Origin of the sequence: Gandjariella thermophila, from assembly GCF_005405885.1 — a bacterium.
GTDB lineage: Bacteria > Actinomycetota > Actinomycetes > Mycobacteriales > Pseudonocardiaceae > Gandjariella > Gandjariella thermophila.
The window spans coordinates 58,152-112,023 of sequence record NZ_BJFL01000018.1; the positions used below are offsets into that span (position 1 = coordinate 58,152).

Sequence of the window (53,872 nt, forward strand, 5' to 3'; positions counted from 1 at the left end):
CCGCCGAGCGGTTGGCCGCCGACCCCAATCGGCAGCGTGCCCTGGTCGCGAATCTGGTCAGCCACAAGGTGTCGGCGGCCTACGTGCTCGGCGACGCCGGCACCGCGCTTGCGCACGCGTACAGCCTGCCGCTGGCGACGATTCCCACCACCGAACGCCGCGCCCGGCTCCTGGTCGACGCCGCGCAGGCGTGGGCGCGGTGGGACAAACCAGACCGCGCCTACGCCACCCTGCTGGAGGCCGAGCGGACCGCCCCGGGCGAAGTCCGCACCCGCAACGCCGTGCGCCGCCTGGTCACCGACCTCCTGGACTCACCCAGACAAGCCGCCATGCCCGGCCTGCCCGCGCTGGCCCACCGGGTGCACGCTCTCGCCTGATCGCCGCGGGCCCACAGGTACCACCGATCGAACGCCGGCCTATGGTCGGCTGAGCGCGGCACCCGACTGTTCGATGACAACGGGTTCGGCGGCGCCGGCCAGGCGCTCACGCTGCGGGATGACGACGTACTTCGGGTCGGCCGCGGATGCCTTGCCGGCCTCGAACACGCCGAACCGGGTGCACAGGCCGGCAGCGAGGTAGGCGGCGCCGGCGATCGCGGACACCGCCCGGCTGCGCCGGCCCAGCACGGACAGGCCGGCGCCGACCGCGGTGAGCGCCCGGCCGGCGCGCAGCAGCTTGCCCGGCCGGCCCTGCCGGTAGGGCTCGCCGACCAGGCCGAGCCCGCGTTCCATCCGGTAGGCGGCGGCCAGTTCCATGCCCGCGCCGATCAGCCCGATCCGCCGGGCCGGGCCCTGCTCGGCCGCCGGGGCCGCGATGAGCGCCGCGCCCGCACCGCTGGTCAGCGCGCCGCCGGCGAACAGGAACGGCAGTTCCCGGTGCGCCTCGTGCCAGGCCGGGATGGCGGTGTCGGCCAGCAGCACCGCGGTGTAGGTGCACATCGCCGGGCCGAGGCCGGCGGACGCCGCGCCGGCCGCGGTGCCCAGCCGGGGTAGCAGCCCGGTCAGCTCGCTGGCCGCACTCGCCGAGGCCAGGCCGGAGAACGGGGCCAGGATCCACGAGCCCACGGACAGCGGCGAGGTCGGCTTGAGCACCCGGAGCATGTTCAGGAAGCGTTCCGGCCGGCCCAGGTCGTGGATGAGCGCGCCCACGCTGGCCACCGCCGACCCGGCGGCGACCAGCCGGGAGGCGCGGGCCAGCCCCGGCCGGCCGGTCGCCCCGCCCAGCGCGCCGAGCATGGCCGACGAGCCGGCCAGCCCGCCGAGGAACAGGTAACCGGGCACGTCCGGCACCTTCCAGGCGGGCTGCTTGAGGATCGGCCGGCCGTAGTAGGAGCGGAACTCGGCGCGCGGCACCATCTCCTGCTCGCGCCGCGGGCTCACCGCCGGCCTCCCAGGAACGCGGCGAGCGCCCCGGCCGCGGCCGCGACCGCGGCCATGCCCATGTGCTTCCACATCGCGGGCAGGTCCCGGGTGGTGACCACCGGGTCCGGCGGCAGCCCGTACACCTCGGGTTCGTCCAGCAGCAGGAAGAACGCGCCGTCGCCGCCCACCCCGTCGTCCGGGTCCTCCCCGTACAGCCGGGCCTCGGGCACGCCGCGGTCGTGCAGTTGCTCCACCCGGCGCTCGGCCCGCTCGCGCAGTTCGTCCAGCGGGCCGAACTGGATCGAGTCGGTGGGGCAGGCCTTGGCGCAGGCCGGTTCCAGGCCGTCGCGCAGCCGGTCGTAGCACAGCGTGCACTTGAACGCGCGGCCGTCGCTCTCCCGCCGCTCGATCACCCCGTACGGGCAGGCGGGCACGCAGTAGCCGCAGCCGTTGCAGATGTCCTCCTGCACCACCACGGTGCCGAACTCGGTGCGGAACAGCGACCCGGTCGGGCAGACGTCCAGGCAGGCGGCGTGCGTGCAGTGCTTGCACACGTCGCTGGACATCAGCCAGCGCACCCCCGCGTCGTCGGTCTCGGCCCGCTGGGGTTGCTCGGGGGCGCCGATGCCCGGCATGCCGAGTTCGACCCGCTCGGCCGGCACCCGCTGCTCGACGAACGCCACGTGCCGCCAGGAGTTCGCGCCCAGCGCGCCGGTGTTGTCGTAGGAGCTGCCCAGCAGGTCCAGCCCGGTGTCGGGCACCCCGTTCCACTCCTTGCAGGCCACCTCGCACGCCTTGCAGCCGATGCAGATGGAGGTGTCGGTGAAGAAGCCCATCCGAGGTGGGTGGCCGTCGGCGTGGCCGGCCTCGCCCGCCGGGTCGGCGAGCGGTCCAGCGAGCCGGTCGCGCCACGTGGTACCGGTGGTGCCGGTGTGCCCGGTGGTCATCGTGTGCCGTCCTCTCCGGTCGGCTCGGTGATGCCGGCCCGGCGCCGGTAGTCCGCGACGAGGCGGGGCAGCGCCGGGCCCCTCGGCCGCCGGCCCGGGCGGATGTCGCAGGTGGCGGCCTTGGACTCCTGGATGTAGACGTTCGGGTCGAGCACCACGGGCAGCAACTCGTTGGCGCCGTCCCCGGTGGACAGCCCGTTGCCGCCCCAGTGGTAGGGCAGGCCGATCTGGTGAATGGTGCGGCCGCGGATCCGCAGCGGCCGGACCCGGTCGGTGACCAGCACCCGCGCCTCGATCGCGGTGCGCGCGGTGACGATCGTGGCCCAGCCCAGGTGGTCCAGGCCGCGCTCGGCGGCCAGCTCGGGGGACACCTCGCAGAAGAACTCCGGCTGCAGCTCGGACAGGTAGGGCAGGGTGCGGCTCATCCCGCCCGCGGTGTGGTGCTCGGTGAGCCGGTAGGTGGTGAACACGTACGGGAACACCTCGCTGCCGGGTGCGCCGTCGCTGGGCTGGTACCGGTTGGCCGGGTGCGGGTACTCCCGCCGGGTCGGGTTGGCCTGCTGGCGGTACAGCGGGTTGTCCACCGGGGACTCGGCCGGCTCGTAGTGGGTGGGCAGCGGCCCGTCGGCCAGCCCGGTCGGGACGAACAGCCAGGCGCGACCGTCGGTCTGCATGATGAACGGCTCCGCGCCGGCGATCGCGTCCTGCGCCCTGGCGCCCGGTTCGGGCTGGTAGTCCGGCGGCTTGCTGGCCTCGAAGTCGGCGTTGTCGGCGCCGACCCACTTCCGCTGCTCGGCGTCCCACCACACGTACTTCTTCCGCTCGCTCCACGGCCGTCCGTCCGGGTCGGCCGAGGCGCGGTTGTAGAGGATCCGGCGGTTCGCCGGCCACGCCCAGCCCCACTCCGGGGCCACCCAGCTCTGGTCGCGGCCCGGCCGGCGGCGGGCCGCCTGGTTGACGCCGTCCGCGTGCACACCGCAGTAGATCCAGCAACCGCACCGGGTGGAGCCGTCGGCGCGGAGCTGGGTGTAGGCGGCGAGTTCGTTGCCGCCCGCGTCGACGCCGCCGATCTCGCGGAGCACCGCGTCCGCGGACGGTTCGGCGATCGCGCCCTCGGTGGGGTAGTCCCAGGTGAGGTCGAGCAGCGGGCGGTCCCGCGGGTCGGTGCTGCGGGCCAGCTTGTCCCGGATGATCCGGCCCAGGTGGTAGGTGAACCACAGTTCGCTGCGCGCGTCGCCGGGCGGGTCGACGGCCTTGTGGTGCCACTGGAGCAGCCGCTGGGTGTTGGTGAAGGTGCCGTCCTTCTCGGTGTGCGCGGCCGCCGGGAGGAAGAACACCTCGGTGCCGATGTCCTCGGTGCGCATCTCCCCGGTGTCGATCTCCGGGCCGTTCTTCCAGAACGTGGCGCTCTCGATCAGGGAGAAGTCCCGCACCACCAGCCAGTCCAGGTTGGCCAGGCCGAGGCGTTGCAGCTTGGCGTTGGCCGAGCCGACCGCCGGGTTCTCGCCCATCAGGAAGTAGCCCTTGACGGTGCCGGCGATCTGGTCCAGCACGGTGCGGTAGTGGCCGTGGTCGCCGGAGATCCGCGGCAGGTAGTCGAAGCAGAAGTCGTTGTCCGCGGTGGCGGCGTCGCCCCACCACGCCTTGAGCAGGCTGACCGCGTAGCTGCGCATGTTGCCCCAGAACCCGGCCTTGCCGACGTCGGCGGCGGTGTAGCTGTCCAGGTCGAGGTGCTCGCCGGCGTGCGGCATCGGCAGGTAGCCGGGCAGCAGGTTGAACAGCGTGGGGATGTCGGTGGAGCCCTGGATGCTGGCGTGGCCGCGCAGCGCCAGGATGCCGCCGCCGGGCCGGCCGATGTTGCCCAGCAACGCCTGCAGGATGGACGCGGTGCGGATGTACTGTGCGCCGACGGTGTGCTGGGTCCAGCCCACGGAGTAGACGAACGCGGTGGTGCGGTCCCGGCCGGAGTTGCGGGTGATCTCCTCGGCGACGCGGCGGAACTGCTCCGTGCTGATCCCGCAGATGTCGGCCACCACCTCCGGGGTGTACCGGGCGTAGTGCCGCCTGAGCACCTGGAACACGCAGCGCGGGTGTTCCAGCGTCGGGTCCAGCTCCGGCTTGAACGGCACGGACGGCCCGCCGCTGCCGTAGGCCTCGGCGCGTGCCGCCTCCCGGTGCTCCGGGCCGCCGTGGTGGCGGCGGGTCACCCGGTGGGCGTCCTCCTCGGGCTGGCCGACCTCCTCCTCCGTGCTGTGCTCGCCGGTGGCGGGCGCGGCGACGGCGCCCTGGTACGCCCACGTCGAATGGTCGTAGCGCCGGCCGTCCGGGTCGTAGCCGGAGAACAGGCCGTCCAGGTCCTCGGTGTCGGCGAAGTCCTCGCGCAGGATCGCCGGCGCGTTCGTGTAGGCGACGACGTACTCGCGGAAGAACTTCTCGTGCGTGAGCACGTAGTTGACCAGGCCGCCGAGGAAGGCGATGTCGCTGCCGGCGCGCAGCGGCACGTGCACGTCGGACACCGCGCTGGTGCGGGTGAACCGCGGGTCGACGTGGATCACGGTGGCGCCGCGCTCCTTGGCCTCCATCACCCACTGGAAGCCGACCGGGTGGCACTCGGCCATGTTGGAGCCCTCGATGACGATGCAGTCCGCGTTCCGCAGGTCCTGCTGGAACGTCGTGGCCCCACCCCGACCGAACGAGGTTCCCAGACCGGGAACCGTGGCGGAGTGTCAAATACGCGCCTGGTTCTCGATCTGGATGGCGCCCAGCGCGGTGTAGAGCTTCTTCATCAGGTAGTTCTCTTCGTTGTCCAGCGTGGCGCCGCCGAGGCTGGCGATCGCCATGGTGCGCCGGACGCGCTGGCCGCCGTCCTCCTCCTGCCAGTGCCGCCGGCGGGTCTCGATGACCCGATCGGCGATCATGTCCATGGCACGGTCCAGCGGGAGTTCCTCCCACTCCGTCCCGTGTGGACGCCGGTACAGCACGGTGGTCACCCGGTTCGGGTTGGTCACCAGTTGCTTGCTCGCGGATCCCTTGGGGCACAACCGGCCCCGGGAGATCGGCGAGTCCGGGTCGCCCTCGATCTGGGTGACCTTCCCGTCCCGGACGTAGACCTTCTGTCCACAACCGACGGCGCAGTACGGGCACACCGAGGCGACCACGCGGTCGGCCTGGCTGGTGCGGGGCCGCAGCGCGCTGGTCACCCGCGACTCGGCGGCCGCGCCCCGGCCGAGCGGGTCGGCCCCGGTGAGCTGCCGGACCACCGGCCAGCCCTCGATCCACTGCCGCACGCCCATGACCGCACTCCCCACCCGTCGCGCTATCACCGGCACCCCCGAACCTAGTCACCCGACCGGGCCGGCGCAGCACGAAGCGCCGACCGAATCGATCAGCGCAGCCGGCGGGTGTCGTCGGGCAGCCGCACGGTGATGCCGCGCCGGTCGAGCAGTTCCAGTAGCGGCACGGCGACCCGGCGGGTGGTGCCCAGCGCGCGGCGGGCCTCGCTGAGCGTGAACGGCTGCGGCAGGTCGGCGAGCGTGGCGGCGGCCCGCTGCTCGGCGCCGGGCAGCAGCACCACCCCCTCGGCGATCTTGACCAGCCGGCCGGCGCGCACCGCCGCGGCCAGTTCGCGGTGGCCCAGCCCCAGTTCGGCCAGCCGGTGCGCCTCGGGCGCGGCGAACGGCCGGGCGCGCAGGTCCTCGGTGACCGCGTCCACCGCCCTGGCCACCTTCGGCGGCAGCTGCTCGGGTGCCGCCCCGGTCCGGATGCGCCCACCCGCGCTGGTCAGCCCGGCCGCCCGGACCAGCGGGGCGACAAGCGCGGTGTCCGGCAGATCCAGGGCGTGGCGGACCACCTCGACCGGCACGCCGGGTTCCAGCGGGTGGCCACGCTGCCAGCGCTCCACGTCCGGGCCGATCCGGTGAACCAGGGCGGCCCACCGCTCGGCGTCGACCTGCCAGCCGCCGGCGACCGGTTCGCCGGGCGCGGGCAGGCCCATCGCGCGCAGTTCCGCGCCGGGCACGAAACCCCGGTGGCGCACGTGCAGCCGCGCTGCGCGCTCGGCGGCGTCCCGGGACATCTCGACAGCGCCCCGGGCCAGGTCGGCGAGTTCGGCGGCGCGGGCGCGGGCGGCGCCTCGGCGGCGCAGCGCGGGTGGCCGCACGTCGAGCACGGTGGCCCCGCCGGCCACCCGGTGCTGGCCGGGGTCGCGTAGCAGCACCCGGTCGGCCACCCGCAGCGGCAGCGGCCGGGCCAGGGCCAGCCGGGCGGTGTCCGGCCCGAGCGGGCGGAGCCGCACCGGCACGGCCGCCGACCCGGCGTGCAGCACCAGGTGCCCGGGCAGGTCGCCGACCGGGCCGCCGGTCACGACCACGTCGACCGTGCTGGTGGAAAGCCACGCCCCCGGGGTGAGCAGCGCGTCGCCGCGGCCCACCGCGTCCCGGTCGACGCCGCGCAGGTTGACCGCGGCCCGCGCCACCGGGGTGAGCACCTCCCTGCTCTCGCCGAGCGCCTGCAGCCCGCGCACCCGGACCCGGCGGCCGCTGGCCGCGAGCACCAGTTCGTCGCCGGTGCGGAGGGTGCCGGCGGCGAGCGTGCCGGTGACCACGGTGCCGGCGCCGCCCACGGTGAACGACCGGTCCACCCACAACCGCAGGTCCGCGTCCGCGTCGGCCGCGGGCAGCGCGCCGGCCAGGTCGGCGAGCGCGGCGCGCAGCGCGTCCAGGCCGGCGCCGGTGGCGCCGCTGACCACCACCGAGGGCACCGCGCCGAGCGAGGTGCGGGCGATCCGCCGCAGCGCCTCGGCCCGCGCCGGTTCCGGGTCGGCCAGGTCGGACCGGGTGACCGCGAGCAGCCCGTGCCGCACGCCCAGCGCGTGCAGCGCGTCCAGGTGCTCGGTGGACTGCGGCATCCACCCCTCGTCGGCGGCCACCACGAACAGCACCGCCGGCACCGGGCCGACCCCGGCGAGCATGTTGGGCACGAACCGCTCGTGCCCGGGCACGTCCACGAACGCGATCTCCGCGCCACCGGGCAGCCGGGTCCAGGCGAAGCCGAGGTCGATGGTGAGGCCGCGGCGGCGTTCCTCGGCCCACCGGTCCGGCTCCATCCCGGTCAGTGCGCGTACCAGCGTGGACTTGCCGTGGTCGACGTGGCCCGCGGTGGCGATCACGTGCACGGGAACTCCCCGCGCGCGCCGGTTGCCGCGATCACGTGCATGAGTGCTCCCGTGCCGCTCGCACGGCCAGCACGGCATCGGCCAGCCGGTCGTCGTCGGCCGGGTCGACGGTGCGCAGGTCGAGCAGGCAGCGCCCGCGCTCCACCCGGCCGACCACCGGCGGGTCCCCGGTGCGCAGCGGCTCGGCGTACGCGGCGGGCAGGGCGAGCGCGGCGCTGGGCAGTTCGACTCCGGGGGCACCACCGCCGCCCACCGCGGCCACGCTGTCCGCCGCGTCGGCCGGCACCCCGGCGGCGGCCAGCCGCTCGGCCAGCCGGGCGGCGCGCCCGCGGAGGCCGGCCGGGTCGGCGGCGAGCGCGGCCGCCACCGGCGGGGCGGGGCCGCGCAGGGTGGCTTCCAGCGCGGCCAGGGTCAGCTTGTCCACCCGCAGCGCGCGGGCCGACGGGTGCCGGCGCAGCCTCTCGATCAGATCGGCGGCGCCGAGCAGCAGCCCGGCCTGCGGCCCGCCGAGCAGCTTGTCCCCGCTGGCGGTGACCAGGTCGGCGCCGGCGCGCAGCACGGCGGCGGCGTCCGGTTCGTCGGGCAGCAGCGGGTGCGGCGCGAGCAGGCCGGAGCCGATGTCCACCACCAGCGGCACGCCCAGCCCGGTCAGCTCGGCCACCGGCACGGCCGCGGTGAACCCGGTGATCCGGAAGTTGGACGGGTGCACCTTGAGCACGAACCCCGTGTCCGGGCCGATCGCCTCGGCGTAGTCGGCCCGCCGGGTGCGATTGGTGGTGCCGACCTCGCGCAGCCGGGCGCCGGCGCTGGCGAGCAGTTCCGGGATGCGGAACCCGTCACCGATCTCCACCAGCTCGCCACGGCTGATCACGATCTCCCGGCCCTGGGCCAGGGCGAGCGCGGTGAGCAGCAGCGCGGCCGCGTTGTTGTTGACCACGTGCACGTCGCCGGCCTCGGGCACCGCCTCGGCGAGCGCGGCCAGCGCGCCCCGGCCGCGCCGGGCCCGCCGCCCGGTGGCCAGGTCGAACTCCACGTCGGTGGCGCCGGACGCGGCGCACACCGCCTCCCGCGCGGCCGTGGACAGCGGAGCCCGGCCCAGGTTGGTGTGCACCAGCACGCCGGTGGCGTTGATCACCGGGCGGAGCCCGGTGGCCCGCGCCGGGAGCAGCGCCACCGCGGTGTCCACGACCTCCTCGGGGGCGATTTCCCCGGCGCGGGCCCGCTGCTGCGCCCGAACCACGGCGTCTTTCACCAGCGCCCGGCCCAGCGAGCCGGTGACCGCGGCCAGCCGAGGGTCCGCGAGCACGGCGTCCACCCGGGGGATGCGACGTCGCGGATCGGTCATGAACCGACCCTAGAACGGCGGCGACGCTGCCGCCGTGACCGGTCAGGGCGCCGGCGCCCAGTAGTCGAGCATCTCGGCGAAGGTGTCGAAGGCGGGCTTGGAGTTCCCGTAGGGCGCCTCCAGGTGGATGGAGAGCGGGAAGCCCAGATCGTGCACGCCGTCGATGATCCGCTGGTACAGCTCGACCAGCGCCCGCCGGCGTTCCGCGTAGGAGCGCTCGGCGAGGTCGGCGACCCAGCGCTGCTCCGCCTCGACCGCCGGGTTGCCCGGGTCCTTGATCAGCCAGTCGATCAGCCTGACCCGGCTCTCCGCGCTCGGCACGAAGCCGAAGGAGAGCAGGATCTCCGGCCGGTGCCCGGTGTGCCGGGCGAACTCGCGTAGGAATCCGACGATGGCGTCGGAGTACAGCAGCTGGGTCAGCGCGAAGGTGGCGCCGCGGTCGCACTTGAACCCGAAGCGACCGTGCTCACCCTCGCGGGTGGGGATGAGGATGACGCCGCGGTTGGCGACGACGTCCTCGAACTGGGACAGGGCGTCGGTGGGCGCGACACCGGGGCCGTCGCCGTCGGCCATGGTGCGGGGCACGCCGACGAAGATGACGCCGTCCATGCCGGCGTCCCGCAGGTCGCCGATCCGGTCGGCGAGTTGCTGCTTGTCGTGGAACGCGGTGACCTGCGTGCACAGGCCACGGATGTCGCCCAGCTCGGGCCGGACCGCCCGCCAGAAGTCGAGAGTGTCCATCTTGGGCTTCATCTCGACCGGGCGGTCGTCGTCCTCGGCGATCATGCCGGGGATCATCATGTGCCTGATGCGGCCGTCCAACCCGCACGCACGGGCGTTGTCGGCGACCTTGCGGCCTTCCGCGACCGCCTTCTCCACGCCGCCGTCGAGGTCGGGCGGAACCAGTTCGAGTGCGATGGTGTGCATGTCGGCCTCAGGTTTCCCTTCTGTCGACGTGTCACCCGTCTCGGCAGAACTCGAGGATCGCGCCTGAAGCCTCACCCACCTCGCGGTCGACTCCGCTACCAGTGAGTAGTCACGGTAGGGGGACCGACCTCGCGGGGTATAGGTCCGAATGGTCCAAGACACTGACATCCAACGGCCCAACACCCGGCTGGGTGTCGACCCCCGGTGGGTGGCGGAGGCGGACGGGAATCGAACCCGCCGGCGGCAGATCCTGCCACCCTACGGTTTTGAAGACCGCGCCGATCACCAGATCGGATACGCCTCCCCGCGGCCACCGTGGTGCCCTCCCCGCGGAGTATTCCCGCTCGTTGGGCACGCGCCACGCCGGGGTCGCCAGCGGGTTCCGCGCCGGCACGGTGCTGCGCGCCTCCCCCGATCGCGGGACGATGTGCGGGTGACCGCGACGACGTACCGGCTGACCCAGTACGCGCACGGCGGGGGCTGCGCATGCAAGATCCCGCCCGGCGAACTAGAGGAGATGGTTCGCGGGCTGGCCGGGACGCCGGTGGACCCGGCCGGCGACCTGCTGGTGGGCCTGGACGGCGGGGACGACGCGGCCGTGGTGCGGCTGAACGGCGCGGGCCCCGCCCTGGTCGCCACCACGGATTTCTTCACCCCTGTGGTGGACGACCCGTACGACTGGGGCCGGATCGCCGCGGCGAACGCGCTCTCCGACGTGTACGCCATGGGCGGGCGGCCGGTGGTCGCGCTGAACCTGCTCGCCTGGCCGCGCGGGATGCTCCCGTTCGCCCTGGCCAGGGAGGTGCTGCGGGGCGGCCTGGACGTCGCGGGAGCAGCCGGCTGCCACGTGGCCGGCGGGCACAGCGTGGACGACCCGGAGCCGAAGTACGGCATGGCGGTGACCGGGCTGGTCGACCCGGCGCGGATCATGCGCAACGACGCGGGCAAGCCCGGCCTGCCGCTGTCGCTGACCAAGCCGCTGGGCGTCGGCGTGCTCAACAGCCGGCACAAGGCCACCGGCGAGGTGTTCCCGCAGGCCGTGGAGTCGATGACGCGGCTCAACCGGGACGCGGCCGAGGCCGCGGTGGGTGCCGGGATCGGCTGCGCGACCGATGTGACCGGGTTCGGCCTGCTCGGCCACCTGCTCAAGCTGGCCAGGGCCAGCGGGGTCACCGCCGTGGTGGACGCGGCCGCGGTGCCCTACCTGCCCGGCGCCCGCGAGGCTGCCCGGGACGGCTACGTCAGCGGCGGTACCCGGCGCAACCTGGACTGGGTGCGGCCGTGCGCGGACCTCGACGCGGTGGACGAGGTGGAGGCGCTGCTGCTGGCCGACGCGCAGACCTCCGGAGGGCTGCTACTGGCCGGCGAGATCCCCGGCGCCAAGGTGATCGGCGAACTCGTCGCCCAGCGTGACCACCCGATCGCGGTGCGTTGATCATCGGACCGTCTGGTTACCAGACAGTTGCGCTATCAGGCGAGGTCGCGGGCGAAGGCGAGCAGGCGGATGTCCGAGGTGGGCGACCAGTCGCGCTCCGGCAACCGGCGGAAACCGAGATCCCGGTAGATCCGGTGGGCGCGGTGGTTCGCGGTGGTGCTGCACAGCACCACCCGCCGGGCGCCGAGTTCGGCGGCGCGGTCCAGCACGGCCCGCACCAGGCTGCGGCCCACGCCGCGGCCCTGGGCCGCCGGGTCGGTGGCGAGCATGCGGAACTCCGCCTCGCCCGGCCGGGAGATCTCCGCCAGCGGCGTGCCGGGCAGGCAGACGGTGACCGTACCGAGCAGCGCGCCGGTGTGATCGGTGGCCACCAGGACCTCGGCGGCCTCGGCGCGGGCCGAGGCGTCGCGCAGTTCCTCGACGTAGAACTCGGGCACCCCGCCGTCGGCCAGGTAGGCGGCCGCGGTCAACTCGCCCACGGCGGCTAGTTCGTCGGCACGCGCCGGGCGCACGGTCAGCGTGCCGGCCATGGCGTCCCGGACGGCGCCGCCCGGGCGGCCGGCGGACCCGGCACCCGCGGCACGGCCAGCGAGGTCGGCGCCAACGCGGTCAGCGGTGCGGGCCCGGTCGGCACCGTCGGCGCCCGCGGCAGGATCGGCGTGGTTGACGTGGTCCACGGCTCGGCACGGTAATCCTCGGCCCCGACACAATGCCGTCGAATTCCGCGTCACTCGACGTGGGCGACCTCGGCGGCGGCTTCCGGGCCGGAGTCCAGCAGCAGTCGGAACCCGTCCTCGTCGAGCACCGGCACCTTGAGCTGGACCGCCTTGTCGTACTTGGACCCGGGCGAGTCGCCGACCACGACGAAGGCCGTCTTCTTGGACACCGATCCGGCCGCGCGGCCGCCCCTGGCCATGATCGCTTCCTTGGCCTCGTCCCGGGAGAAGCTCTCCAGGGTGCCGGTGACCACGATGGACAGCCCCTCCAGCGTGCGCGGCACCGACTTGTCGCGCTCCTCGGCGAGCCGCACCCCGGCCCGCCGCCACTTCTCCACCACCTCGCGGTGCCAGTCCTCCTCGAACCACTCACGCACGGCGGCGGCGATGGTGGGGCCGACGCCGTCCACCCCGGACAACTCCTCCTCGCCGGCCTTGGCGATCGCGTCCAGCGAGGCGAACTCGCGGGCCAGCGCCTGCGCCGCGGTGGGGCCGACATGCCGGATGGACAGCGCGACCAGCACCCGCCACAGTGGACGGTCCTTCGCGGACTCCAGGTTCTTCAGCAGCTTCCGGCCGTTCTCGGACAGCTCACCGGCCTTGGTGCGGAACAGGTCAACGCGGAGCAGCCGCTCCTCGTCGAGGTCGAACAGCTCACCTTCGTCGTGCAGCACGCCCGAACCGAGCAGCGCGGTGGCCGCCTCGTAGCCGAGCACCTCGATATCCAGCGCGCCGCGACCGGCCAGGTGGAACAGCCGTTCCCGAAGCTGCGCCGGGCAGGACCGCGCGTTCGGGCAGCGGATGTCGACGTCGCTTTCCTTCTCCCGGCGCAGCGTGGTGCCGCACTCCGGGCATTTCGTCGGCATGTGGAACTCGCGTTCCTTGCCGGTGCGCACGTCCACGATGGGGCCTAGCACCTCGGGGATCACGTCCCCGGCCTTGCGGATGACCACCCGGTCGCCGATCAGCACGCCCTTCCGCTTGACCTCGTTGGCGTTGTGCAGGGTGGCCAGGGAGACCGTGGACCCGGCCACCTTCACCGGCTCCATCACCGCGAACGGGGTGACCCGGCCGGTGCGGCCGACGTTGACCTGGATGTCCTTCAGGGTGGTGGTGGCCTCCTCGGGCGGGTACTTGTACGCGATCGCCCAGCGGGGCGCGCGGGAGGTGTTGCCCAGCCGGCGCTGCAGCGGCACCTCGTCGACCTTGACCACCACGCCGTCGATCTCGTGCACCGCGTCGTGCCGGTGCTCGCCCCAGTAGGCGCTGTACTCCTCGACCTCCTCGATCGTGCCGAGCACCTTGGTGTGACTGGACGCGGGAATGCCCCAGGCGCGCAGCGCCCGGTACGACTCGGACTGCCGCGCGGGCTCGAAGCCGTCGCGCTTGCCCAGGCCGTGGCTGATGAAGTGCAGCGGGCGGCTGCGGGTGACCCTCGGGTCCTTCTGCCGCAGCGAACCGGCCGCGGCGTTGCGCGGGTTGGCGAACGGCGGCTTGCCCGCCTCCACCAGCCGCGCGTTCAACTCGGCGAACTCCTCCACCCGGAAGAACACCTCGCCGCGCACCTCGACCAGGGCGGGCACCGGGAACTCGTCGGTGCCGGTGAGCCGCTCCGGCACGTCGGAGATGGTGCGCACGTTGAGCGTGACGTCCTCGCCGGTGCGCCCGTCGCCGCGGGTGAGCGCGCGGACCAGCCGGCCGTCCCGGTAGAGGAGGTTGATCGCCAGGCCGTCGATCTTCAGCTCGCAGAGGTAGTGGACCTCGGTGCCGACCTCCTTCTCCACCCGGTCGGCCCAGGCGCGCAGTTCCTCGGCGCTGAACGCGTTGTCCAGGCTCAGCATGCGCTCCAGGTGGTCGACCGCGGTGAACTCGGTGGAGAAGGTGCCGCCGACCTGCTGGGTGGGCGAGTCCGGCGAGACCAGCGCGGGGTGCGCCGCCTCGATCTCCTGCAGCCGCTGGAACAGCCGGTCGAACTCGGCATCGGAGATGACCGGGGCGTCCAGCACGTAGTAGCGGTACTGGTGGTTGCGCACCTCCTCGACCAGGGCCGCGTGCTCCTCGCGGACCTCGGCCGGCACGTCCTCCAGCCCCTCGGCGTGCTGCCGGCGCGCCGGGTCGGTGGGCAGCGCCCGATCCTCGGGGACCTCGTCGTTCCTGCTCACGGTGCCGAGCCTAATCCGCACCCCCGACAGCAGCAGGTCAGCCGCCGGCCCCCTCGGGGGTGTCCTCGGTTTCGCCCATGCCGCGCACCAGGGCGCGGAGCTGGAGCAGGTCCACGGCGTTCTCCGGCTCCCGGTCGGCCGGCTCCACCCGGCGCAGCCGCCGCCCGGCGAGCCGCTCGCCGAGGGTGGCGTCCAGCGCCAGGAACACCATCGCGGTGCGTTGCTCGCCGGCCAGGTTGGCCAGTTCCGGGTGGTGCACGGCGACGTCCACCACGCCCTCGGACTCGTCCACCTGGGCGGCCACCCGGACGTCGGCCAGCCGGACCCGGCGCTCGCCGAGGTTGACCGTGACCGCGGTGGGATCGGGCACCGGGGGCACCGCGTCGTGGTATTCCCACATCAGGTCCTCGGGCGGGGCGGCGGCCTTCCACGCGTCGGTGTAGGGGCGCAGCCGCGGGTCCTCCTGGCCGCTGACCACCAGCGCGTACACCGCGCGCTCGCCGCGCTCGATGGACCAGTGCAGGTCCGGATGGATGCCGGCGACCAGGTCGCACATCACCGCCTCGTACCGCTTCGGGTCGCCGTCGCCCAGGGCGGCGCTGACCAACGGCAGCACCACCGTCCAGCTCCGCCAGAACTGCTCCGCGACCGCCCGGGGATCGGGCCCGACCGGCTCGCTGCGCCTACGCCGCCGTAACCACCGCATGGCCGCCATTCTCGCGTGGCCGGCGCGCCCGCTGGCCCGGTTTCGCTCGACTCACCCGCCAGCAGCGCGGATATCCCCGTGACTGCCAGCGCCCAGCGCCCGGGCCGGCGAGGACGACACGGCCGGTTCCTACCAGTCCTCCGGAGGTTCGACGAACGCACGGCCCAGGTCGCGGACCAGGGAAAGCGCCCTCCGGGCCCAGGCGGGGGTGGCGCCGGCGAGACCGCACCGCGGGGTGGGCACCGCGCGCTCGCCGAGCAGCCGGCGGTTGAAGCCGAGCCGGTCGGTCATGCGCAGCGCGGGTTCCGCGGCGGCGCGCAGGGCCAGCGGGCTGGCCGGGTCGGTGCCGGGGACCAGGCCGAGCAGCAGCACCACGCCCGCGTCCCACGCCTCGCCCAGCTCGTCCCACAGCGCGGTCGGGGCCTGGTCGAGCAGCGTGGCGTCGAAGGCGATCCCGTCCACGCCGGCGGCGCGGAACAGCGCGACCGGCGGGCGCGGCGCGCAGCAGTGCACCAGCACCGGCTGGCCGGTCGCGTCCCGTACCGCGTCGACCGTGCGGGACAGCAGGGTGCGGGCCTCCGGCTCGGGCACCGCGGGCACCGTGCCGTAACCGGACGGGGTGGGCAGTGATCCGGCGAGCACCGCGGGCAGCGTCGGCTCGTCGAGCTGCACCACCACCGGTGCGCCGGTGCGCCGGGTCACCGCGGCCACGTGCGCGGCGACGCCCTCGGCCAGCGACTCGGCGAACTCGCGCACCGCGCCGGCGTCGGTGAGCACCCGGTGGCCGCGGGGCAGTTCGACGCCCGCGGTCAGCGTCCACGGCCCGGCGAGCTGGATCTTCACCCGGGCCGGCCGGGTACCGCCGCGCTCCACCGCCTCTTCGAGGGCGTCCAGGTCCCGCTCCATCAGGTCGAGCGCCCTGCGGTGGTCGTGCCCGGGCCGCGCGGCGACCCGGTAGCCGGACGGGACGACCTCCACCGGCAGGTCGACCAGCAGCGCGGCGGTGCGGCCGATCAGGTCGGCGCCGACGCCGCGGGCCGGTAGCTCGGGCAGGTGCGGCAGGTCGGGCAGCTCACCCAGCACGATGCGCGCCGCCTCCAGCGGGTCGGTGCCGGGCAGCGATCCGATGCCGGTCGCGGTTCCGGGTGGCCAGGGTGCCTCACTCACGCGCACCAGTGTCCGGGGCCCGGCGGCGGGCCCACACGGCGGGTCGCCGTCCCGACCCATCCGGCGCCGGACGTGTCGGGCGGGTCGCGCCCGCCCTGCCGGGCGGGTCCAGCCTCGCTCCAAAATGGGTCTGGACCATTGACGCGGTGGTCTAGGCCACTTACGTTGGCTCATCGCAGCGCCGCTCCCGGCGCTTCCCGTGGCGTAGCCCGTTCCCCCTGCTGACGGAGGCACCCATGCGCACCGCCCGTACCCGGCTGGCCGCCCTCGCGGCCGGAGCCGGCCTGCTCCCCCTGGGCCTGTTATTCGCCGTACCCGCCTCGGCCGCGCCCGGTCCGACCGCGACGTTCGGCACCGATTCCACCTGGGGCTCCGGCTACCAGGGCAGGTACACGATCACCGCCGGCGACACGGCACTGTCCGGCTGGCGGGTGGAGTTCGACCTGCCGGCCGGCACCACCGTCGGCTCCTACTGGGACGCCACGGAAACGGTCAGCGGCAACCACTACACGTTCACCAACCGCGAGTACAACGGCGCGGTCGCCGCCGGGGCGTCCACCGGCTTCGGTTTCCTCGCCAGCGGTTCCGGGCAGCCGACCAACTGCGAGCTGAACGGCCAACCATGCGGCCAGAGCACACCGCCGCCCACCACGACCACCACCACGACCACGTCACCGGTCACACCCCCGCAGAGCGGCGGCGGTCAGCGGGTGGCCCCGTACGTCGACATCACCTACGCCAGCCCGACGCTGGCCGACGTGGCCAGGGCGACCGGGCAGAAGGACTTCACCCTGGCGTTCGCGCTGGCCAGCAGCACCGGGTGCGAACCGCAGTGGGGCGGCACCGTCCCGCTCGCCGACCCGAGGGTCATCGGCGAGGTCAACGACCTCAAGGCGCTCGGCGGCAGCGTGATCGTGTCCACCGGCGGCGCGATGGGCCCGTACCTGGAGAACACCTGCGGCTCGGTGGACGCGCTGTACAACGCCTACACCAAGGTGCTCGACGCGGTCGGCGCCAACAGCCTGGACGTGGACGTCGAGGCCAGCATCCCGGTCGCCACGGTGAACCAGGCGCTGCTGCGGCTGCGACAGTCCCGGGGCACGGCGGTCAGCTACACGCTGCGCGTGCAGGGGCAGGACTACGGCGTTGACCCGTTCTCCGTGCAGATCCTGCAGGACGCCGCCGCACGCGGCCTGAACGTCGTCGTCAACCCGATGCTGATGGACTTCGGCTACACCGGCTCCTGGAGCGACGCGATGATCTCCGCGGCCAACGCCACGCTGAACCAGATGAAGAACATCTGGCCGAGCCGCGGCGACGCCGCCCAGCGCGCCATGCTCGCGATCACGCCGATGATCGGCCGCAACGACAGCGGCATGGTCACCGACGAACCCACCGCCCGGCAGTTGCTGTCCTGGGCGCAGAGCAACCACATCGCCCGGATCGGGTTCTGGTCCGTCGGCCGGGACAACGGCGGCTGCCCCGGCGCGGTGCAACCCACCTGCAGCGGCATCTCCCAGGGAACCTACGACTTCACCAACATCTTCAAGACCTACCAGGGCTGACGGTTCGTCGCAGGGCCGGCCGCGTCCTGCTCATCGCTGCGGGGCCGCACCCCTTCTTTTCCGGACATCCGCCGGCCGGCGGGTACCCGCGCCGCCGGCTCGCGCGAGGGCGTGCCGAACATCACCGGCGACCGGACCGCCGGCCGACCGCGCGCCCCGCCCGACACCTCCCCGGTCATACCCGTGTTGACCTGCGGAAACAATCATTGACCGGCCGGTGGGGCGCGGCTAGCGTGAAGCCACCAAGGCTCCGGTGGTGCGAGGGTTCGGTGGGGACGCATCCGGTCGAGGTGAAGAGTTTCGTCGGACGCCGGCACGAGATGGCGGAAGCGAAGCGCCTGCTGGCTTCCGGCTCCGCGGTGACGCTGACCGGCCAGGGCGGGGTCGGCAAGACCCGGTTGGCGCTGCGGCTGGCCGGTGACGTGGAGCACTCCTTCCCGGACGGGGTGTGGCCGGTCCACCTGGCCGCCGTGCTGGATGGCGAGGAGGTCGCGCACCAGGTCGCGGAGGCGCTCGGGCTGTACCCCGACGTGCACCGGCCGGCGCCGGCCGCGCTGCGCGAGCACCTCGCCGGCAGGCGGCTGCTGCTGCTCCTGGACAGCTGCGAGCACGTCGTGGACGCCTGCGCCACGCTGGTGGCCACGCTGCTGCGCGCGGCGCCCGGGCTGCGCGTGGTAGCCACCAGCCGGACGCCGATCGGTTTCGCCGGCGAGCGGGTGCTCGCCGTGCCGCCGCTGTCGGTGCCCACCGGAACGGTGCGGCTGCCCGCCTACGTCGCGCGGCGGTTCGACGCGGTGGCGCTCTTCGCCGAGCGGGCGGCCGGTGTGGCGCCGACCTTCGCACTCACCGACGGCAACAGCCGCGAGGTGATCCGCCTGTGTCAACGGCTGCACGGCGTCCCGCTGGCCATCGAGTTGGCCGCGCTGCGGCTGCGCTCCGAGCCGCTGGCGGCGCTGCTCGAGCGGTTCCGCAGCGACCGCGCCGCCGAGCCGCCCGACGCCGCCGACTGGTCGGTGGCGGTGTGCCCACCGAGGGAGCGGGAGCTGTGGGCGCGGCTGTCGGTGTTCACCGGCGGGTTCGACCAGGAGGACGTGCACCAGGTGTGCTGCGGCAGCGACCTGCCGAGGGCGGAGGTGGCCCAGTTGATGCCCGCCCTGGTGGATCGGTCGATCCTGCTGGTCGAGGAGCGCGGCTCGCGGCCGAGGTACCGGATGCCGGAGACGGTGCGGCACGCCGGGCGGGACCTGCTCACCCGCTCCGGGCGGGACGCGGAGCTGCGCCGGCGGCACCGCGACTGGTACCGACGCCTGGTCGAGCAGGCCGACCGGGAGTGGTTCGACCACCGCCAGCTGGAGTGGTACCAGCGGCTGACCCGCGAGCTGCCGAACATCCGCTCGGCGATGGACTTCTGCGTCACCGAGCCGGGCGAGGCCGAGGCGGGGCTGGCGATCGCCGCCGGGCTGTGGCACCACTGGCTGATCTCCGGGGCCCTCAGCGAGGGTCGGCGGCGGCTGGACCGTGCGCTGGCGCTGGTGCGCGCGCCGAGCCCGGTGCGGGCCAGGGCGCTGTGGGTAGACGCCCACCTCGCCATCATGCAGGCCGACCTGCCGGCCGCCCGGCACCTGCTGGCCCAGTGCCGCCTGCTGGCCAGGCAGATCGGCGACGCCACCGCGGCCACCCGGGCGATGCAGTTCGCCGGGATGGCCGCGCTGTACCAGGGCGACCTGCCCAGGGCGGTGGAGTTGCTGCGGGGCGCGCTGGCCAGGCACCGGGCGGCGCGCGACGCGGACGGCATCTGGCTCACCCTGTTCCATCTCGCGGTGGCCGCCTACGACCTGGACGAGCCCGACCGGAGCAGTGTGATCGACGGCCGGGCGGCGTCCTACGGCGAGGAGTGCCTGGCGATCTCCGAGTCCAGGGGCGCGGAGTGGGCCCGGTCGTACGGATTGCTGCTGGTCGGCCTGGAACGGTTGCGCAGCGGGGACACCGCGCAGGCCGCCATGCTGGTGCGCGCCGCGCTGCGGCTGAAGCGGTCGTTCCCGGACCGGTGGGGCATGGCGCTGTGCCTGGAGACGCTGGGCTGGGTCGCCGCGGCGGAGGCGCGGCATGCGCAGGCCGCACGCCTGCTTGGGGCGGCGGCGACGCTGTGGCGGTCGCTGCGCACCTCGGTGCCCCGGCTCGGCCACATCGCCCGGTCGCACACCAGGTGGGCGTTCGAGACCAGGCACGCCCTGGGCGAGGTCGCGTTCAGCGCCGCCTGGCACGAGGGCGCGGCCCTGGACGTGGCGGACGCGGTCAGCGAGGCGCTGGACGAGGGCACCTACCACCCGGTCCGGCACCGGGAACCCACGCCGCCCGGCCGGTCCGCGCTCACCCGGCGGGAGCGGCAGGTCGCCGCGCTGGTCGCGCAGGGCCTGGGCAACAGGGAGATCGCGGAGCGGCTGGTGATCGCCCAGCGCACGGCCGAGTCACACGTGGAGAACATCCTCAGCAAGCTGGGCTTCACCCGCCGCACGCAGATCGCCGACTGGGTCGCCCGCGGCATCGGCTTAACGCGGCCGGTGGCGGGACGGCCCGGCGCGCACGGGCCGGCGCCGAAGCCAACCGCCTGGCCGAGGGTGCGGAAAATCGCCTGGCGTCGCCGGGCGGCGCGGGCGAGCCTGGCGGCATGACGACGACCGCGCCGATCCCCACCGCCGCCGACGTGACCCGGGCCGCCGAGCGCATCCGCCGCCACCGCAGGCGCACGCCGCTGCTGCGTGCCGAGGTCGACGGCAAACCGTTGCTGCTCAAGCTGGAGCACCTGCAGTTGACCGGTTCGTTCAAGCTGCGCGGGGCGCTCAACGCGCTGCTGTCCGGTCCCCGACCGGAGCGGGTGGTCACCGCGTCGGGCGGCAACCACGGGATCGCGGTGGCCGCCGCGGCGGCCCTGCTCGGGCTGCCGGCGCGGGTGTTCGTCCCGGTCGGCGTGCCGGAGGGGAAGGCGCGCCGGATCGCGGCCACCGGAGCCGGCCTGGTCCGGCACGGCGATACCTACGCCGAGGCGGCGGCCGCCGCCCGGACGGACGCGGAGGCGCCGGGCAGCCGCTACGTGCAGGCGTACAACGACCCCGCGGTGATCGCCGGCCAGGGCACCGCGGCCGCCGAGGTGGTCGAGGACGCCCCCGAGGTGGACGCGCTGGTGGTCGCGGTCGGCGGTGGCGGGCTGGCCGCGGGCACCGCACTCGCCGCGGGCGGGCGGACCACGGTGGCGGTGGAGCCGGAGGGCTGCCGCTGCCTGCACGAGGCGCTGGCCGCCGGTGAGCCGGTGGACGCCGCGGTGGACTCGGTGGCCGCGTCCGCGCTCGGCGCGACCCGGGTCGGCGAAGTGCCCTTCGCCGTGCTCACCCGGCGGCCGCTGCGGTCGGTGCTGGTCAGCGACGAGGAGTTGCTGGCGGCGCGGGACCTGCTGTGGGAGGAGTTCCGGCTCGCCGTGGAGCCGGCGGCGGCGGTGCCGTTCGCGGCCTGGCTGGCCGGCCGGGTGCCCGGCGAGCTGCCCTGCCTGATCGTCTGCGGCGCGAACACCGACTGGAAGCCGAGCTAAGCCGTCGCGGAGATCGTCGCGCTGCCGAGGACGAGGTCACCGGCCGGGTCGGGACGGTAGAGCACCACGGCCTGGCCGGGGGCCACGCCGCGCAGCGGCTTGCGCAGCCGCACGGTCAGCCCGCCGTCCACGGCCTCGGCCACCGCGGGCGCGGTGCCGCCGTGCGCGCGCACCTGCACCACGCACTCCACCGGACCGGCGAGCGGCACCCCGGACGGCCACACCGGGCGCTCCCCGGTGATCTCGGTGACCCGCAGCCGGTCGGCCGAGCCGACCCGGACCGTGCCGGACACCGGTTCCAGCGCGAGCACGTAGCGCGGCCGGCCGTCCGGGGCGGGCGTGGAGATGCCCAACCCGTGCCGCTGGCCCACGGTGAAGCCGTGCACCCCGGAGTGCCGGCCGAGCACCTGCCCGGTGGCGTCGTCGATCAGCTCACCGGACCGCTCGCCCAGCCGTCCGGCCAGGAAGCCCCGGGTGTCGCCGTCCGGGATGAAGCAGATGTCGTGGCTGTCCGGCTTGTCCGCGACGGCCAGCCCACGCCGGGCGGCCTCCGCGCGGACCGCCGTCTTCACCGAGTCACCAAGCGGGAAGAGGGCGTGGGTGAGCTGCTCCGGGGTGAGCGAGGCGAGCACGTAGGACTGGTCCTTGGCCTCGTCCGCGCTGCGCCGCAGCTCAGGGCGACCATCCACAAGGGACAGTCGGGCGTAGTGGCCGGTACACACCGCGTCGAAACCCAGCGCCAGCGCCTTGTCCAGCAGCGCGGCGAACTTGATCTTCTCGTTGCACCGCAGGCACGGGTTGGGGGTGCGGCCGGCGGCGTACTCGGCGACGAAGTCCTCGACCACGTCCTCGGTGAACCGCTCGGCGAAATCCCAGACGTAGAAGGGGATGCCGAGCAGGTCGGCGGCGCGGCGGGCGTCCCGCGCGTCCTCCACGGTGCAGCAACCCCGCGCCCCGGTACGCAGCGTGCCCGGCTTCGCGGAGAGCGCCAGGTGCACGCCGACCACGTCGTGCCCGGCCTCCACCGCCCGCGCGGCGGCCACTGACGAGTCCACCCCGCCGCTCATCGCCGCGAGCACCCGCATGCCGGTCATGCGTGCCCCCGGGAGCCGACCGCGACGCCGGTGGTCTCCTCGCCGGCCCGGCGCAGCCCGGCCAGGCCGGCCCGGCGGGCCCGCTCCACCACCGGGCCGATCGCCTCGGCCACGGCGGTGACGTCGGCGGCGGTGGAGGTATGGCCGAGGCTGAACCGCAGCGACCCCTTGGCGGTGGTCCGATCCACGCCCATGGCCAGCAGCACGTGGCTGGGCTGGGCCACGCCCGCGGTGCACGCGGAGCCGGTGGAGCACTCGATGCCGCGCGCGTCCAGCAGCATCAGCAGGCTGTCCCCCTCGCAGCCGGGGAAGGTGAAGTGCGCGTTGCCCGGCAGCCGGGACGGCCCATCGTCCACATCGGACTGCCCGGGGTCGCCGTTGAGCACCACGTCCGGCACCACCCGGCGTACCGCGGCGACCAGGTCGTCGCGCAGCGCGGCCAGTTCCGCGGCCCGGCGCGGCTGATCGGCGACAGCCACCCGCAGCGCGGTGGCCAGGCCGATGATCGCCGGCACGTCCAGCGTGCCGGAGCGGACGTCGCGCTCCTGGCCGCCGCCGTGCAGCAGCGGCGCGCACGGCACGTCCCTGCCCAGCAGCAGCACTCCGGCGCCGTAGGGTCCGCCGAGCTTGTGCCCGGTGAGGGTGAGCGCGGCGGCGCCGCTGCGGCCGAAGTTGACCGGGAGCGCGCCGACCGCCTGCACCGCGTCGGTGTGCAGCGGGATGCCGTGCGCGGCGGCCACCTCGGCCAGTTCGCGCACCGGGTTGACCGTGCCGACCTCGTTGTTCGCCCACATCACGGTGGCCAGTGCGACGTCGTTCGGGTCCTCGGCGATGGCCGCGGCGAGCGTGTCGGCGTGCACCCGGCCGAACTCGTCGACCTCCAGCCAGGTGACCTCCGCGCCGGCGTGCTCGACCAGCCACTCCACCGCGTCCAGCACGGCGTGGTGCTCGACCGCCGAGGCGAGGATGCGCCGCCGGGCCGGGTCGGCGTCCCGGCGCGCCCAGTAGATGCCCTTGACGGCGAGGTTGTCGCTCTCCGTGCCGCCGGCGGTGAACACCACCTCGGACGGGCGGGCGCCGAGCACGGCGGCGATCTCCTCGCGGGCCTCCTCGACCGCCCGCCTGGCCCGGCGGCCCGAGGTGTGCAGCGAGGAGGCGTTGCCCAGGCTGGGCAACGCCTCGGTCATCGCCGCCACCGCGTCCGGAAGCATCGGCGTGGTCGCCGCGTGGTCGAGGTAGGTCATCGCCGTCCGCGGACTCCGGTCGCGGGTAGGTACAGAGACCATAACGAATCCAGGGTAGCCCGCCGGACGAGCCGGCAAGACGCGCGCCGACGGACGTGAGACAGCCCACAGTCAGTCGCTCGTCGGCCGAACCCTCCTGGTCACCAGGGCCGCGCCGGCCAGGGCGACCGCGGCCAACACCAGGTCGAGCGGCACCACCGCCGCGGTGGGCTGCCGGGGGCTGGCCAGGGTGGCCACCGCGACCCCGCCGAGCCCGATGAACGTGGCCTGGCCGAGCATGTCGGACAGTTGCATGGCCGCCGAGTTGAACCCGCGGTCCTCGGCCGGGGACAGCCGCAGCACCAGCACCGACACCCCGGTGGTGCCCAACCCCATGCCCATCCCGGCGAGCAGCCACGCGGGCAGCGCCAGCCACGGCGGCGCCCAGTGCGGGCCGACCGCCGCGGCCACCGCGACACCCGCGGCGAGCACCAGCAATCCCCGCCGGACCAGCACCTGCCTGGGCAGATCAGGGTGCCGGCCCTGCCACCAGGACGCGATGGACCAGCCCACCGAGCCGACGGTCAGCGGCACTCCGGCGGCCGCCGGCGACCAGCCGTGCACCGCGGTCAGGGTGAGCGGCAGGTAGGCCTGCACGCCGAAGAACGTGCCGGCGAGCAGCGCGCGGGCCAGCACCACCGTGGCCAGCCCTGGCCGGGCGGCCAGCGTGCCCGGCGGCAGCAGCCGGTGGACCGCGGCCAGCAGCAGTGCCAGCCCGGCCGCGCCCAGCGCCAGTGAGGTTAGCGACGGGTGCTGCGCGGCCCAGGTCAGCGCGGACAGCCCGGTGGCGGCGGCCACCGCGGCCAGCGGCAGCCCCCGCCGCGACGCGCCCGGTGACGGGGTGGCCGGCTCCGGCTCGACCGGCGGGCTCACAGCCGATTCGGGCTCGGCCACCCGGCCGGCGGCCGGGTCGGCGAGCGCCGGCACCGGGGCCGGCCGCGGTTCCGGCGCGGCGAGCAGCCGACGGGCCACCAGCAGCAGCGCCAGGATGCCGGACAGTTCCAGCGGCGCGAGGCCCAGGAACACCCACCGCCAGCTGGCGAACTGGGTGAGCAACCCGGCGATGGTCGGCCCGACCAGTGCCGGCACCACCCAGCATGCGGAGATCACCGCGAACGCCCTCGGCCGGTCCCGCTCGCCGAACACGGTGGCGATCATCACGTACAGCGCGACCACCACGACGCCGCCGCCGAGCCCCTGCAGCACCCGGCCGGCCAGCAGCGCGGGCATGGCGGTGGCCGTGCCCGAGACCAGCAGCCCGACCAGGAACAGCGACGGCCCGGTGACGAGCGCCGGGGCCGGCCCCCTGCGGTCGCACACCCGGCCGGAGACCACCGTGCCGATCACCTCGGCGGCCAGGAAGGTGGTCAGCGGCCAGGAGTACAACCGCTCCCCGTGCAGGTCGGCGACCAGGGTGGGCAGCGCGGTGCCCACGCCCATCGCCTCGAACGCCGCCAGGGTCACCACGAGGACCATGCCGACCGTGGCGGCCCGCCTGGTCGCCGCCGGTACCGTGCCCGTCCCCACCGCCCGCTCCGTGGTCACCGGCCCAGCCTGCAACCTCGACCCCGCTGCAGGTCCAGCGATTAACCCGCCCGGCGGACGGGATCTGCCGCGGTCCCAGCGTCGCCGACGGTGTCCGAGTGCCGCGAAACCGGACCGGTGCGGTCGCCACCCTCACCGGCGGCCTACCCGCCCGGCGTGACCAGCCCGGTCTCGTAGGCGAGCACGACCAACTGGGCGCGGTCCCTGGCGTCCAGCTTGGTCATCGCCCGGCTGACGTGGGTCTTCACCGTCAGCGGGCTAAGGTGCAGCCGGGCGGCGATCTCGTCGTTGGCCAGGCCGGTGCCGACCAGGGCGACCACCTCCCGCTCCCGCTCGGTGAGCCGGTCCAGCCCGCCCGCGCGCGGCCGGGCGTCCGGGCGCGGCACGGCGCCGCCGGCGATGTCCGCGATGAGCCGGCGGGTGACGCCGGGTGAGAGCAGCGCGTCGCCCCTGGCCACCACCCGGATCGCGTGCAGCAGTTCGGCCGGGTCGGTGTCCTTGACCAGGAACCCGCTCGCCCCGGCCCGGATCGCCTGGTAGACGTACTCGTCCGCGTCGAAGGTGGTGAGGATCAGCACCCGCACGCCGGCCAGGTCGTCGTCGGCGGCGATCATCCGGGTCGCCTCCAGCCCGTCGGTGCCGGGCATGCGGATGTCCATCAGCACCACGTCCGCGCGGGTGCTGCGGGCCAGCGCCACGGCCTGCCGGCCGTCCGTGGCCTCGCCGACGATCTCGATGTCCTCGGCGGCAAGCAACACCCGGAACCCGGCGCGGATGAGCGCCTGGTCGTCGGCCAGCAGGACGCGGATCACGTGCCGCTCCCGGCCGGGGAGGCGTCGCCGGCCGCGGGCGCTCCGGCGGAGGCGCCACCCAGCGGCAGCCGGGCATGCACGGTGAACCCGCCGTGTGGCGCCGGCCCCGCGTCAACGGTGCCGCCGATCGCGGCGGCCCGCTCCGCCATGCCGCGTAGCCCGTATCCGTGGTCAGCGGGCTGCGCCTGCGGCCCCACGCCGGTGTCGGTGACGTCGATGCGCAGTTCGGTGCCGGCGAAGTGCAGCGTCACGGTCGCGGTGGCCGGGCCGGCGTGGCGGACCGCGTTGGTCAGCGACTCCTGGACGATCCGGTACCCGGTGAGATCGGCGGCCGGCGGCAGCGGCACCCGCTCGCCGGTGACCCGCAGCGTGGTGGGCAGGCCGGCCCGGCAGGTGGCCGCGACCAGCGCGTCGATCTGGTCGACGCCGGGCGCGGGCCCGGTGGGCTCGGCCTCGTCCTGCTGGCGCAGCACGTGCAGGATGGCGCGCAACTCGCGCAGGCCGTCCCTGCTGGCCGAGGTGATCGTGCGCAGCGCGTCCCCGGCCTGCGCCGACCGGCCCTCGGCGAGCAGCCGGCCCGCGGCCGCGGCCTGCACGTTGATCGTGGCCATCGTGTGCGCGACCACGTCGTGCAGTTCGCGGGCGATGCGCAGCCGCTCGGCGTCGACCCGGCGGCGGGCTTCCTCCTCACGGGTGCGTTCCGCCCGCTCCGCCCTGGCCTCCGCCTCGGCCACGTAGGCCCGCCGGTTGGCCACCGCCAAGCCGACGGCCACGCTCGCCACCACCTCGAACGGCACCACCGGGGCCGGCCCGCCGAACGCCCCGAACGGGCCGGACACCGCCTGCGCAGCCAGCAGCGACCCGGCGGTCACCGCGCCGAGCGGCACCACGAGGCGGGCGGACATACCGCTCGCCGCCACGGTGTAGAGGGCGATCATCGGGGCCAGCAGCGCCGCTCCGTTGACGTAGCCGAGGGCGGTGTAGCCGAGTACCGCGCCCGCGGACACCGCGAACACGGCCAGCGGCCACCTCCGCCGCGCTGCGAGCGCCAACCCGGCGACGGCGACCAGCGCGTACGCCGCCGGGTGCGGCACATGCCCCGGCGGGATCTTGTCCGCGGGCTGGGTGGGATGCGACTCGCCGATCGAGGCGAGCACGAGCACGGCGGTCAGCGGCAGCGTCCCCACCGTGTCCCGCACGATCGGCGGGGGCCGCCACCACCGCCGTCGCCGGGACGGGACGCCAGTCATGGCGGAAAGCGTAGGCCGGCGGTACCCGCCGGTCCTCCTCCCACGGATGTCCTGCCGACTACTTCCCAGGGAGTACGACCGGGCGCGGCGCACGTCCCTGGCAGCAGGCGAAGTGTCTCCTCCGGGCAGACGTGCGGAGGGGGTCGGAGCGGTGAGGCTTCCCGGCCGTCGGCACTCCCCGCTCGGAAAGGCACCGGCCATGTCCGCGATCACCCGGTTCGTGTTGCGTCACAGGTTGCTCGTCGTCGCGTTCTGGATCGGCCTGGCGGTGGCCGGCGCGCTCGCCGCCGCGCCGGCCACCGCCCGGTTGACCACCAGCTTCGCCATGCCCGGCCCGGCGTTCGCCGCCAACGACGCGATCGCCGCGCGCTACCACACCGGCACCGAGGACCCGGTGGTGCCGGTGATCACCGTGCCGGCCGGGCAGTCGGTCACCGATCCCGTCGTGGCCGATGCCGTTGGCCGCGCGTTCGCCGCGGCCGCCCGCGCGGTTCCCGGGTCCCGGATCGTCGACTACGCCGGCACCAGGGATCCGGCGTTCACCACCCGGGACGGGCGGAGCAGCTACGCGCTGGTGACCATTCCGGGGTTCAACCCGATGACCGGCACGCGGGCGCCGGCGGCGATCGAGCGGGCGGTGCGCGCCGCGTCCCCACCGACCTGGCGGGTGCAGGTGACCGGCATCCAGGCGCTGGCCGACTCGCAGCCGCGGGGCAGAGACCCCGGTGTGCTGGTCGAGTCGCTGCTCGGTGGGCTGGGCGCGCTGGTCGTGCTGCTCTACGTGTTCGCCAGCTTCCTCGCGGTGCTGCCGCTGGTGATCGCCGCGGTGTCCATCCTGACCACGTTCCTCGCCGTGTTCGGGCTCACCCAGGTCACCGGGATCAGCCAGATCGTGCAGTTCCTCATCGCGCTGATCGGGCTGGGCGTGGCGATCGACTATTCGCTGCTGGTGGTGACCCGGTGGCGGGAGGAGCGGGCGCGCGGGCGCACCAACCGTGCCGCGGTGCAGGCCGCGATGGCCTCGGCCGGCCGAGCCGTGGTGTTCTCCGGGCTGACCGTGGGCATCGGCCTGCTCGCCCTGGTCGTGCTTCCGGTGCCGTTCCTGCGCAGCGCGGGCATCGGCGGCGTGCTCATCCCGCTGATCTCGGTGGCGGTCGCGGTGACCCTGCTGCCGGTGCTGCTGGACACCGTCGGCCCCCGGCTGGACTGGCCGCGGCTGCGCACCGAGAGCACCGCGAGCCGGGGCTGGAGCGCGTGGGCACGGCTCACCGTGCGGCGCCGCGGCGTGGCCGCGAGCGCGGGGGTGCTCGCGCTAGCCCTGCTGGCGGCGCCGGCCCTGTCGCTTTCCGTCGGCGAGCCGAGGACCGGCGCGCTGGCCCAGTCCGGCCCGGCGCACGACGCGCTGGCCACCCTCACCGGCGGCGGTGTGCCATCCGGCGTGCTCACCCCGATCGTCGCGCTGGCCGATGCGCCGAGCGCGCCCGCCGTCGCGTCCCGGCTGGCGGCGCTGCCCGGGGTGGTCGCCGCGGTGGCGCCCGCATCAGGCGGCAACCGCGCCGCCGGCACCGCGCTGGTCACCGTGCTGCCGAGGGACGAGACGTCCGTCCCGGCCGGGCAGGACACGGTGCGCGCGGTGCGGGTCGCGGTCGCCGGCGATCCCGCCGTGCTCGGTGTGGCCGGATCCGGCGCCACCACCATCGACTTCGCCCAGGACGTGTACGGCAGCTTCCCGCTGATGCTCACGCTGATCACGGTGGCCACGTTCCTGCTGCTGGCCCGCGCGTTCCGGTCGCCGCTGCTGGCGGCCAAGGCGGTGGCGCTCAACCTGGCCTCGCTGGGCGCCGCGTACGGCGCGATGGTGCTGATCTGGCAGTTCGGTTACGGCTCCCGCGCGGTGTGGGGCATCCCGGCGACCGGGTCGATCACCATGTGGGTGCCGATCATGGTGTTCGCGTTCCTGTTCGGCCTGTCCATCGACTACGAGGTCTTCATACTGGCGCGGATGCGGGAGGGCTACGACGCGACCGGCTCCACCCGGGCCGCCGTGGTCACCGGCATCGGCCGCACCGGCCGGCTGGTCAGCAGCGCCGCGCTGATCCTGACGCTGTCCTTCGTGGCGATGGCCACCACACCGCAGACGGACATCAAGATCCTGGCCACCGGGCTCGGGGTGGGCATCCTGGTGGACGCCACCGTGGTGCGCTGCCTGCTGGTGCCGGCGCTGGTGGGGCTGTTCGGCCGGTACAACTGGTGGCTGCCGGTCTGGGCGGCGCGGGTGCTGCGGGTGCCGCCGTCGCCGCTGCCCACCGTCCCGGCCGCCGCCCCGGCACACGAGCCCGCGGAACGGGTTCCCACCGGCCGGTGACACCGATGGCGACCACCCCGTGCCCGCGGGCACGGGATCCGCCATGGGTTCAGCTGGCCTGGGCCGCGGGGACGGCGGCCGGTTCGGCCGCAGGCCGCGGCGGGTCGAGCGCCGGGCCGGCGGCGCCGAGCACCCGTGCGGCCGCGGACTGGGTGGCCGCGGCGAGCGCCCTGCGGTCGGCGCTGGCGGTGATCTCGTCCAGCACGTGCAGTTCGACCACCAGCCGGCGCAGCCCGACGGTGCGCCGCACCGAGGACCACAGGGTCGCGTCGCCGACGAACGCGGCCCCGGTGGTCGGCGTGCCGTCGGAGCGCCGGTAGCGCAGCACCACGGGTCGCACCGGCACGCCGGCGTCCAGCGCGGCCTGGAACGCGGCCGGGCGGTACCGGCCGGCGGCCAGCCCGCACCAGGTGGTGCCCTCCGGGAACACGCCCACCGTCGAGCCGGAGCGCAGCGCCTCGGTGAGCGCCGCGACGGCGTCCGGCAGCGCGGACAGCCGCTCCCGGTCCAGGTACAGCGTGCCGGCCCGGCTGGCCAGCGGGCCGATCACCGGCCAACTCCGGATCTCCCGCTTGGCCACCATGCGCAGCGGCTGCACCGCGTTCAGCGCCACGATGTCCAGCCAGGACACGTGGTTGCAGGTGACCAGCAGGCCGCGGCCGGGCACGGCGCCGAACCCGGCGACCCCGTCCGGGGCGTGCACCCGCAACCGCGCGCCGGTGGCCCGCAGGATGGCGCCGAACCAGCCGCGCACCGCGGCCTGCCGTGCCCGGCCCGGCAGCACCGGCACCACCAGCCCGATCAGTAACCCGGCGAGCAGCGCCGCGGCCAGCGCGGCGAGCCGGAACACCCGGCGGCCCAGGCCGGCGTCCAGCGGCACTCCGGCCACGCAGCCGTCGCCGCACGGGGACACCGGCATCCACGAGTGCGTGCCGGCGGTCGCGGCCGGGCCGGACGGGTGAGCGCCCGGGTCGGCGAGCGCGGTCATGCCGGTTCCCCTTCGCGCGCGGGCCCGGTCACTCCGACTCCCCGAGGAAGAACTTCAGGTAGCGGCGGTCCACCCGGTCCAGGGAGAGCAGCACGAACAGGTCGGCAACGCCGAAGTCGGGGTCGTGCGCGGGCCGGCCGCACACCCACGCACCCAGCCGCAGGTAGCCCTTGAGCAGCGGGGGCAGCACGGTGCGCGGCGGGCGCGACGCGGCGTCGACGTCCCACGGCAGCAGCGGGTGCACCCGGTACTCCTCGGGGGCGTAGTGCTTGGCGTGCACCAGGTCCCACACCCCGGCGGCGAGCGCGCCACCGTCGGAGAGCGGTACCGAGGCGCAGCCGGCCAGCCACGCGTGCCCGGAGAGCAGCATGTAGCGGGCGATGCCCGCCCACACCAGCCCCACCACGGCGCCGGTGCGGTGGTCGGGGTGCACGCACGAGCGGCCGGTTTCCACCAGCGCGGGCCGCAGCTCGGCCAGCGCGCCGAGGTCGAATTCGGTCTCCGAATACAGCCGGCCGGCCTCGGCGGCCCGTTCCGGCGGAAGCATCCGGTAGCACCCGACGATTTCCTCGGTGCGGTCGTCCCGCACCACCAGGTGGTCGCAGAACTCGTCGAACTCGTCGGAGTCGACGCCCGGCTCCGCCGCGTGCAGCGTGGCGCCCATCTCATCGGCGAACACGCGGTACCGCAGGCGCTGCGCCGCGCGGACCTCCTCGCTGTCACGCGCCACGAGCAGGGAATAGCGGGGGGCGTCCTGCGGCAGGTCGGTTCCCGGCTTTGCGGTGCTCACCAGGAGCTGCGACTGAGTCATGAAAACTGGTGTACCTGCTCCGCAGCAATGAGTGAGCGGATTGCGGATGACACCCCGGTGGAAAGTCGGTGAATCCCCGGTTTGGGTGGGAAAAGCCGAAGCGTGTTCGCAGATCCCGGCGGTGCCGGGCGCGGGATCGCGGCGCGTTCAGGGGCGCACAACAGCGAGAAGCGGTTCCCGGGCGGGCGCCGGGAACCGCTTCTCGCGGGCTCGGGCGGGTGTTCAGCCCTTGCGCTTGGTGACCTCCTCGGTCAGCTGCGGCGCGACCTTGAAGAGGTCGCCGACCACGCCGAAGTCGGCGATCTCGAAGATCGGCGCCTCCGGGTCCTTGTTGACCGCGACGATCGTCTTGGAGGTCTGCATGCCGGCGCGGTGCTGAATGGCGCCGGAGATGCCCAGCGCGATGTACAGCTGCGGGGACACGGTCTTGCCGGTCTGCCCGACCTGGAACTGGTGCGGGTAGTAGCCGGAGTCGACCGCGGCCCGGGACGCGCCGACCGCGGCGCCCAGGGCGTCGGCCAGCTTCTCCACGATCTCGAAGTTCTCCGCGCTGCCGACACCGCGGCCGCCGGAGACCACCACGGACGCCTCGGTCAGCTCCGGCCGGTCGCCGCCGACCACCGGCTGCCGGTCAGTGATCCGGCCGTGCTTGGCGGCGTCCAGCGCGGGCAGTTCGACGGACTCCTCCGCCGCCGCGCCCTCGGCCGGCTCCACGTCGATCGAGCCGGGCCGCACGCTGATCACCGGGGTGCCCTTGGTGGCCTTGGCCTTGACCACGTACGAGCCACCGAAGACGGACTGGGTGACCACCACGTCGCCGCCGTCGGCGACCACGTCCACCGCCTCGACCAGCAGGCCGCCGCCGATGCGCACGGCCAGCCGGCCGGCCACCTCCTTGCCCTCCAGGGTGGACGGCACCAGCACCGCGGCCGGCGAGACCCGCTCGGCCAGCGTGGCCAGCGCATCGACCTTCGGCGTGACCAGGACGTTGGTCGCCTCGTCTGACTCGGCCGCGTACACCTTCGCCGCGCCGTGCCTGGCCAGCGCGTCGCGCAGCTTCGCCGCCGTGCCGGGCGCGCCGACCACGACCGCGGCGGGCTCACCGAGCCGGCGGGCGGCGGACAGCAGCTCGAAGGTGACCTTCTTGGCCTCGCCGTCGGTGTGGTCGACGAGGACCAGGACCTCGGACATTGGTGTCTCCTTCTCCTCGCTGCCTTCGTCAGATGAGCTTCTGGCCGACCAGGTACTCGGCGATCTTGGTGCCGCCGGTGCCGTCGTCCTCCACGCGCTCACCGGCGGTGCGCGGCGGCTTGGGCGCGGCCTCCAGCACGGTGGTCAGCGCGCCGGCCAGGCCCACCTCGCCGGCGTCGATGCCGAGGTCGGCGACGGTCACCGTGTTCACCGGCTTCTTCTTCGCCGCCATGATGCCCTTGAACGACGGGTACCGCGGCTCGTTGATCTTCTCCGTGACGCTGACCACGGCCGGCAGGCTGGCCTGCACGGTGGTCAGGCCCTCCTCGGTCTCCCGCTCGACGGTCACCGTGGAGCCGTCGAAGGAGACCTTGCGCGCCTGGGTGAGCTGCGGCAGGCCGAGCAGTTCGGCGATCATCGCCGGCACCGCGCCGGCACGCCCGTCGGTGGCCTCGTTACCGGCGAGGATGAGGTCGTAGCCCTCGACGGTGCCGATCGCCTTGGCCAGCACCCTGGCGGTCTGCACGGCGTCCGAGCCGTGCAGCGCCTCGTCCGAGACGTGGACGGCCTTGTCCGCGCCCATCGACAGCGCCTTGCGAATGGCGTCGGTGGCCCGATCCGGACCCATGCTGACCACGGTCACCTCGCCACCTTGGGCCTCCTTGATCCGCAGCGCCTCCTCGACCGCGCGCTCGTTGATCTCGTCGAGCACGGCGTCGGCGGCCTCACGGTCGAGGGTGTGGTCGGCGTCCGTGAGTTTGCGCTCAGACCAGGTGTCGGGCACCTGCTTGACCAGGACGACGATGTTCATGGGTCCTCTTCGACCTCCTGCGGATGGATGGCGTGTGGGCTGGTGACCCGCTGTTCGGCCAAGTGTCCTGACCCTGCCACGTCATCGCTTCCATGGCACGGTGGTGTCGAACACCCCGCATGTTACTAGCGAGTAATGCGGGTGCAAGCACCAGCAAGCGCAGTTGACGGTGATAGTACTCACGCGGGCCGGCTGCTCCGCCGCCGGACCGGCCGGCCGGGCATCCCATCGCTCGTGGCCGAACTGCAAACACAACGATTACCGCAGAGGGGCTAATCTCCCGCCATGCAACGGCGAGTAGCAGTCGTCACGGACTCCACAGCGGACCTGCCGCGGGAGCTTGCGAGCCGACTGGGCGTCTCCGTCGTCCAGCTCCAGCTCCAGGTGGGCAGGACATGGAACGAGGAACTCCGGGTGCCCACCGAGCAGGTGGTCGGGGCCATGTACCACGACATTCCGGTGACCACCGCCCCGCCCAAGCCGGAGACCTTCTTCTGGGCCTACCAGGACCTGGCCTACCGGGGTCACGAGGCGATCGTGTCGCTGCACATCTCGTCCCGGATGTCGGAGACCATCAAGGCCGCGCGCCAGGCGGCCCAGCAGGTCCGCACGCCGGTGTACGTGGTGGACTCGCTGACCACCGCGATGAGCCTGGGCTGGGCGGTGGTCGCCGCCGCCGAGGCCGCCGAGGCCGGCGGCGACGTGGCCGCCGTGATCGGGGCGGCGCAGCAGCGCTGCCGCGACACCATCCAGCTGCTCTACGTCGACACCCTCGAGTATCTGCGCCGGGGCGGCCGGATCGGCGCGGCCCGGGCCCTGCTGGGCACGGCGCTGTCCATCAAGCCGCTGCTCACCGTCGAGGAGGGCGAGGTGGCGCCGCTGGACCAGTTCCGTGGCGCGGAGCGGGCGGTGAAGAAGCTGGTCGAGTTCGCCGTGAAGAACGCGGGCAAGCGGCCGGTGGACATCGCCGTGGAACACTTCGCCGCACCCGAGCAGGCCGAGGCGCTGCTCCACCGGCTGCGCAAGAAGATTCCCAACGCCAGGGAGTTCGTCGCCACCCAGACCAGCACGATCATCGGAATCCACGTGGGCCCGGGCGCCCTCGGTGTCTCGGTGTCCCCGCTGGCCACCGACCGCACGCCGAGTCGGATCTGATCCCGACCGCGGCGCCGGTCGGCCGGTTCGGCCGGGTTCGGTCAGCCGGGTTCGGGGAGGGATAACAGCGCGGGGATCACCTCCGCCGGATGGCCCTCCTGGTTGAACACCAGCTCCCCGGCCCGGTCGCCGACCAGCAGGGCGCGGGCCACGACCACGCGGTCCGGCCCGTAGATCCGGATGACGTCGAGGTAACCCAGGCCGGTGCGAAGGCCCTGGACGGCGACCAGTTCGCCGCGGACGTGTACCGGCCGGAAGTGCCAGCCGGAGTCGGTACGTTCGGCGATCGCCAGCAGCGGCGCCAGTTCCGGATACTCGGCGATCGCCTGGTACGGATCGATCGACCGCGGGTCGGGCACGTCGGCGGCGCCAGTTCCGGTGTCCGGAGAACCGGCACCGTCCGCCGCCGCGGCAGGGAATACGCCGGCTGTATTGACCGCCGCCTCCGCGGGAGGGAATCCGCCGGCGGGGCCGTATGCCGCCGCGGGAAAGCGAGGCTCCTCGGGGCGGTCCCCCGGTTCGGTCGCGCCGGGGCACGCGGAACGTCGGGTCCCGTTGCAGTCACGCACGTGGGCCGAGGCTAGAAGTGGTGGCGCGGCGAAGTTGTCCCTGCGGGACACACCGCCCGCTCATCACCCGGTAGGCGCAACACCCATCCGCCAGGCCAGGCCACGCAGCTCCCGGCCGCCGGCGTCCCGGCGGGCCGTGGTGAGCAGGTTGGCCACCGTCTCCCGGACGAACACGTTGTGCCGCACCCGTTGCGGCGCGATGGACTCCGCCTTCACCAGCGCGCGGATGCCCTCCTCCCGGGTGGCCCGCTCGGCGACCAGCGCGCGCCCGAGATCCGAGTAGAACATCGCCTGCCGCGCCGCCGCCGGGATCGCCTCCGGCCGCACCCCGCGGGCCAGCTCCGCCACCTTCGGTCCCTCGCCCAGTTCGGTGGCCAGGCTGACCCGCCACACGCCCACGTTGTCCGGACCGAAGTAGAGGTAGCCGAAGTTCTCCCGGTGCTCGGGCAGCCGCGCGGCGACGTCCTCCGCCTCGGCCAGGTGGGCCCGGGTCTCCTCGGCCCGCCCCTGCGCCGCGCACGCCAGCGCGGCGTTGAGCTGCAACATGCCGTAGACCTGGGCGGCGTTGGATTCGGCCAGGTGCGGCCGCAGCTCGTCCGCGGCCCGCACGCTGAGCTGGTACGCCAGCCGCCGGGTGAGGTGCCCGCAGACGTGTCCCCGCATCCATGCCGTCACGCCGAGCCAGGCCGGGTCGCCCAGCTCCTCGGCCACCGTCTGGGCCAGCCGCACCGCGAGCAGTGGCAGCCCGCGCACGCCCTGGTTCCTGGTGAGCACCGCGGCCGCGTGGTAGGCGTGCAGCAGGCCGACCAGCGCCTCCCGCCGCCGCCTCGGGTCGCGCACGTAGGTGGCGTGCAGCTCGGCCAGCAGGCCGGGCACGATCGTGCCCTGCTCGGCGTAGTCGGCGCGGGCCCGCACCACCTCGTTGAGGTGCCGAAGCGCGGCGACCAGCTCCGGCCACGGCCGCGGCGTCACCTCCGGGTCGGTGCCCAGCTCGTACTCCGCCAGCGCGGTCTCCACGCCCGCGACCGCGGCGTGCGCGTCACTGGACGGCGGGTCGGACGGCGGGTACGGCTGGCCGGTCAGCTCGGTCGGCGACACCCGCAGTGAGCGGGCCAGGGCGTCCAGCACGGACCGCTTGGTCACCGGCTTCTCGCCGCGCTCGATCTTGGCCAGGTAGCCCCAGGACAGCCCGGACAGCTCGGCTACGGCGCGGATGCTGAGCTGCCGCCAGGAGCGGATCTCGCGTAGCCGCCGGCCGATCTCGTGCCCGTCGTCCATGCCGCCACCTCCCCGATCGGCTCACCGATCGGCCAAATGGTGCCTGCCGCGGCGGGCACGGGAGGTAACAGCGCGGCGACAATTCGTCGTCAGCAGGTTACCGAACAGTCTCCCCCGCCGGCCGCCGTTCGGCGCATCGGACGCGGGGACCGGCGCGTGGCCGGGCCGGGGCGGATGCGGATAACGTCGTCCGGTCCGCCGGGCGAGGAGGCTGCTGATGCGCGTGTTGATGCTGTCCTGGGAATACCCGCCGGTGGTGGTTGGCGGGCTGGGCCGGCACGTGCACGCGCTGGCCGCGCGGCTCGCCGAGCAGGGGCACGACGTGGTGGTGCTGTGCCGGCAGCCGTTCGGCACCGACGCGGTGACCCACCCGACCGAGGACACCGTGGTGGCCGGGGTGCGCGTGCTGCGGGTGGCCGAGGACCCGCCGCACCTGACCTTCGAGCGGGACCTGGTGGCGTGGACGCTGGCCATGGGGCACGCCATGGTGCGGGCCGGGTACGCGCTGCTGGCCTCGGGCTGGCGGCCGGACGTGGTGCACGCGCACGACTGGCTGGTGACCCATCCGGCCGTGGCGCTGGCCGAGGCCGGCGGGGTGCCCCTGGTGGCGACGGTGCATGCCACCGAGGCCGGCCGGCACCGCGGCTGGCTGTCCCAGCCGCTCAACCAGCAGGTGCACTCGGTGGAATGGTGGCTGGCCAACCGGGCCGACGCACTGATCACCTGCTCGGCGGCGATGCGCGCGGAGGTGGCGCACCTGTTCGAGGTGGATCCCGCGGCGATCACCGTGCTGCCCAACGGGATCGATCCGCGCCGGTGGCGGGTGCGGCGCGCCGAGGTGGCCGCGGCCCGCCGACGCGCTCTTTCCCGCGGAGGCGGCAAACAGCACGGCCGGCGGCACGGCGGCGACGGCGGCGACGGCGGCGACGGCGGCGACGGCGGCGACGGCGGCCCGCTGCTGGTCTGCTTCGGCCGGCTGGAGTGGGAGAAGGGGGTGCACGACCTGATCGCCGCGCTGCCCCGGATCCGCCGCCACCATCCCGGCACCCGGCTGGTCGTCGCCGGCCAGGGCACGTATGCGGGTGCGCTGGCCGAGGACGCCCGCCGGCTGCGGGTGCGCCGCGCGGTGGACTTCGCCGGCTACCTGCCGGACCGCGATCTGGCCGCGCTGCTCGCCGCCGCGGACGCCGTGGTGCTGCCGAGCAGGTACGAGCCGTTCGGCATGGTGGCGCTGGAGGCCGCGGCGGCAGGCGTCCCGCTGGTGGCGTCCACCGCGGGCGGGCTGGGCGAGGTGGTGGTGGACGGCGACACCGGGCTGTCCTTCGCCCCGGCCGACGTGGCCGGTATCGCGGACGCGGTACGCGCCGTGCTGGACGATCCGCCGGCCGCACGCCGCCGGGCCCGCGCCGCCCGGGCACGGCTGGCCACCGACTTCGACTGGTCCCGGATCGCCGCGGCCACCGCCGAGGTCTACGCGGCGGCCACGGTCCGGCCGGCCACCCCGCTCGGCCGCCCGAAGATCGCCACCGGGAACGCCTTCGACGGCTGATCCGCTGGCCCGCGCGGGCCGGCGTGGGCGAGGATCAGGGGGTGACGTCCCCGGCAACACCGTTGATCATCGACACCGACCCCGGCGTGGACGACGCGTTCGCCATCGCGCTGGCCGCGACCAGCCCGGCGATCGACCTGCTCGCGGTGAGCGCGGTCTACGGCAACGTGACGCTCGCCGGCACCACGGCCAACGCGCTGCGGGTCCTCGCCGCGACCGGCCGGGCGGACGTGCCCGTGCTGGTCGGGGCGGAGCGCCCACTGGTGCACCCGCAGCCGCACCGCGCGAGCCACGTGCACGGCGCCGACGGACTGTCCGGCCGGGCCGGCACGCTGCCCGAACCGGGTCGCGCCGCGGAACCCGGCGACGGCGTGGCCCGGCTGGCCGCGCTGCTGCACGCCACCGAGCGGCCGGTCACCCTGGCCGCGATCGGTCCGCTCACCAACGTCGCGCTGCTGCTGGCCGCGCACCCCTCGGTGCGGCCGAAGATCGACCGGCTGGTGGTCATGGGTGGCGGGCTGGACGGCGGCAACGTCACCGCGGCCGCCGAGTTCAACGTGTGGAGCGACCCGGAGGCGGCGCACCGGGTGCTGGCCGAGGAGGACGTGCCGACCGTGCTGGTACCGCTGGATCTGACGCACCGCTGCGCGGTCGACGCCGGCTGGCTGGACCGGCTGGCCGAGTCCGGGCCGCTGGGCGCGGCGCTGGTCGGGCTCACCCCGAGCTACCGGGAGAACTACCGCCGCATGCTGGGCATCGACGGCATGGTGCTGCACGACGCGGTGGCGCTGGCCGAGGCGGTCCGGCCGGGCATCCTGCGCACCGAGCCGATGCCGCTTTCTGTCGAGTGCTCCTTCGGACCGGGCCGCGGCGCGGTGCTGCCCGACCGCCGCCCGGCACGGGTCCGGGAGGCGGCCGGCCGCACCGGCCGCCCGGTGGACGTGGCCGTCGACGTGGACCTCGCGGTGCTACGCGAGTTCCTGCTCGACCGGCTCGCCACCGCCCGCCCCTCCGGCGCGGTGTCACCGGCCGGCAACCGTTGACGCCGACCGGGCCGGGGCGACTTTCCGGAGTCCGCGCCGACCGTCGCGGAAATGTCCGCGGATAGCGGCGGATTGCGCGATCTGGTCGCCTCCGCCTCGCACTGGGGTCAGCGGGACCCACGGCAGACACCAGGACCCCGGTCGCGATGACTGGGGTTCCGTCGTGTTTTGGCCGTCAGCGCCCCAGGACGGGGGCAAGCTGCTTGAGTATGTAGGCACCCGCACCAACGCGACTCGGCGTCGTTGGGGTCGGTGACTTCCACTGAAGATCGAGTAGTGGAAGCTGCGGGTGCGGCTGAGTTCCCCGTTGGTGCCGGATGACCGCTGGATGGCCGACGCCGCACGCGCGGCGGGCCTGCCGGTAGCCATGCCCGGCATGGAATGAGCATCTCCGCCTGACGTGGGGTCGGCTGCTAGGTGCGCTCGGCGGTGCAGAGGAACGCGACGGGGTCGCGGCCGATGCGGGTGAGTACGGCGGTGGCCTCGGCGTCGCCGGCGGGGCGGAGCCGGCGGCGCAGCGCGTCCGGGTCCACGTCCAGGCCGCGGACCAGGATCTCCAGCCGGCCGACGCCGCGCCGGCGCAGGGCCTGGCGCAGCGCCTTCTCGGTGTACCGGCCGTGCTCCAGCACGCGGAACGCGCGGATGCCCGGCGGCGGGGTATCGCCGGTGAGGTAGGCGATCCGCGGGTCGAGTTGGCCGAGGCCGTGCCGGGCCGCGTACTGCTGGACCAGCCCGGCGCGCACCACCGCGCCGTCCGGGTCGACCAGCCAGGCACCCGGCTCGCGCACCGGGCAGCCGTCCGGGTCGGCGTCCGTCACCGTCCACATCGGATGGCCGCGGCGCAGAACGGTGGCCCGGCGCCGCACGCCGGGGGTGGCCAGCGACCCGGTCCACAGGCATGCCTCGCGCACCTGGCCGGACAGCGACACGAGTTCGATCTCGCCGGCCCACGGCACGGTCTCGAAGTCCAGTCCCGGCGCGCATTTCACCGCCAGGTCGCGGCCGTGCCAGGCGGCGGCCAACTCGTCCAGCGGCGGCACCAGGTCGGCGGGCCGGAACCGGCGGCGCCCGGCACCGTCCCGCCGGGCCGGGTCGGCGAGCACCACGGCGTTCCGCGACACCGGGCGCAGCGCGTCCGCCCGCACCAGCAGCGGCTCGACGCCAGCGGCGGCGCAGTTGTGCGCGGCCATGGCCAGCCGCACCGCGTCGACGTCGGAACCCACGCAGCGGTCGGCGACCCGGGCGGCGACCGCCAGGTCGGCGCCGACCGAGCAGGTCACGTCGTGCACGTCCCGGCCGGCCAGCCGGCGGGCGCGGTGCTCGGCGACCGGGGTGGCGGTGGCCTGCTGCACCGCGTCCTGGGTGAACAGCCACTCCCCCGCATCGTCGAGTTTGGACTCGGCGCGGCGGCGCAGCAGCGCGGTCTCCAGCACGGCGGCGGCGAACCGCTCACCCACCGACCGGCGCAGCGCCGCCACGTCGGAGCGCCGGGACGCCGGGGTCAGCGGCAGTTCCGCCGCCTGGGCCAGCGCGGCGCGGCCGGCCGGCGAGCGCAGGAACGCCACGTCGTCCAGGGAGAACCGGTAGGCCACGCCGGGTCAGCGGGCCAGCCCCGCGGCACCGGCCGGGCCGCCGGCCACCGCGTCACCGGCCAACGAACTTCGCCTTGCCCGGCCCGCTCTCGATGAACGAGCGCATGCCGATGGTCTGGTCCTCGGTGGCGAACAGCGCGGCGAACAGGTGGCTCTCCAGCTTCAGCCCGCTGCCCAGGTCGCCGTCCAGCCCGCCGTCGATGGCCGCCTTAGCCGCGGCGAGCGCCCTGGCCGGGCCGTTCGCGAACTGCTCCGCCCAGCGCCGCGCGGTGTCGTAGACGTCGTCCGGTTCCACGACCTCGTCCACCATGCCGAGGGACAGCGCCTCGGCCGCGGCCACGAACCGTCCGGTGTAGACGATGTCCTTGGCCTTGCTCGGGCCGACCAGGCGGGCCAGCCGCTGGGTGCCGCCCGCGCCCGGGATGATGCCCAGCAGGATCTCCGGCTGGCCGACCTGGGCGTCCGACGCGGCGATCCGCCGGTCGCAGCACAGCGCCAACTCGAAACCGCCACCCAGGGCGTAGCCGTTGATCGCCGCGACGGTGGGCTTGGGGATCTCGGCCACCGCGCTGAACGCCGAGGACAGCGCGTGCGCGCGGGTGGCCATGTCGGCGTAGGAGGCCTCGGCCATCTCCTTGATGTCCGCGCCGGCGGCGAACACCCTGGGCCCGCCGTAGACGACCACGGCCCGGATGTCCTCGCGGCCGCTGACCTCGGTGGCCACCGCCCGGATCTCCTCCTGGACCTGCTTGTTCAGCGCGTTCATCTTCGGCCGGTCCAGCCGGATGGTGCCGACGGCGCCGTCCACCTCGAGCCTGACGAACTCTCCCACGCCCGCGTCCTCCTCGACGTCACCGAGAACCGTGTCGACGGCAGGCTACCTGGGGGTGGCGCACGTCAGTGCTGGTTCCTGCCCTGGCGCGTTCCCGTGCTCGTCATCACAGCTCAGTTCAGTCCCGGAACAGGCCTGTCAGGTGCGGCGGCGGGCGAAGAACCGGTCGCCGGCGCGCTGCAGCTCCAGGTCCTGGCCGAACGTGGCGGACAGGTTCTCCGCGGTGAGCACGTCGTCCAGCAGGCCTTGGGCGACCACGCCGCCGTCGCGGAGCAGCAGCGCGTGGGTGAACCCCGGCGGGATCTCCTCGACATGGTGGGTGACGAGGATCGTGGTCGGCGCGTCCGGGTCGAGGGCCAGCTCGGACAGCCGAGCCACCAGGTCCTCCCGGCCGCCCAGGTCCAGCCCGGCGGCGGGCTCGTCCAGCAGCAGCATCTCCGGGTCGGTCATCAGCGCCCGGGCGATCAGTACCCGCTTCCGCTCGCCCTCGGACAGGGTGCCGAACATGCGGTCCGCGAGGTGGCCGACCCCCATCGACTTGAGCAGGTCCGCCGCGCGGCCGGTGTCCAGCTGGTCGTAGTTCTCCCGCCACCGGCCGAGCACCGCGTACCCGGCGCTGACCACCACGTCGGAGACCTTCTCCTGGGACGGCACCCGGTTGGCCAGCGCGGCGGAGCAGAGGCCGATCCGGGGCCGCAGTTCGAAAACGTCCACCCGGCCGAGCCGGTCGCCGAGCAGGTGGACGGTGCCGGACGTGGGGTGCAGTTCGGCGCCGGCGATCTGCAGCAGGGTGGTCTTGCCGGCGCCGTTGGGGCCGAGGATCACCCACCGCTCGTCCAGCTCGACGCTCCAGTCCACCGACTTCAGCAGCAGGTTGGTCCCCCGGCGGACGTTAATGTCCGCCAGGTGCACCACGAGGTCGGTCACGTCGACCTCGTGCCGCCCGTCCGAGCCCTGCCGCACCGTGCCCTGGGTCGCGCCGTGGTCCGTCACGGCGCCCATTGTTGACGACGCGCACCACCCGTCCGTGCACTGGGTCGGACAGTTGGGCAGGATCGGCGGGATGTCGCGACCCACCGAGACACCGCCACACGTGCTCGCCGGACGCCCGTTCCCGCTCGGGGCGCACCCCGAGGCGGGCGGCGTCCGCTTCGCCGTGGCCTCGTCCATCGCCGAGGCCGTGGAGGTGTGCCTGGTCGACGACGACGGCGGCGAGCGGCGGGTCGAGCTGACCGAGCGCACCTTCGGGGTGTGGCACGGCGTGCTGGCCGGCGTCACCCCCGGCCAGCGCTACGGCTACCGGGTGTACGGCCCGTACCGGCCGGCGGCCGGGCAGCGGTGCAACCCGGCGAAGCTGCTGGTCGACCCGTACGCGCGGCGGATCACCGGGGAGCAGGTGGACCTGGCCGCCGCGCTCGGTTACCTGGACGACCCGATGACCGGGCCGCCGTCGCCGGCCGACTCGCTGGGCGGCGTGCCGCTGTCCGTGGTCACCTCGCCGGGTGGCCCGGACACCGGTGTCACGCCGGAGGTGCCGTTCGAGGAGACGGTGATCTACGAGCTGCACGTGCGCGGGTTCACCAGGTGCCACCCGGAGGTGCCGGAGCACCAGCGCGGCACGTACCTCGGCCTGGCCCACCCGGCGGTGCTGGACCACCTGCTCCGGCTCGGGGTGACCGCGGTGGAGCTGCTTCCCGTGCACGCGTTCGTCGACGAGCCGCCGCTGCTGCGCACCGGCCGGCGCAACTACTGGGGCTACTCGCCGCTGGGTTTCCTCGCGCCGCATCCCGGCTACGCCAGCGAACCCGGCCGGGAGGTGGAGGAGTTCCGCACGATGGTGGCCGCGCTGCACGCGGTGGGCATCGAGGTGATCGTGGACGTGGTGTTCAACCACACCGGGGAGGGCGATCTCACCGGCCCGACGCTGAGCTTCCGCGGCCTGGACGCCCCCGCCTACTACCTGCACGCACCGGACGGCACCCCGCTGGACCTCACCGGCTGCGGCAACACCCTGGACGCCGGCTCACCGGCAGTGGTCCGGCTGGTCACCGACTCGCTGCGGTACTGGGCCGAGGAACTCGGCGTGGACGGGTTCCGCTTCGACCTGGCCAGCGTGCTGGGCCGGCCCGGCGGCGGCCCGTTCCACCCGGACGCCCCGCTGCTCACCGCCATCGCCACGGACCCGGTGCTGTGCCGGCGCAAGCTGATCGCCGAGCCGTGGGACGCCACCCCGGACGGCTATCGGGTAGGCGGGTTCGGCGCGCAGTGGGCGGAGTGGAACGGCCGGTACCGGGACACCGTGCGGGACTTCTGGCGCGGCGTGGTGGACGTCCGCGACCTGGCCTACCGGCTGTCCGGGTCCTCGGACCTGTATGCGCCGGGCGGCCGCCGGCCGTGGCAGTCGATCAACTTCGTCACCGCGCACGACGGGTTCACCCTGCGCGACCTGGTGTCCTATCGCCGCAAGCACAACGAGGCCAACGGCGAGGACAACCGGGACGGCACGGACGACAACCGGTCATGGAACTGCGGCGTGGAGGGCGAGACCGACGATTCGGAGGTGCGCGCACTGCGACTGAAGCAGGCCCGCAACCTGCTGGCCACCCTGCTGCTGTCCACCGGCACCCCGATGCTGCTCGCCGGGGACGAGCTGTGGCGCACCCAGGGCGGCAACAACAACGCGTACTGCCAGGACAACGCGACCTCCTGGGTGGCGTGGACCGGCGACGGCGAGGCCAAGGACATGGTGGCGTTCACCCGCAACGTGATCGCGGTCCGCGCCGGCTGCCCCGCGCTGCGGCAGCCCGAGTTCTTCGAGGGCCGCACCACCCCGAGCGGCACACCAGACCTGATGTGGCTGCGCGAGGACGGCGCGGAGATGACCGAGGCGGACTGGTTCGACGCGGACCGCCGCACCCTGGTGATGTGGATCGACGGCTCGGACTGCCGGTCCCGCAACCGGGAGGGTGAACTGGTCGCCGACCACTCCTGGCTGGTCGTGCTGCACGCCGCGGCCGAGCCCACCGAACTGGTGCTGCCCGGGCCGGAGTACGGCGGGCTCTACGAGCCGGTGCTGGACACCGGCAGCGCGGACGGCGTCCCGGCGTCCACCGAACCGCTCGCCCCCGGCACCGCGCTACCGCTTCCCGCCCGCACCCTGCTGCTGTTCCGCGCCCGCTTCTCGCATCCCCCCATCGCGACGCGTGTTCGGTGTGCGGCTGCCGGGCTTCCACGCCACCGGCTGACCGTTCAGTAGACGGCGATGTGGGCGTCGTGCCCGGCGGATCGGCCGAGTCGGGCGTCGCGGGTGACGAGGGTGCATCCGAGTGTTTCGGCGAGCGCGACGTAGGCCGCGTCGTAGGCGGAGATGTTGTTGCGGAGCTGGAAGGCTCGACGCCGCAGGCCGTCCTCGAAGGCCCACCGGTGGAGTGGTAGGTCGTCGTAGTCCGTGAGCAGGTCGTGGGCTCGGGCTGGGCTGAGGTGTCCGGCCACGGTGAGGCCGCGCAGGGCCGACACGACTTCGAAATCGAGCAGCGCGGGTGCGTGCAACTCCTCGGTCGCGAGCACCTTGCGGAGGTCGCCGGTGCCGTCCACGCCACTGAGCGCGTCGACGATCGCGGCACTGTCCACGACGATCAAGGCCGGGACCCGCCTCGCAACTGCCTGTCGCGTTCCGCTCGCGCGTCAGCCACGCTGTCAAGCGCGGAGACGTCGGCACGCTCGGCGCGGCGGGCGGCCCGGTCGAGAACCTCGGCCGCTGTTGGCCGGGCGGCCTCGCGGTTGACCAGGTCCAGGAGATAGCTGTTGAGCGACTTGCCACATGCGGCGGCGCGCGCCTTCAGGGCACGCCGGGTCTCCTCGGGCACCCCCCTGATCTGCAACAACGAATTCATGCTGCCATATTAGCTCACTGTCAATACATTTTGTATACATACGCCCGCTCCCGGCCCGCGTCCTGCTGCTGTTCCGCGCCCGCTTCTGAAGCAGCGCGATCGGTCCGCTTTCCGGGGCGGGACTGTCGGTGCGCGCGGCTAGCCTCCGCGGCATGGTGTCGTTGTCCGAAGACGAGTCGCGGCAGGCCGGCACGTTCCGGGTCCGCATCCCCGTCCGCGTCTACGAATTGGACGTTCAGGGGCATGTCAACGGGGCGATCTACCTGCAGTACAGCGAGCATTCCCGCTGGGAGTGCCTGCGCGCGGCCGGGGTCGGCCAGCGGGCCTTGCACGCGCGCGGCGTCTCGCCGGTCCGGCTGGAGGAGACCCTCCGCTACCACCGGGAACTGCGCGCCGGCGACGAGGTGACGGTGAGCTGCGGGTTCGTCTGGGATGAGGGCAGGACGTTCCAGGTCCGGCACGAGTTCCGGCTGGACGATGGCACGCTGGTGGCCGAGGTGACCGGTGTCGGCGGCATGCTCGACCTGCGCACCCGCCGCCTGGTCGCCGATCCCGGCAAGCACTTCCGCGCCCTGGCCACGGCCCCGGAACTCCTCGGCCTCTGATCCCGCACCGGTGCGACGTTTGATGCCGCACCGGTGCGACGTTCCGCCCCGCGGCGCCCCGAACGCCCGGTGCCGCAACGCGGCGGGCCGACCACCGCGCGTCGCCACCGGTGGGGCGGCCGGAACCGGACGCACTTCGTCCACATGATGGGAGCCGTTGTCCGGGCGGTGGCGCGGCTGGCAGGATGCCTTCCGTGTCCCGCCCGCTGCTGACCTGGCGCGATCGCACCGTCGACCTGCTGCTGGTCGCCTCCTGCCGGTGTAGCCGGACGCGGCGCGAGCGATGATCCTGCCCGCCTGCCGCACCGCGCCCGCGGATGCGCGGCGGGTTCAGGACGTTCTCGGCTGACGAAGAGCCCCGTCCGGATCACGGCCGGCTGGTCGTGCGGGAGGCGACGTGCGCCCGGCACGGTCGCCGCGGACCACCGCACCGGTCGTCACCCCGGGAACGTCGGCATGCCCGCGCCGCGTCGGTTCCTCCGCTGTGCCTTTCCGACCGAGACGACCAGGAGCGGACCCATGACGGCCTCCACCACCCCGGTGGACATCCATCCCGAGTTCGACCTTCCCCGGCTGCGTGACCTGATCGCCCCTGAACGTCCACTGTGGACAGCGAGCGAGCTGCGTGACCTGACCACCACGGTGGCCACCGACCTGGCCGCCCCGCTGCTCGGTGTGCTCCGCTTCGAGCCGAGGCAGCGCTGGTGGACCCGGCTCGCGCTGACCGGCGGGGTGGAGCTGTGGCTGCTGTCCTGGCTGCCCGGCCAGGGCACCGAGCCGCACGACCACGGCGGCGCGTCCGGGGCGTTCACCGTGCTGCTCGGCGAGCTGACCGAGGACTACCGCTACCCCGGCGGCCCGATCCGCGGCCACCGGCTCGGTGCCGGCAGCCGGCTCGGCTTCGGCCCGTACCGCGCGCACCAGGTACGCAATCTGGGCACGGAGCGGGCGGCCAGCGTGCACGCCTACTCGCCGCCGCTGCTGCCGGTGCGCGAGTACGCCTCGCTCGCCGACGTCCCGGCCGACTCCGCCGGCACCGCGGCGTCGTCCACGGCCGTGGTGGCCGCCGGGGACTGATCACATGACCGTCGACGAACTGCTCGCCGAGGCCCGCGCCGGGCTCGACCGGGTGGACCCGCACCGGGCCGACGCGCTGCGCCGGTCCGGTGCGCTGCTGGTGGACATCCGCCCGCATGCCTTCCGCCTCGCCGAGGGCGAGATTCCGGGCGCCGTGATCATCGAGCGGAACGTGCTGGAGTGGCGGCTCGACCCGGCCGGCGAGCACCGGATCGCCGGATTCACCGAGGACACTCCGGTGGTGGTGCTGTGCAACGAGGGCTACGCGTCCAGCTTCGCCGCCCGCGACCTGCGCCGGCTCGGCCTGCGCCGGGCCACCGACCTCGTCGGCGGGTTCCGGGCCTGGCATGCGGCCGGCCTACCCACCGTCCCCGGCGGACGCCCGGCGATCCCCTGACCGCCAAGGTCACGAGTACCTGATCGAGTCCTGCCGCACCGGTCAGATCTTCACGACCGTCACCCGGCCACCACAGAGCGTCGCGAGGTCGTCCGGATCCGAGGTGAGGATGGTGACCGGCGCCGCGGCCGCGAGTGCGGTGGCGGCGAGCATGGCGTCGATGGCGTGCTTGTGCCCGTGCCGGCCTGCCTCGCTCAGCAGTGCCGCAGCAGCACGGGCAATGGCCTCACTCACCGGCTCGACGACGATACGGGAGAGCGTCCACTCCAGGGCCGGACGATTGATTTTCGGGTGCACCACTTCAACCAGCGTTGCCGCGCTCGTCAACACACGGAGATCGTCGGCGCGCGCCAGCGCGAACCACCTGGTGATGCCGCGGTCGCGGGACACAGCCTTGGCAAGACCTTCGCTGTCCAGGACAACGGTGCCGGCAGGCACGGCGCGAGAGGGGCTCACGCGGTGTTCGGCCCGCTCGGCTGCTGTTGCTCGCGAGCACGCGACAGTGCGTCGCGCGTCTGCTGGATCTCCTCGTCAGTGACGGGTCCGTGCTCGGCTTCGGCCACCGCGATCAACTCACTGAGGTTGTCGCGTTCGAGCTGGCGAGCAACGGCGGCCGCCACGTAGGAGGAGAGGCCGGAACGGCCGCTGCGGGCCCGGGCGGCCTCCGCGACGTCTCGTGGCAAGGTGATGGACACCTTCTCGGTAGTCTCGCCCATACTCCGAATCCTACCAATGGTGGCATACAACCCGGCGAACGGCGATTTTCCGGCTACCCGGCCAGGACGACCTTGCCGAGTTCGGCGGGGGTGGCGAGCAGGCCGTGCTGGGGCAGCACCCGCACGGTGTAGCCGAGGGAGCCGGCGTGCGGCAGCGGCAGCTCGACGGCGTACCCGCCGTGGCCGTCCTCCGCCATGGACGTGGTGACCACGTCGTGCAGCTCGCCGGACTCGGCCACCTTGCCCACCACCGCCTGGACATCCACATCGGACGGATCCAGCCCGGCCAGGTCCACCTGGGCGCGCACCGTGACCGGGGCGCCGAGCAGCGGCGGGCTGGCACCGCCCGCGGACAGGTCGCTGTCCACCACCCGGACCCTCGGCCACGCGGCGCGGACCCGGGCACGGAACTCGGCAAGCTGCTTGGCGCCCTGGTAGCCGTCCGCGCGGACCGCCTCGGCGGACGCGGCCGCCGGGGCGTAGTAGGAGTCCACGTACTCGCGGACCATCCGGCCGGCCTGGACGCCGGGGCCGAGGGTGGCCAGGGTGTGCCGCACCATGGCCATCCAGCGGGCCGGCACGCCGTCCTCGCCGCGGTCGTAGAACAGCGGGGCGACCTGGGTGGCGATCAGGTCGTACAGCGCGGCGGCCTCCAGATCGTCCCGGCGGTTGGCGTCGGACACCCCGTCCGCGGTGGGGATCGCCCACCCGTTGCCGCCGTCGAAGAACTCGTCCCACCAGCCATCCCGGATGGACAGGTTGAGCCCGCCGTTGAGCGCGGCCTTCATCCCGGACGTGCCGCACGCCTCCAGCGGCCGCAGCGGGTTGTTCAGCCACACGTCGCAGCCCCAGTACAGGTAGCGGGCGAGCTGCATGTCGTAGTCGGGCAGGAAAGCGATCCGGGCCCGCACCTCCGGGTCGTCGGCGAACCGCACGATCTGCTGGATCAGCGCCTTGCCGCCGTCGTCGGCGGGGTGCGACTTGCCGGCCACCACGACTTGGATCGGCCGCTTCGGGTCGAGCAGCAGGGCGCGCAGCCGGTCCGGGTTGCGCAGCATCAGGGTGAGCCGCTTGTAGGTGGGCACCCGGCGGGCGAAGCCGATGGTGAGCACGTCCGGGTCGAACACCGAGTCGGTCCAGCCCAGCTCCAGGTCGGAGGCGCCGCGCTGGCGCCACGCCGCGCGCACCCGCCGGCGCACCTCCTCCACCAGCCGGGCGCGCAACCCGCAGCGCAGCTCCCACAGCAGCGCGTCGCTGACCGGTTCCATGCCGCGCAGCCCGACCGGACCGTCCACATCGGGCTCGCCGATCAGCTTGCTGATCTCCCGGGCGGCCCAAGTGGGCCCGTGCACGCCGTTGGTGACCGAGCCGATCGGCACCTCGTCGGTGTCGAAACCCGGCCACAGCCCGCGGAACATCTCCCGGCTGACCCGGCCGTGCAGCTTGGACACCCCGTTGGCGCGCTGGGCCAGCCGCAGACCCATGTTGGCCATGTTGAACAGCCCGGGGTTGTCCTCGGCACCGAGCGCGAGCACCCGCTGCACCGGGATGCCGGGCAGCAACTCGCCGTGGCCGAAGTAGTGCTGCACCAGGTCCACCGGGAACCGGTCGATGCCGGCCGGCACCGGGGTGTGCGTGGTGAACACGGTGCCGGCGCGGACCGCGGCCAGCGCCTCGTCGAAGTCCAGCCCGTCGGTGGTGACCAGCTCGCGGATGCGTTCCAGGCCGAGGAAACCGGCGTGGCCCTCGTTGGTGTGGAAGACCTCCGGCTGCGGATGGCCGGTCAGCTCGCAGTACGTGCGCACCGCACGGACCCCGCCGACGCCGGCCAGGATCTCCTGGCGGATCCGGTGGTCCTGGTCGCCGCCGTAGAGCCGGTCCGTGACGCCGCGCAGGTCCTCGTCGTTCTCCGGCACGTCCGAGTCGAGCAGCAGCAGCGGGATCCGGCCGACCTGCGCCTTCCAGATCCGCGCCCGCAGCACCCGCCCGGCCGGCATGGCAACGTGCACCAGGATCGGCGCGCCGGAGGGCTCGGTGAGCAGTTCCAGCGGCAGCCCGCTCGGGTCGATCACCGGGTAGTGCTCGACCTGCCAGCCGTCCGCGGACAGCGACTGCCGGAAGTAGCCGGACCGGTACAGCAGGCCCACCCCGACCAGCGGCACGCCCAGGTCGGACGCGGCCTTGAGGTGGTCGCCGGCCAGCACGCCGAGCCCGCCGGAGTAGTTGGGCAGCGCCTCGGTGACGCCGAACTCCATGGAGAAGTACGCGATCGACGCCGGCAGCCGGCTGCCCGCCGAAGGGCGGTGCGCCAGCTCGTCCTGCCGTCGCTGGTACCAGCGCGGCGCGGTGAGGTAGCGGCGCAGGTCGTCGGCCACCGCCCTGGTGCGGGACAGGAAGTTCTCGTCCCGGGCCAGCTTCTCCAGCCGCTCCGCGGACACCTCGGCGAGCAGCCGCAGCGGGTCGCCGCCGACCCGCTCCCACACGTCCGGGTCCACCGACGCGAACAGGTCCTGCGTCGGCGGGTGCCAGGTCCAGCGCAGGTTGGTGGCCAGCATGCCGAGCGGGGTCAGCGGCTCGGGCAGGCTCGCACGGACGGTGAAGCGGCGGAGAGCTCTCACGCCAGCCGACCCTATCCCGCGTGCCGCGGTCTCCGGCAACGTTCCCGGCGCGGCCGCCCCTGACGGGTGGCCGGACGCCTGGCCCGGCGGGTTTTGGGCCGAAGGACGGATCCGGGTGGGTGCCGGCGCGCCGCGAAAGGCAGACTAGGGAGCGCCGGAACCGGGGGCACGACGATGAGAGGGACGGTGGCCGGTGAGCGGGCGGATCGGCGTCAGTGACCTGTCCCCCCTGGTGGACTGCGGCGAGTACCCGGCGAAGGCCGTGGTCGGCGAGCACGTCCCGGTCGGGGCGACGGTGTGGGCCGAGGGGCACGACGTGGTGGCGGCCACGGTGTGCTGGCAGGGCCCGGGTGACCCGGCCGCCCGGCGGACGCGGATGGTGGCCGGCGGGCCCGACGTGGACCGGTTCGGTGCGACGATCGTGCCGGACGCGCAGGGCATGTGGACGCTGTGGGTCGAGGGCTGGCGGGACCCCTGGTCGACCTGGCGGCACGCGGTCGAGGCGAAGGTGGCGGCCGGTCAGGGCGTCGACGACCTGACCAACGACCTGGAGATCGGTGCCCGGCTGCTGGATCGGGTGGCCGGCCGGACGGACGGGCACGCCGGGCGGGAACTGCTGGGCACCGCGGCGCGGGCGCTGCGGGATGCCGGCCGGCCGCTGCCGGAGCGGATCGCCCCGGCGCTCTCCGATGCGGTGCGGCGGATCGTGTCCGCCGACCCGCCGCGCGACCTGGTCACCCGGAGCCGCACGCTGCGCCTGTGGGTGGACCGGCCGAGGGCGCTGTTCGGCTCGTGGTACGAGCTGTTCCCGCGGTCCACCGGCGGCTGGGACGCCGAGGGCCGGCCGGTGCACGGCACCTTCGCCACCGCGGCCAAGCACCTGGACCGCGTCGCCGCGATGAGTTTCGACGTGATCTACCTGCCGCCCATTCACCCCATCGGCCAGGTGAACCGCAAGGGCCGCAACAACGCGCTCATGGCCGAGCCGGACGACGTGGGCTCGCCGTGGGCGATCGGCTCGGCCGAGGGCGGGCACGACGCGATCCACCCGGACCTGGGCACGCTGGCCGACTTCGACGAGTTCGTCGCCGCGGCGGAGCGGGTGGGCCTGGAGGTGGCGCTGGACTTCGCGCTGCAGTGCGCCCCGGACCACCCGTGGGTCAGCGAGCACCCGGAGTGGTTCACCACCCGCCCGGACGGCACCATCGCGTACGCGGAGAACCCGCCGAAGAAATACCAGGACATCTACCCACTGAACTTCGACAACGACCCGGAGGGCCTGTACGCGGAGATCCTGCGGGTGCTGCGACACTGGATCGACCACGGGGTGCGGATCTTCCGGGTGGACAACCCGCACACCAAGCCGCCGAACTTCTGGCACCGGCTGATCTGGGAGGTCAAGCGGGACCATCCGGACGTGCTGTTCCTGTCCGAGGCGTTCACCCGCCCGGCCCGGCTGTACGGGCTGGCCCGGCTGGGCTTCACGCAGTCCTATACCTACTTCACCTGGCGGACGTCCAAGCAGGAGCTGACCGAGTTCGGCAACGAACTCGTCGCGCACGCCGACGAGGCCCGGCCGAACCTGTTCGTGAACACCCCGGACATCCTGCACTCCTCGCTGCAGCACGGCGGGCCGGCGATGTTCGCGCTGCGCGCCGCGCTGGCCGCCACGCTGTCCCCGTCCTGGGGCGTGTACTCCGGCTACGAACTGTTCGAGCACGTCGCGAGGGAGCCGGGCAGCGAGGAGTACCTGGACTCGGAGAAGTACGAGCTGCGGCCCCGGGACTTCGCCGCGGCCATGGCCGAGGGCCGCTCTCTGGAGCCCTGGCTGCGCCGCCTGAACGAGATCCGCCGCACCCATCCCGCCCTGCAGCAGCTCCGCACGCTCCGCTTCCACCACGTGGACAACGACGCGCTGATCGCCTACTCCAAGACCGACCCGGCCTCCGGGGACGCGGTGATCTCGGTGGTGAACCTCGACCCGTTCGGTGCTCAGGACGGCACCCTGTGGCTGGACCTGCCGGCCATCGGGCTGGACTGGCACCACCGGTTCACCGCGTACGACGAGGTCACCGGGGAAAGCTACGACTGGGGCCAGGCCAACTACGTCCGCCTGGAACCGTGGCACCACGTCGCGCACATCATCCACGTGCGGCGTCACTGACCCCACCGTTGCGGGACTGGACGGAACGCCCGCGTTCATGATCGAACGCTGAGCCGCGACGGCGGGCGAGGCGGGGCCTCCTCGCCGGTGACGGTGGCGAAGGCGTCCCACAGGTCGGCGAGGGTCGGCCGGCGGGCCGGGTCGCGGTCGAGGCAACCGTCGATGGCGGTGGCCAGCGCCCGGGGCAGCCGGCGCAGGCTGCGCACCGGCGGCGCGGGAGCGTGCAGTTGGCGGCACTCGTCGGCGTGCTGGGGTTCGCCGCCGGGCGTCTCGAACGGCTGGACGCCGGTGGCGGACTCGAACAGCACCAGGCCGACGCCCCACACGTCGGCCGGCGGGCCGAGGTGGCCGCCCGTCACCTGCTCCGGGGCCATGAACGTGGGTGTGCCCTGCCCACCGGGGCAGGGTCCGGGGCGGCGGGCGTGGCCGAGGTCGATCAGCCTGGCCCGGCCGGCGTCGGCGATGATGTTGCCGGGCTTGAGGTCCAGGTGCAGGTAGCCGCGGTCGTGCAGGTAGCGCAGCACCGAGCAGAGTTGCCGGCCGAGCTGCGCCAGGTCCGGCGTGGCCAGGCGCTGGCCGCCGCGGTGCAGCAGGTAGCTGAGGGTGGCGCCGGTCAGCGTCTCCAGCACCAGCACCGGTGGTTGGCCGGGGCGGGCGCGGACAAGGTCGTAGGCGCGGACCAGGCCGGGGTGGGTGAGCCGGAGCAGCAGCCCGCCCTCGGCGTGTACCTGGCGGCGCACCCGTGGCCGGTGCGCCCGGTCCGGTCGCGGCGTCTTGACGAAGCAGCGGGTGTAGCGCTCGTCGCTCCACGCGTCGTAGGCGTCCAGGTCGGCGCCGCGGCGCAGGTGGGCGATCACCCGGTAGCCCGGGGCGAGCGGGTGCCCCGGCGGGTACGGTGGCGGCCCTTCCAGCGGCGGCGGCACCTCCGGTGGCGGCCCGTCCGGCGGCGGTCCCGCCGGTGACGGCCGCGCGGCTCCGGTCATGCCGGCTCCGAGCGGGGCGCGACGTGTGCCGGTGCCTGGCGCTGGTGCACCCGGTACATCTGGGCGTAGCGGCCGTCGCGGGCCATCAGCTCCTCGTGCGTGCCGCGCTCCACCGCCCGGCCCTCCTCCAGGTAGAGGATCTGCGCGGCGTCACGCACGGTGAG

At 74.2% G+C, this 53,872-nt stretch carries 44 protein-coding genes and 1 tRNA gene (1 of these 45 running past the window's edge); 14 read left to right on the plus strand and 31 right to left on the minus strand.

What is annotated here, in order from left to right:
• Positions 1–377, plus strand: the final stretch of a protein-coding gene (locus tag FFT21_RS17225; RefSeq protein WP_225978493.1) for a helix-turn-helix domain-containing protein. It extends 997 nt beyond the left edge of the window; the window shows 377 of its 1,374 coding nt (coding positions 998–1,374); its start codon lies beyond the left edge, outside the window; the stop codon is at positions 375–377.
• A gap of 39 nt (positions 378–416) precedes the next feature.
• Here FFT21_RS17225 and nrfD read toward each other — a convergent pair whose 3' ends face one another.
• The 7 genes from nrfD to FFT21_RS17265 form a co-directional block, all read right to left on the minus strand.
• Complete coding sequence (gene nrfD / locus FFT21_RS17230; RefSeq protein WP_225978494.1) at positions 417–1,379, minus strand: NrfD/PsrC family molybdoenzyme membrane anchor subunit; 963 nt, start codon at positions 1,377–1,379, stop codon at positions 417–419.
• Positions 1,376–2,308, minus strand: coding sequence for a 4Fe-4S dicluster domain-containing protein (locus tag FFT21_RS17235; protein ID WP_137814908.1), 933 nt, complete (start codon positions 2,306–2,308; stop codon positions 1,376–1,378). The genes nrfD and FFT21_RS17235 overlap by 4 nt, the downstream gene beginning before the upstream one ends.
• The gene (gene fdh, locus FFT21_RS17240; protein WP_225978495.1) at positions 2,305–5,601 is read right to left on the minus strand and encodes a formate dehydrogenase; all 3,297 of its coding nucleotides are present in this window, start codon (positions 5,599–5,601) and stop codon (positions 2,305–2,307) included. The genes FFT21_RS17235 and fdh overlap by 4 nt, the downstream gene beginning before the upstream one ends.
• A gap of 92 nt (positions 5,602–5,693) precedes the next feature.
• On the minus strand, positions 5,694–7,481 hold the full coding sequence (gene selB, locus FFT21_RS17250) for a selenocysteine-specific translation elongation factor (protein WP_137814911.1): 1,788 nt from the start codon (positions 7,479–7,481) through the stop codon (positions 5,694–5,696).
• Positions 7,482–7,512: 31 nt separating this feature from the next.
• Positions 7,513–8,826, minus strand: coding sequence for an L-seryl-tRNA(Sec) selenium transferase (selA, locus tag FFT21_RS17255; RefSeq protein ID WP_137814912.1), 1,314 nt, complete (start codon positions 8,824–8,826; stop codon positions 7,513–7,515).
• A gap of 42 nt (positions 8,827–8,868) precedes the next feature.
• Positions 8,869–9,753 (minus strand): mycobacterial-type methylenetetrahydrofolate reductase, encoded by an 885-nt coding sequence (locus FFT21_RS17260; protein ID WP_137814913.1) that lies wholly within the window; start codon positions 9,751–9,753, stop codon positions 8,869–8,871.
• 209 nt (positions 9,754–9,962) lie between these two features.
• Positions 9,963–10,057: transfer RNA gene (locus FFT21_RS17265), tRNA-Sec, on the minus strand.
• A gap of 129 nt (positions 10,058–10,186) precedes the next feature.
• On the opposite strand from FFT21_RS17265, the gene selD reads away from it, so the two are divergent.
• The gene (selD, locus tag FFT21_RS17270) at positions 10,187–11,188 is read left to right on the plus strand and encodes a selenide, water dikinase SelD (RefSeq protein ID WP_137814914.1); all 1,002 of its coding nucleotides are present in this window, start codon (positions 10,187–10,189) and stop codon (positions 11,186–11,188) included.
• A 35-nt stretch (positions 11,189–11,223) separates the two neighbouring features.
• Here the strand turns inward: selD and FFT21_RS17275 are convergent, their stop codons facing one another.
• The 4 genes from FFT21_RS17275 to FFT21_RS17290 all read right to left on the minus strand — a co-directional run bounded on the left by FFT21_RS17275 (position 11,224) and on the right by FFT21_RS17290 (position 15,939).
• Complete coding sequence (locus FFT21_RS17275) at positions 11,224–11,865, minus strand: GNAT family N-acetyltransferase (protein WP_307722946.1); 642 nt, start codon at positions 11,863–11,865, stop codon at positions 11,224–11,226.
• A gap of 50 nt (positions 11,866–11,915) precedes the next feature.
• Positions 11,916–14,030 carry an NAD-dependent DNA ligase LigA gene (gene ligA, locus FFT21_RS17280; protein WP_225978500.1) on the minus strand — a complete coding sequence of 705 codons (2,115 nt, stop codon included), beginning with the start codon at positions 14,028–14,030 and terminating at the stop codon, positions 11,916–11,918.
• Between the two features lie 73 nt (positions 14,031–14,103).
• Positions 14,104–14,772: a hypothetical protein gene (locus FFT21_RS17285; protein ID WP_137814916.1), complete on the minus strand. Its 669-nt coding sequence runs from the start codon at positions 14,770–14,772 to the stop codon at positions 14,104–14,106.
• A gap of 129 nt (positions 14,773–14,901) precedes the next feature.
• A complete protein-coding gene (locus FFT21_RS17290) occupies positions 14,902–15,939 on the minus strand; it encodes a methionine synthase (RefSeq protein WP_137814917.1) in 1,038 nt (345 codons plus the stop codon).
• Between the two features lie 236 nt (positions 15,940–16,175).
• On the opposite strand from FFT21_RS17290, the gene FFT21_RS17295 reads away from it, so the two are divergent.
• The 3 genes from FFT21_RS17295 to FFT21_RS17305 all read left to right on the plus strand — a co-directional run bounded on the left by FFT21_RS17295 (position 16,176) and on the right by FFT21_RS17305 (position 21,087).
• A complete protein-coding gene (locus FFT21_RS17295; protein ID WP_137814918.1) occupies positions 16,176–17,504 on the plus strand; it encodes a cellulose binding domain-containing protein in 1,329 nt (442 codons plus the stop codon).
• A 269-nt stretch (positions 17,505–17,773) separates the two neighbouring features.
• Entirely contained in the window at positions 17,774–20,176 is a 2,403-nt protein-coding gene (locus tag FFT21_RS17300; RefSeq protein WP_137814919.1) for an ATP-binding protein, read from the plus strand.
• Positions 20,173–21,087 (plus strand): serine/threonine dehydratase, encoded by a 915-nt coding sequence (locus tag FFT21_RS17305; RefSeq protein WP_137814920.1) that lies wholly within the window; start codon positions 20,173–20,175, stop codon positions 21,085–21,087. The genes FFT21_RS17300 and FFT21_RS17305 overlap by 4 nt, the downstream gene beginning before the upstream one ends.
• Here FFT21_RS17305 and mnmA read toward each other — a convergent pair.
• From mnmA to FFT21_RS17330, 5 genes are all read right to left on the minus strand, one after another.
• Positions 21,084–22,172, minus strand: a complete 1,089-nt coding sequence (mnmA, locus tag FFT21_RS17310; protein ID WP_137814957.1) for a tRNA 2-thiouridine(34) synthase MnmA — start codon at positions 22,170–22,172, stop codon at positions 21,084–21,086. The genes FFT21_RS17305 and mnmA overlap by 4 nt on opposite strands.
• Positions 22,173–22,177: 5 nt before the next feature.
• Complete coding sequence (locus FFT21_RS17315; RefSeq protein ID WP_137814921.1) at positions 22,178–23,425, minus strand: cysteine desulfurase family protein; 1,248 nt, start codon at positions 23,423–23,425, stop codon at positions 22,178–22,180.
• Positions 23,426–23,536: 111 nt separating this feature from the next.
• Positions 23,537–25,009, minus strand: a complete 1,473-nt coding sequence (locus tag FFT21_RS17320) for an MFS transporter (protein WP_225978496.1) — start codon at positions 25,007–25,009, stop codon at positions 23,537–23,539.
• Between the two features lie 143 nt (positions 25,010–25,152).
• Entirely contained in the window at positions 25,153–25,821 is a 669-nt protein-coding gene (locus tag FFT21_RS17325; protein WP_137814922.1) for a response regulator transcription factor, read from the minus strand.
• A complete protein-coding gene (locus FFT21_RS17330) occupies positions 25,818–27,071 on the minus strand; it encodes a sensor histidine kinase (protein WP_137814923.1) in 1,254 nt (417 codons plus the stop codon). Before FFT21_RS17330 ends, FFT21_RS17325 begins: the two co-directional genes overlap by 4 nt.
• A gap of 199 nt (positions 27,072–27,270) precedes the next feature.
• Here FFT21_RS17330 and FFT21_RS17335 point away from each other — a divergent pair, with 199 nt between their 5' ends.
• Positions 27,271–29,436 (plus strand): MMPL family transporter, encoded by a 2,166-nt coding sequence (locus tag FFT21_RS17335; RefSeq protein ID WP_137814924.1) that lies wholly within the window; start codon positions 27,271–27,273, stop codon positions 29,434–29,436.
• Positions 29,437–29,485: 49 nt separating this feature from the next.
• Here FFT21_RS17335 and FFT21_RS17340 read toward each other — a convergent pair whose 3' ends face one another.
• The 4 genes from FFT21_RS17340 to FFT21_RS17355 form a co-directional block, all read right to left on the minus strand.
• Positions 29,486–30,424, minus strand: coding sequence for a lysophospholipid acyltransferase family protein (locus FFT21_RS17340; protein ID WP_225978497.1), 939 nt, complete (start codon positions 30,422–30,424; stop codon positions 29,486–29,488).
• 28 nt (positions 30,425–30,452) lie between these two features.
• Positions 30,453–31,235: a GNAT family N-acetyltransferase gene (locus FFT21_RS17345; protein ID WP_137814925.1), complete on the minus strand. Its 783-nt coding sequence runs from the start codon at positions 31,233–31,235 to the stop codon at positions 30,453–30,455.
• A gap of 222 nt (positions 31,236–31,457) precedes the next feature.
• Complete coding sequence (locus FFT21_RS17350) at positions 31,458–32,426, minus strand: electron transfer flavoprotein subunit alpha/FixB family protein (protein ID WP_137814926.1); 969 nt, start codon at positions 32,424–32,426, stop codon at positions 31,458–31,460.
• Between the two features lie 28 nt (positions 32,427–32,454).
• Positions 32,455–33,237: an electron transfer flavoprotein subunit beta/FixA family protein gene (locus tag FFT21_RS17355; RefSeq protein WP_137814927.1), complete on the minus strand. Its 783-nt coding sequence runs from the start codon at positions 33,235–33,237 to the stop codon at positions 32,455–32,457.
• A 285-nt stretch (positions 33,238–33,522) separates the two neighbouring features.
• Here FFT21_RS17355 and FFT21_RS17360 point away from each other — a divergent pair, with 285 nt between their 5' ends.
• The gene (locus FFT21_RS17360; protein WP_137814928.1) at positions 33,523–34,392 is read left to right on the plus strand and encodes a DegV family protein; all 870 of its coding nucleotides are present in this window, start codon (positions 33,523–33,525) and stop codon (positions 34,390–34,392) included.
• A gap of 41 nt (positions 34,393–34,433) precedes the next feature.
• Here FFT21_RS17360 and FFT21_RS17365 read toward each other — a convergent pair whose 3' ends face one another.
• Positions 34,434–34,751, minus strand: a complete 318-nt coding sequence (locus FFT21_RS17365) for a hypothetical protein (protein WP_137814929.1) — start codon at positions 34,749–34,751, stop codon at positions 34,434–34,436.
• Positions 34,752–35,024: 273 nt separating this feature from the next.
• Positions 35,025–36,239 carry a helix-turn-helix domain-containing protein gene (locus tag FFT21_RS17370; RefSeq protein ID WP_137814930.1) on the minus strand — a complete coding sequence of 405 codons (1,215 nt, stop codon included), beginning with the start codon at positions 36,237–36,239 and terminating at the stop codon, positions 35,025–35,027.
• A 217-nt stretch (positions 36,240–36,456) separates the two neighbouring features.
• On the opposite strand from FFT21_RS17370, the gene FFT21_RS17375 reads away from it, so the two are divergent.
• Together FFT21_RS17375 and FFT21_RS17380 are read left to right on the plus strand one after the other, a co-directional pair.
• Positions 36,457–37,788 (plus strand): glycosyltransferase family 4 protein, encoded by a 1,332-nt coding sequence (locus FFT21_RS17375; protein ID WP_137814931.1) that lies wholly within the window; start codon positions 36,457–36,459, stop codon positions 37,786–37,788.
• A 41-nt stretch (positions 37,789–37,829) separates the two neighbouring features.
• Positions 37,830–38,831 carry a nucleoside hydrolase gene (locus FFT21_RS17380; protein ID WP_137814932.1) on the plus strand — a complete coding sequence of 334 codons (1,002 nt, stop codon included), beginning with the start codon at positions 37,830–37,832 and terminating at the stop codon, positions 38,829–38,831.
• Positions 38,832–39,244: 413 nt separating this feature from the next.
• Here the strand turns inward: FFT21_RS17380 and FFT21_RS17385 are convergent, their stop codons facing one another.
• The 3 genes from FFT21_RS17385 to FFT21_RS17395 all read right to left on the minus strand — a co-directional run bounded on the left by FFT21_RS17385 (position 39,245) and on the right by FFT21_RS17395 (position 42,218).
• Positions 39,245–40,423: a THUMP-like domain-containing protein gene (locus tag FFT21_RS17385; RefSeq protein WP_137814933.1), complete on the minus strand. Its 1,179-nt coding sequence runs from the start codon at positions 40,421–40,423 to the stop codon at positions 39,245–39,247.
• A 52-nt stretch (positions 40,424–40,475) separates the two neighbouring features.
• Positions 40,476–41,255: an enoyl-CoA hydratase/isomerase family protein gene (locus FFT21_RS17390; protein ID WP_137814934.1), complete on the minus strand. Its 780-nt coding sequence runs from the start codon at positions 41,253–41,255 to the stop codon at positions 40,476–40,478.
• A gap of 138 nt (positions 41,256–41,393) precedes the next feature.
• Positions 41,394–42,218, minus strand: a complete 825-nt coding sequence (locus tag FFT21_RS17395) for an ABC transporter ATP-binding protein (protein WP_225978501.1) — start codon at positions 42,216–42,218, stop codon at positions 41,394–41,396.
• A 100-nt stretch (positions 42,219–42,318) separates the two neighbouring features.
• Here FFT21_RS17395 and glgX point away from each other — a divergent pair, with 100 nt between their 5' ends.
• On the plus strand, positions 42,319–44,511 hold the full coding sequence (gene glgX, locus FFT21_RS17400) for a glycogen debranching protein GlgX (protein WP_137814936.1): 2,193 nt from the start codon (positions 42,319–42,321) through the stop codon (positions 44,509–44,511).
• On the opposite strand, the gene FFT21_RS17405 is transcribed toward glgX, so the two are convergent.
• On the minus strand, positions 44,505–44,885 hold the full coding sequence (locus tag FFT21_RS17405; protein ID WP_225978502.1) for a type II toxin-antitoxin system VapC family toxin: 381 nt from the start codon (positions 44,883–44,885) through the stop codon (positions 44,505–44,507). The two genes, glgX and FFT21_RS17405, sit on opposite strands and share 7 nt — an antisense overlap.
• 5 nt (positions 44,886–44,890) lie before the next feature.
• A complete protein-coding gene (locus FFT21_RS17410) occupies positions 44,891–45,139 on the minus strand; it encodes a FitA-like ribbon-helix-helix domain-containing protein (protein ID WP_371856816.1) in 249 nt (82 codons plus the stop codon).
• A gap of 161 nt (positions 45,140–45,300) precedes the next feature.
• Here FFT21_RS17410 and FFT21_RS17415 point away from each other — a divergent pair, with 161 nt between their 5' ends.
• The 3 genes from FFT21_RS17415 (at position 45,301) to FFT21_RS17425 (ending at position 47,227) form a co-directional block, all read left to right on the plus strand.
• A complete protein-coding gene (locus FFT21_RS17415; protein WP_137814939.1) occupies positions 45,301–45,753 on the plus strand; it encodes an acyl-CoA thioesterase in 453 nt (150 codons plus the stop codon).
• A gap of 519 nt (positions 45,754–46,272) precedes the next feature.
• On the plus strand, positions 46,273–46,830 hold the full coding sequence (locus FFT21_RS17420; RefSeq protein WP_137814940.1) for a cysteine dioxygenase: 558 nt from the start codon (positions 46,273–46,275) through the stop codon (positions 46,828–46,830).
• Between the two features lie 4 nt (positions 46,831–46,834).
• Complete coding sequence (locus tag FFT21_RS17425) at positions 46,835–47,227, plus strand: rhodanese-like domain-containing protein (RefSeq protein ID WP_137814941.1); 393 nt, start codon at positions 46,835–46,837, stop codon at positions 47,225–47,227.
• A gap of 42 nt (positions 47,228–47,269) precedes the next feature.
• Here FFT21_RS17425 and FFT21_RS17430 read toward each other — a convergent pair whose 3' ends face one another.
• Genes FFT21_RS17430 through glgP form a run of 3 tightly spaced genes read right to left on the minus strand, consistent with a single transcriptional unit; the run spans position 47,270 to position 50,561 of the window.
• Positions 47,270–47,665, minus strand: coding sequence for a PIN domain-containing protein (locus tag FFT21_RS17430; RefSeq protein ID WP_225978498.1), 396 nt, complete (start codon positions 47,663–47,665; stop codon positions 47,270–47,272).
• Between the two features lie 14 nt (positions 47,666–47,679).
• Positions 47,680–47,943, minus strand: a complete 264-nt coding sequence (locus FFT21_RS17435; protein WP_137814943.1) for a CopG family transcriptional regulator — start codon at positions 47,941–47,943, stop codon at positions 47,680–47,682.
• Positions 47,944–47,996: 53 nt separating this feature from the next.
• Positions 47,997–50,561 (minus strand): alpha-glucan family phosphorylase, encoded by a 2,565-nt coding sequence (glgP, locus tag FFT21_RS17440; RefSeq protein WP_137814944.1) that lies wholly within the window; start codon positions 50,559–50,561, stop codon positions 47,997–47,999.
• A gap of 193 nt (positions 50,562–50,754) precedes the next feature.
• On the opposite strand from glgP, the gene FFT21_RS17445 reads away from it, so the two are divergent.
• On the plus strand, positions 50,755–52,725 hold the full coding sequence (locus tag FFT21_RS17445) for an alpha-1,4-glucan--maltose-1-phosphate maltosyltransferase (RefSeq protein WP_137814945.1): 1,971 nt from the start codon (positions 50,755–50,757) through the stop codon (positions 52,723–52,725).
• Positions 52,726–52,760: 35 nt separating this feature from the next.
• Here FFT21_RS17445 and FFT21_RS17450 read toward each other — a convergent pair whose 3' ends face one another.
• Positions 52,761–53,708 (minus strand): serine/threonine-protein kinase, encoded by a 948-nt coding sequence (locus FFT21_RS17450; RefSeq protein ID WP_137814946.1) that lies wholly within the window; start codon positions 53,706–53,708, stop codon positions 52,761–52,763.
• Positions 53,709–53,872 lie beyond the last annotated feature (164 nt).

What these genes read in the sequence shown, in the direction of transcription:
- FFT21_RS17335 (WP_137814924.1), top strand. Translation starts at nt 27,271, where the DNA reads ATGTCCGCGATCACCCGGTTCGTGTTGCGTCACAGGTTGCTCGTCGTC.
- FFT21_RS17315 (WP_137814921.1), bottom strand. Translation starts at nt 23,425, where the DNA reads ATGACCTACCTCGACCACGCGGCGACCACGCCGATGCTTCCGGACGCG.
- FFT21_RS17260 (WP_137814913.1), bottom strand. Translation starts at nt 9,753, where the DNA reads ATGCACACCATCGCACTCGAACTGGTTCCGCCCGACCTCGACGGCGGC.
- FFT21_RS17450 (WP_137814946.1), bottom strand. Translation starts at nt 53,708, where the DNA reads ATGACCGGAGCCGCGCGGCCGTCACCGGCGGGACCGCCGCCGGACGGG.
- FFT21_RS17350 (WP_137814926.1), bottom strand. Translation starts at nt 32,426, where the DNA reads ATGTCCGAGGTCCTGGTCCTCGTCGACCACACCGACGGCGAGGCCAAG.
- FFT21_RS17425 (WP_137814941.1), top strand. Translation starts at nt 46,835, where the DNA reads ATGACCGTCGACGAACTGCTCGCCGAGGCCCGCGCCGGGCTCGACCGG.
- FFT21_RS17360 (WP_137814928.1), top strand. Translation starts at nt 33,523, where the DNA reads ATGCAACGGCGAGTAGCAGTCGTCACGGACTCCACAGCGGACCTGCCG.
- mnmA (WP_137814957.1), bottom strand. Translation starts at nt 22,172, where the DNA reads ATGCGGGTGCTCGCGGCGATGAGCGGCGGGGTGGACTCGTCAGTGGCC.
- FFT21_RS17295 (WP_137814918.1), top strand. Translation starts at nt 16,176, where the DNA reads ATGCGCACCGCCCGTACCCGGCTGGCCGCCCTCGCGGCCGGAGCCGGC.
- selA (WP_137814912.1), bottom strand. Translation starts at nt 8,826, where the DNA reads ATGACCGATCCGCGACGTCGCATCCCCCGGGTGGACGCCGTGCTCGCG.
- FFT21_RS17355 (WP_137814927.1), bottom strand. Translation starts at nt 33,237, where the DNA reads ATGAACATCGTCGTCCTGGTCAAGCAGGTGCCCGACACCTGGTCTGAG.
- FFT21_RS17420 (WP_137814940.1), top strand. Translation starts at nt 46,273, where the DNA reads ATGACGGCCTCCACCACCCCGGTGGACATCCATCCCGAGTTCGACCTT.
- FFT21_RS17345 (WP_137814925.1), bottom strand. Translation starts at nt 31,235, where the DNA reads ATGACTCAGTCGCAGCTCCTGGTGAGCACCGCAAAGCCGGGAACCGAC.
- FFT21_RS17435 (WP_137814943.1), bottom strand. Translation starts at nt 47,943, where the DNA reads ATGGGCGAGACTACCGAGAAGGTGTCCATCACCTTGCCACGAGACGTC.
- FFT21_RS17330 (WP_137814923.1), bottom strand. Translation starts at nt 27,071, where the DNA reads ATGACTGGCGTCCCGTCCCGGCGACGGCGGTGGTGGCGGCCCCCGCCG.
- FFT21_RS17415 (WP_137814939.1), top strand. Translation starts at nt 45,301, where the DNA reads ATGGTGTCGTTGTCCGAAGACGAGTCGCGGCAGGCCGGCACGTTCCGG.
- FFT21_RS17370 (WP_137814930.1), bottom strand. Translation starts at nt 36,239, where the DNA reads ATGGACGACGGGCACGAGATCGGCCGGCGGCTACGCGAGATCCGCTCC.
- FFT21_RS17340 (WP_225978497.1), bottom strand. Translation starts at nt 30,424, where the DNA reads ATGACCGCGCTCGCCGACCCGGGCGCTCACCCGTCCGGCCCGGCCGCG.
- FFT21_RS17305 (WP_137814920.1), top strand. Translation starts at nt 20,173, where the DNA reads ATGACGACGACCGCGCCGATCCCCACCGCCGCCGACGTGACCCGGGCC.
- glgX (WP_137814936.1), top strand. Translation starts at nt 42,319, where the DNA reads ATGTCGCGACCCACCGAGACACCGCCACACGTGCTCGCCGGACGCCCG.
- FFT21_RS17375 (WP_137814931.1), top strand. Translation starts at nt 36,457, where the DNA reads ATGCGCGTGTTGATGCTGTCCTGGGAATACCCGCCGGTGGTGGTTGGC.
- FFT21_RS17285 (WP_137814916.1), bottom strand. Translation starts at nt 14,772, where the DNA reads ATGCGGTGGTTACGGCGGCGTAGGCGCAGCGAGCCGGTCGGGCCCGAT.
- FFT21_RS17235 (WP_137814908.1), bottom strand. Translation starts at nt 2,308, where the DNA reads ATGACCACCGGGCACACCGGCACCACCGGTACCACGTGGCGCGACCGG.